The following is a 56,081-nucleotide window of genomic DNA, read 5'->3' on the forward strand; positions in this document are numbered from 1 at the left end:
GGGGACCGTCAGGTCAGTTCCGCCCAGTTCAGCCCAGTTCAGCTCAGGTCAGGGGCGGGCGGTCGAGGTCCAGGGGATAGGTGAACACATAGACGGCGACACGCCTGGCCGTCGGGTTGCCCTGTCCGATCCGGCGATGCCGCTCGATCACCTCGGCGACCTCGGCCGTCATCGCCGCGAGCTGCTCGGTCGTCACGAGGACCATCGCATCGCGCGGCGCGCACGCGTCCTGCCAGGGGACGGGCCAGTCGGCCGCGACGCCGAGCCACCGGTCGTACTGCTCGCCGAAGTGCGCAGCGTAGTCGCGGGCGAGGAAGCCGAGTGCGCTCTCGGAGTCGTCGTCACCGACGATGTCGCGCCGGTACCACTGCCGCTCCGGGTCGATGGCCCGCCAGACCCGCCGCCGGCCCGTCCCGCCGCCGGTATCGGCGACCAGCCCCGCCGCCTCGAGCCGGCGCAGGTGGTAGCTCGTGGCCCCGGAGTTGGTCCCGAGCGCTCGGGCCAGGTCGGTCGCGGTCGCGGGGCCGCCGACCCGCAGCTGCCGGACCAGGCGCCCGCGCAACGGGTGGGCGAGCACCCTCAGGGTCTCGTCAGCCGTCATTTATGCACAATACCTTTGCACAGTTCGTTTGCACAAAGTCATAGCCATACCCTGGTCGCGCGACGTTTCCGCAGGTCACATGATGTTTCCCGAGCGGTGCGTCGCGATTTGGGCACCGGCCGAACCGTCCGTACCATTGACGAGGTTGTGCTGCAGATCGTCGCGAGAGGCCACCAGCTTGCGAGAGTGGGCGTCCGCGCGCAGCGAGCTGAGCGGCATACAGGTACTCATCGAAGCAAAGGCAGACTCCATTGCGCACGTACACCCCGAAGCCCGGCGAGGTCACTCGCACGTGGCACGTCATCGACGCGACCGACGTCGTGCTCGGTCGCCTCGCGAGCCAGACCGCGATCCTGCTGCGGGGCAAGCACAAGCCGCAGTTCGCGCCGCACGTCGACACCGGTGACTTCGTCATCATCATCAACGCCGAGAAGGTCGCCCTCACCGGTGCCAAGGCCGAGCAGAAGAAGGCCTACCACCACTCGGGCTTCCCGGGCGGGCTCAAGGCGACGTCGTACACCGACCTGCTCGCCAAGCACCCGGAGAAGGCCGTCGAGAAGGCGGTCCGCGGCATGCTCCCCAAGAACAGCCTCGCCCGCCAGCAGCTGTCCAAGCTCAAGGTCTACCGCGGTGCCGAGCACCCGCACGCGGCCCAGAAGCCCGTCCCCTTCGAGATCTCCCAGGTCGCGCAGTAAGCGCCGGACCCCGCATCGACTGTGCAGAAAGAGAACCCAGTGACTGACATTGTGAACCAGGACGTCCTCGAGACCGACGAGCCGCAGCTGACCGAGTACACCTCCGAAACGGACACGACCGTGGCCGCCGAGGCGCGTCCGGCCCGCCAGGTCTCGACGCCCGGCGGTGGCACCGGCCGCCGCAAGCAGGCCATCGCCAGGGTCCGGATCGTCCCGGGCGGCGGCGAGTGGAAGATCAACGGCCGCACCCTCGAGGACTACTTCCCGAACAAGGTGCACCAGCAGATCGTCCGCGAGCCGCTCACCCTGCTCGAGCTCGAAGGGTCCTACGACGTGCTCGTCCGCGTCCACGGCGGTGGCCCCTCGGGTCAGGCCGGCGCGGTCCGCCTCGGCGTCGCCCGCTCGCTCAACGGGGTCGACAGCGACCTCAACCGCCCGGCGCTGAAGCGGGCCGGCTTCCTGACCCGCGACGCTCGCGTCCCGGAGCGCAAGAAGGCCGGTCTGAAGAAGGCCCGCAAGGCTCCGCAGTACTCGAAGCGCTGACCCGGCCACGGTCGGACCGCGACATTCGGTGAGGCGGCACCCGACAACCCGGGTGCCGCCTTCGAGCGTCCATGGGAGTAGGTTCCATCAGATGCTCCCCACGGTTGCCCGGTCCGCGCCGGGTGCTCGCCAGATCGTCGAAAGGCTCACCACTCATGGCACGACTCTTCGGGACTGACGGGGTCCGCGGGCTCGCCAACGTCGATATCACCGCCGAGCTGGCGCTGCGTCTGAGTGTCGCGGCGGCGCACGTCCTGGGCCGCGATGCACGAGCCGCGGGTCGTCGCCCCAAGGCGGTCGTCGGGCGCGATCCCCGCGCGTCTGGGGAGTTCCTCAGCGCGGCGGTCGTCGCCGGCGTGGCATCGGCCGGCGTCGACGTGCACGACGTGGGGGTGCTGCCGACGCCAGCGGTGGCGTTCCTCACGGCGGACATGGACGCCCACTTCGGGGTGATGCTGTCGGCGTCGCACAACGCGATGCCCGACAACGGCATCAAGTTCTTCGCTGCCGGGGGGCACAAGCTCCCTGATGCCGTCGAGGACGAGATCGCCGCAGGTCTGGGCCGCGAGTGGGACCGTCCCACCGGAGCCCAGGTCGGCAGGGTTCACCAGAACCGCGCCGGGCAGGCGCGGTACGTCGCCCACCTTCTCGCCGTACTCCCGCACCAGCTCGACGGGCTCAAGGTCGTCATCGACGGGGCACATGGTGCTGCATCAGCGGTCTCTCCCGAGGTCTTTCGGCTCGCGGGTGCCGACGTCGTCGAGATCGGCGCCGAGCCCGATGGTCTCAACATCAACGACGGCTACGGTTCCACACACCTCGGCCACCTCAAGGCCGCGGTCGTGGCCAAGGGCGCCGACCTCGGCATCGCGCACGACGGCGATGCCGACCGATGCCTCGCGGTCGACGCGGACGGCACCGAGATCGACGGAGACCAGATCATGGCGATCCTCTCCGTCGCGCTGAAGTCCCGTGGCGCGCTCGCCGACGACACGCTCGTAGCCACGGTCATGAGCAATCTGGGGATGATCCAGGCGATGGAGCGCGAGGGGATCAAGGTCCGGCAGACGGCGGTGGGCGACCGCTACGTGCTCGAGGACATGAGGGCGGGACGGTACTCGCTCGGTGGGGAGCAGAGCGGTCACGTGATCTTCCTCGACCACGCCACCACCGGCGACGGGGTGCTCACCGGGCTCATGTTGGCCGCCCGGGTCGCCGAGACCGGCTCCTCGCTCGCCGAGCTCGCGACCGTCATGCGCCGCCTGCCACAGGTGCTCGTCAACGTCAAAGGCGTCGACAAGACCCGCGTCGAGACCGACCCGCAGCTCCGGGCGGCGATCCGGGCCGAGGAGACGCAGCTGAGTGGATCGGGCCGGGTGCTGCTGCGCAAGTCGGGCACCGAGCCGGTGGTGCGCGTCATGGTCGAGGCCGGTGACCACGGCACAGCGCAGGCGGTCGCCGACCGCCTCGTCGAGGTGGTCCGCGAGCGTCTCGCGCTCTGAGGCTTCGTATGCCGCTCGGCCGACCCCCAACGATCGGTGCGGTGATCTCGCAACACACCGAAGAACGGCAAGGCTCGACGGTTGCAACCGTCGGCCCTTGCCGCTTCTCGGCGGGTTCCCCAGCCAGCGGGACCGGACGAGGGAGGGGGAGTGCGTGCGGGCGCGGTGCCGGGTCTACTTGACCTCGCGCAACAATCCGGTGTCGACGTCGTAGATGAACCCCCCGACGAGCGTGGAGTCGGGGATGAGGGGGTGGGAGCGGACCGTCTTGAGGTCCTCGCGCAGCTTCTGCTCCTGGTCGTCGACGACGCTGAAGCTCATCCAGGACGCGTCCTTGCCGGCGAGCTCGCCGATGGTGGACCGCAGCTCGTTCTCGGTGTTCTTGCCCATCGCACACCTCGTGTGCGGCACGACGAGGATGCGGTTGACGTTGAGCAGGTAGGTCGAGAGCACGAGCGCCTCGAGTGCCTGCACGGTGATCCGGCCGCCCGGGTTGCGGAAGATCTTGGCGTCGCCCGGCTCGAGCCCGACGATGCCGAGGGGGTCGATCCGCGAGTCCATGCACGTCACGATGGCGACGCCGGACTGGGCGATGCCGTCGAAGCCGGCCATGTGGAAGTTGTCGGCGTAGTGCCGGTTGTTCTCCAGCAGGTCCTCGAAATCGGTCGGGTTCTCGAGCTTGTCCGTCATGTCAGTCCTTTCGTGTGGTGATGGTGAGTGCGACCGGCTTGCTGACCTCCGCGAAGAAGTCGTTGCCCTTGTCGTCGACGACGATGAAGGCCGGGAAGTCCTCGACCTCGATCCGCCAGATGGCCTCCATGCCCAGCTCCTCGTACTCGAGGACCTCGACCCGCTTGATGCAGTCCTGGGCCAGACGGGCCGCGGGGCCGCCGATCGAGCCGAGGTAGAACCCACCGTGCTCGCGGCACGCGTCGGTCACCTGCCTGCTCCGGTTGCCCTTGGCCAGCATGACCATCGAGCCGCCCGCGGCCTGGAACTGGTCGACGTAGGAGTCCATCCGGCCGGCTGTCGTCGGACCGAAGGAGCCGGACGCCATGCCCGGAGGGGTCTTCGCCGGCCCGGCGTAGTAGACCGGGTGGTCGCGCAGGTACTGAGGCATCGGCTCGCCCGCGTCGAGGCGCTCCTTGATCTTCGCGTGCGCGATGTCGCGGGCGACGACGAGCGGGCCGCTCAGGGACAGCCGGGTCTTGACCGGGTGTCTCGTCAGCTCGGCACGGATGTCGCCCATCGGCCGGCTCAGGTCGATCTTGACGACGACGTTGCGGCTGGTCGAGGCGACACCGATCGCCTCGTCGGCGAGCTCCCCGAGGCCCTCGTGGATCTCGTCCGGCAGGAACCGGGCGGGGTCGGTCTCGAGCTGCTCGATGAAGACCCCCTCGGCGGTGATCTTGCCGAGGACCTGGCGGTCGGCCGAGCACGAGACGGCCACGGCGACCGGCAGCGACGCCCCGTGTCGGGGCAGCCGCACGACGCGAACGTCGTGGCAGAAGTACTTGCCGCCGAACTGCGCGCCGATCCCGAAGCGCCGGGTCAGCTCGAGCACCTTCTCCTCGAGGTCGGTGTCACGGAACGCGTGCGCCGTCATCGAGCCGTGGGCCGGCAGGGTGTCGAGGTACTTCGCGCTCGCGTACTTGGCTGTCTTCAGGGCGAACTCGGCGCTCGTGCCGCCGATGACGATGGCGAGATGGTAGGGCGGGCACGCGGCGGTGCCGAGCGAGCGGAGCTTCTCGTCGAGGAAGCGCACCATGGCCTCCTCGTTGAGGATGGCCTTGGTCTCCTGGTAGAGGAAGCTCTTGTTGGCCGAGCCGCCGCCCTTGGCCATGAAGAGGAACGTGTAGGCGGTCTCGTGGCCCGCGGCGGTGTCGGCGTAGATCTCGATCTGCGCGGGCAGGTTGGAGCCCGTGTTGCGCTCGTCCCACATCGTCAGCGGCGCCAGCTGCGAGTAGCGCAGGTTGAGCCGGGTGTACGCGTCGTACACGCCGCGGGCGATGGGTTCCTCGTCACCACTGCGACTGCCCTGTGTGAGGACGTGCTGGCCGCGCTTGCCCATGACGATCGCGGTGCCGGTGTCCTGGCACATCGGCAGCACGCCGCCGGCGGCGATGTTGGCGTTCTTGAGCAGGTCGAGCGCGACGAACTTGTCGTTGTTGCTCGCCTCCGGGTCATCGAGGATGCTTCGGAGCTGCTCGAGGTGCCCCGGGCGCAGGTAGTGGGCGATGTCGTGCATCGCCGTTTCGGTCAGCAGCCGCAAAGCCTCGGGGTCGATCTCGAGGAACGCGCGCCCCCCCGGGCCTTCGACGGTGCGGACCCCCTCGGTTGTCAGGAGGCGGTAGGGCGTGTCCTTCGCCCCGGTCGGCAGCACGTCTTCGTACGCGAACTCGGTCACGCGGGACTCCTGGCTCGGGTGGGTGGGGCCGGAGAAACCAGACTACGACTCCGCGCGTCGGATGGCGTGCCTCCCACCGTTGAGGTAGGAAGGACCCAGACGTGCAGACGGACGCCGGAGACCTCGCCTCGCCCACGCTGGTCACCGGCTCCTACGGGAGGAGCAGAGGTGGCCAGTCCGAACCGAAAACCCCGCACCGTGGCCATGGTCGCGACGCTCGCCACGGTGGCCGGGCTGGCGCTGTCGGCCTGCACCGCGGCGGCCGGTTCGGGCGCACCGGTGCTGACCTGGTACATCAACCCCGACGGCGGCGGGTCCGACCCCACCAAGGGCGGGCAGGCGCAGCTGGCCAAGGAGTGCACCGAAGCGGCCCAGGGTCGCTACTCCGTCAAGATCCAGCTGCTGCCCAACAGCGCCAGCGACCAACGCCAGCAGCTGCTTCGGCGGCTGGCGGCCAAGGACGCCGGCATGGATCTCATGTCGATGGACCCGGTCTTCGTCGCCGAGTTCGCCCAAGCCGGGTTCCTCGCACCGGTGCCGGCCGCTGACGCCGACACGATGACCAGGGACGCGGTCAAGCCGGCCGTGCAGGCATCGACCTGGAAGGACCGGCTCGTCGCTGCGCCGATGTGGGCGAACACCCAGGTGCTCTGGTACCGCAGGTCGGTGGCGCGGGCGGCGGGCCTCGACATGAGCAAACCGGTGACGTGGGACCAGCTCATCGCGGCCGCGAAGTCACAGCACAAGACGATCGGTGTGCAGGCCCGTCGCTACGAGGGCTACATGGTCTGGATCAACGCGCTGATCGAGGGAGCCGGTGGGCACATCATCGAGAATCCCGGAGCCAGCGCCGACGATCTCGAGTTCGGGCTCGACAGCCAGGCCGGGCGGGAGGCGGCCGCCGTCATCCAGAAGGTTGCTCAAGAGGGAGTCGCGGGGCCGGCCATGAGCTCGCTGGACGAGACGGGCGCCCTCGACCTCTTCTCCAACGACGCGACGAGCGGGTTCCTCGTGAACTGGCCCTATGTGTGGGCTGCCCTGCCGGGCAAGAATGTCAACTGGATCGACGACGTCGGCTGGGCGCGCTACCCGCAGACCGTCGAGGGCAAGGAGAGCAGGCCGCCGTTCGGCGGCATCGAGCTCGGGGTCAATGCTGCGAGCCGGCACCAGGCCGAGGCGTGGGACGCCGTCAAGTGCATCATCACCCCTGAGCATCAGACGCTCTACATGAAGAGCACCGGCAACCCGGCCGCGAACAAGACCGTCTACGACGACCCCGAGATCCGCAAGCAGTTCCCGATGGCCGACCTGATCCGTGAGTCACTCGACGGTGGTGCCCCCCGACCGATCACGCAGTACTACGGCGACGTGTCGAGCGCGATCCAACGGGTCTTCAGCCCGCCGGACTCGGTCGACCCGGCCACGACCCCGGCACAGGCGCAGGACCTCATCGAGTCCGTTCTCAAGGGGGAGGCCCTGCTGTGAGCGCCACACCAGTCGACACCGACCCGTCCGCGCATTCTGCCATGGAGCCACACCGGCCCCGGGGCTCCCACCTGTCCGATCGCTCCCGGGCCGAGCGCAACCTCGGCTGGCGTCTGGCCATGCCCGCGTTCGTCATCATGGTGGCCGTCACCGGCTACCCGATCCTGCAGGCGATCTGGAACTCCTTCTTCGCCTACCGGCTGACCGACCCCGAGAACCGGCACTTCACGTTCCTCAACAACTATGCCGTCGCGCTCTCCGACCCGATCTTCTGGCAGGCGACGGGGGTCACTGCCCTGATCACCGTCATCACCGTCGTGGTCGAGTTCGTGCTCGGCATGATCATCGCGATGGTGATGCACAAGATCGTCATCCCCCGGCGCACGCTGCGGACCCTCGTGCTCATCCCCTACGCCATCATCACGGTGGTCTCGGCGTTCTCGTGGTTCTTCGCCTTCCGGACCGATACCGGCTACATCAACCACTGGTTCGCCTGGCTGCCTGGCATCGATGCGGGCACCGACTGGTTCGGTGGGTTCTGGGGCTCGATCTTCGTCATCTGCCTGTCCGAGATCTGGAAGACCACGCCCTTCATGTCGCTGCTCCTGCTCGCCGGGCTGGCCCAGATCGACACGTCGATGGAGGAGGCCGCTGAGGTCGACGGCGCAACGTACTGGCAGCGACTGACACGGGTGATCCTGCCGAACATGAAGGCGGCCATCATGGTGGCGCTGCTCTTCCGCACGCTCGACGCCTTCCGGATCTTCGACAACATCTTCATCATGACGGGCGGCGCCAACGGCACGTCGTCGCTCTCGGTGCTCACCTACAACCAGACGATCGATCGGGTCGAGATCGGGATGGGCTCGGCGCTCGCGGTGCTGCTCTTCCTGTTCGTCCTGCTCATCGCGTGGCTCTTCGTCAGAGTCTTCAAGGTCGACCTGGCCGGGGGGAGGAGCTGACCGATGGCACTTCGAGACGACGTCAAGGGGACCGGGACCTACTCGCTCATCGCGATCCCCATCATGATCTGGACGATCATCCCGCTGCTGTGGACTCTGGCGCTCTCGCTCAAGAGCACGGATGCCCTCGCCAGCGCCGACGCGAACATCCTGGGCAACTTCTGGCCCCGGCAGGTGAGCTGGGAGAACTACCAGCTGATCTTCACCGGCGGCGCATCCGAGCTGTTCCTCCCGGCGCTGCGCAACTCGATCGTCGTCTGCCTGTCCGCGACGGTGATCAGCGTCGTGCTCGCCACGTTCTGTGCCTACGCGATCGCCCGGTTGCAGTTCCCCGGCAAGCGGATGATCCTCACGACCGCCCTCGGTGTGTCGTTCTTCCCCGTCATCGCGATGGTCACCCCGCTGTTCGACGTGTGGCGCAACATCGGCCTGTTCGACACGATTCCGGGCCTGATCATCCCGTACCTGTCCTTGACCCTGCCGCTGTCGATCTGGATCCTCGCGGCGTTCTTCCAGCAGATCCCGTGGGAGATGGAACAAGCTGCCCAGGTCGACGGTGCGACGACCTGGCAGGCGTTCCGCAAGGTCATCGTGCCGCTCGCGGCCCCCGGGGTCTTCACGACGGGGATCATCACGTTCTTCACCGCATGGAACGACTTCGTCTTCGCGATCTCGCTGACCTCGGACAGGGCGCGCACGGTGCCGGCGGCGCTGGCCTTCTTCACCGGTGCGTCCCAGTTCGAACAACCCACCGGCGGCATCATGGCGGCCGCCGTCGTCGTGACGATCCCCGTCGTCATCCTTGTCCTGATCTTCCAGCGCCGTATCGTCGCTGGCCTGACCTCGGGCGCGGTCAAGGGCTGAGGCCGACCGCGCCCGTGACGCAAAGGAGCTGAAGAACCAATGGCTGAGATCGTCCTGACACACCTGGTCAAGAAGTACGGCGACGGGTTCCCCGCGGTCAACGACGTGTCACTCGACATCGCCGACGGCGAGTTCATGATCCTCGTCGGGCCTTCCGGTTGTGGCAAGTCCACCTTGCTGCGCATGGTCGTCGGTCTCGAGGACATCACCTCCGGCGACCTGCTCATCAACGGCAACCGGGTCAACGACCTCGCGCCGCGCGACCGCAACCTGTCGATGGTCTTCCAGAACTACGCGCTCTACCCGCACCTGACCGTCTTCGAGAACATCGCCTTCCCGCTGCGGCTGGCCAAGGGGAAGCACACGGAGGCGCAGGTCCGCGAGAAGGTGACCCAGGCGGCGGGCATGCTCGAGCTGACCGAGCATCTCGAGCGCAAGCCGTCCAACCTCTCCGGCGGTCAGCGCCAACGCGTCGCGATGGGCCGCGCCATCGTCAGGGACGCCGATGCGTTCCTTTTCGACGAGCCACTGTCCAACCTCGACGCCAAGCTGAGGGGGCAGATGCGCACCGAGATCTCCCGGATGCAGCGGCGTCTCGGCGTCACGACGATCTACGTCACTCACGACCAGATCGAGGCGATGACCCTCGGTGACCGGGTCGCGGTGCTCAAGAAGGGGGTGCTCCAGCAGTGTGCCTCGCCCCGCGAGCTCTACGACCAGCCGGTCAACCTCTTCGTGGCCGGCTTCATCGGCAGCCCGCCGATGAACTTCCTGCCGGCCAGGGTCGGCGACGGCACGCTCTCGCTGCCCTTCGGCGACGTGCCGGTCGGCACGGACCTCGTCGAGAAGGTCGCAGGCAAGGACGTCGTCATCGTCGGGCTTCGCCCGGAGCACATCAAGGACGCCAGCCTCGGAGATGTCACCGGGGGAGCGAGGTTCAATGCGACCGTCGATGTCACCGAATGGCTCGGTAACGAGCAGTACGCCTACATCCCGTTCGAGCCCGACCCGAGCGTCCAGGCACTCCTCGAGGAGCTCGACCGGGACCTCGACGGTGAGGGGATGCGCACCCAGATGGTCGTCAACCTCGATGCGCGGTCCCGTCTGCGGGAGGGCGACGACGCAGCCTTCGCCTTCGATCCCGCGTCGATGCACGTCTTCGACCCGGAGACCGGCGCCTGCCTGACCCGTGACGAGGACTTGGCGGCCCAGATCGCCCGTGAGGCGGAGGAGGACCGACGCAACTCTCTCGAGCGCGCCAAGGCTCGCGAGGCCGCAACGGCCTGATCCCGTCGCGCCGGGCGTAGAGCGCCCGACCAGGTCAGCAGGCTCACGAGCCTGAGGTATGCCGCTGGGGCTCCGGGCCTTCCCTCGCTGGCGCTCGGTCGGGTCCTCACCCCGTCGTCGAGGAGACGTCCTCACGCCTTGGCTCAGACGCACCCTCTGGCGTCTGAGCCGAATCGGCGCTCCGGGCCTCGCTCGTCCCTCGCTCGTGTCCTCACGCCTTGGCTCAGACGCAGACCCCGTCCCTGCACTCGTGATCGAAGAGCGCCTTGGAGAGCACTCGGGTCATGTCCTGCGGCTTGGGCGCCGAGTAGAAGTTGGAGTTCGTCATCCGGGAGATGTCCGTCAGCGACGTCGCATCGACGTCGAGCCCGATCCCGATCGTCATCACGGCCACTGGGCGCTTCGGGTCCGCCGCGCGGACGATGTTGTCCTTGAGCTGCCGGAGCGAGATGCCCTTCGGGTCCTCGTTCTTGCCGTCCGTGAGCACGACGACGGCGTTGACCCGCGTCGGGTCGTAGCCCTGCTGGACCCGTCGGTACGCGGCCCAGATCGTGTCGTATAGCCCGGTCCCGCCGCCGACGTACCTCGAGAGGGAGGCCGCCGCGACCGCGACCGCCTTGCGGTGGGCGGCGTCAGTGAGCAACCTGATCGGCGCCAGCTCGCGGTAGTCCGCGCCACCTCGACCGATGCCGATCGAGAAGGCCCACACGCCGAGGTCCGTGTCCTTTGGCAGGGCGCGCAGGGCGATCCCGGCGGCCTCCTGGGTGACCGCGATCCGGGTCGAGCCGCCGACCTTCTCCCGCATCGACCCGGAGACGTCGAAGACCGACAGGATGCGGAAGCCGACCGTCGCCGCCTGCCACGTGTCGGCGGCAGCCGCGACCTGGACTTCGCTCGGCGTCACGCCGATCCGGATGGTGCCGACTCCGCCGGTCACAGTGGGCACGGGCGTGCCCACAGATGCCGGCCGCAGCCCGTGCTCGGCGAGGATCTTCGCCGCCTCTGGCGTGAAGAGGTAGCGGCGCAGCGACTCGACGGCGGCCGACCGGGACCGATCGGTCGTGACGTTGACCAGGGAGTACTCGAACGGCGGGGTCCCCTCGGTCGGCACCACCGGGACCATCGGCTGATCAGGGTGGGCCTTGTCGTAGGCGAGCAGGGCCGCCTCGGATACCGGGAATGCCGCCGACTCGGTCGGCCTCGCCCTGAACGCCGCGAAGAGGTCTTCTGTCGAGGGGGCCGTCGTCCGGGCCAGCCTCTTGATCGTGGCCGCCCCCGAGGCGCCATCCAGGGTCGGCAGCGCCGCCGTGAGGGCGAGCATGCCGGCCGTTGTGGAGCGCGGGTCGCTGAAGCGCGTCGGCACCGCGCCAGACACGAGCTCCGACCACTGGGGCGTGCCGGGCAGCGACGCCGCGCCCTGCGGGGACATCGCTATGACGAGTGGGCTGCGGGCAAACGGTGGTGTGTGCGTGGCATCGATGCCGGCCGCGGCGTTGACCCGGTCGACCCAGCGAGGAGAGTCGGGGATCCAGGCGTCGGGACGGTTCGGTTGGGTCTTACCGAGCCCGAGGATGGACTCGACCGGGTTGTGCGCCGTGACCACGAAGTTCACGCAGGGTGCGTCCGCGGTGGCTGCGTAGGCACGGGTGAGGTCGGTGGCCGCCGCCTCCATGGCGGACGAGGCCCACACGGTGACCGAGGTGTGCGTCGGGCAGGTCTTGACCGGGGCCGCTGCCACCTTCGCTGGTGGGGCGGAGAGGGAGCCAGGTGCCGCGTCCGAGTTGCTCCACGTCAGGAAGCCCGCGACGACAGCGACCATGACGGCCAGGCTGGTCGCTGCGGCACTCCTGCGCCGCCGGACGCGGGCGATGCGTGCCTCGGCCGCCCGGTGCGCCGCGCGGCTCTGCGGGACGCCCCGCTCAGGTGGCCCGGTCTGGCCATCGGGGACCCTGTCGTCGTCAGTCACGGCTTTCCCTTCACGGGTCAGCAACGATCCGGGTGGTGCGCGCCGTCTCGTTGGTCGAATGTGTTCCCCCGTCAGACAGACCAGAGTGGCGATCACATCCAAAAATACTCGCTTACGGCGCGGTAGCCGTCGCGGATGTCCCTGCCCGGGCTCCTCATCCGTCCAGATCGTTGCGGCCGGGGGCATAGGCACCCGCCCGGGCCACGGTCAACGCTGCCGTCTTGAGTGCCCGCTCGACGGCCGGGACGACCTCGTCCAGCGTGGCCCCGCGCAGCCGCTCCCGGGCCTCGCGAGACCCCAGCAGGTCGGCATCGATCAGCCCCGAGATCAAGCCCGCCATGAATGAGTCGCCCGCCCCCACCGTGTCGACGAGGTGCACCGCAGCCGCCGGGAGTCGGGTCATCTCGCCCGACACGCTGCAGCGGACGAAGGCGCCGGCCGCACCGAGGGTGACGACGACGATCGCCGGCCCGAGGGCGGCCCATTCCTTGGCGACCTGCTCCACGCTCGAGCCGGGCGAGAGCCAGGCAAGGTCCTCGTCGCTCGCTTTGACCACGTCGGCAAGGGCGAGTGCGGCGGCGACGGCTGCCCGGGCTTCCTCCAGCGTCATCAGCGCTGGCCGGAGGTTGGGGTCGTACGAGACAGTCGCACCAGCCTGGTGTGCGAGCGCGAGAAACTGTCGCACGGCCAAGGCCCCGGGCTGCAGGACGGCGCCGATGCTGCCGGTGTGGACGTGTCCGTGCGACCCCGGAGCCGGGAAGGTCTCGGGTGCCCACTCGAGGTCGAACGTGTAGGTCGCGGACCCGCGCTCGTCAAGCAGGGCGTGGGCGACCGGGGTGGACGCAGCCCCGTGCGAGCCGGGAGTCAGCGCGACGCCCCGTGAGCGGCATACCTGCTCGATGCGGGCGCCGTGGGCGTCCACGCCGAGCCACGTCGCAAGCTCGACGTCGTGGCCGAGCGCGGCGAGACCGAAGGCGACGTTTGCCGGGCTGCCGCCGACGTGCTCCGCGACGGCCCCACCAGGGCTCGTCACCTCGTCGATGAGTGCCTCGCCGACAGCGAGCGTCCGCACTCTCACTCCTCGATCATGTCGGGGGAACCGAACCACCCGGGTCGACTGAAGTTGTGCTCGCTCTCGATCGTGCGGATCGTGCCGCTACGCGAGCGCATGACGAGCGAGTGGGTGCGGGCGGAGTTGCTGCCGTATCGCACTCCGCGAAGCAGCTCGCCGTCCGTGATCCCGGTCGCCACAAAGTAGCAGTCGCCCTTGACGAGGTCGTCCGTCGAAAGCACGCGGTCGAGATCGTGCCCGGCGTCGAGGGCCTTCTGGCGCTCCTCGTCGTCCTTGGGCCAGAGCTTGCCCTGGATGACCCCCCCGACGCACTTGATGGCGCAGGCGGCAATGATGCCCTCGGGAGTGCCGCCGACGCCGAGGAGCAGGTCGACGCCGGTGTTGGGGCGGGCCGCCATGACGGCGCCCGCGACATCGCCGTCGGTGATGTAGCGGATCCGGGCGCCGCTATCGCGCACCTCGTTGGCCAGGTGCTCGTGCCGAGGCCGGTCGAGGATGACGACGGTGACGTCGGCGGCCGTCTCGCGCTTGGCCTTGGCGATGCGCCGGATGTTCTCCGCCACGGGCAGCCGGATGTCGACGACCTCGGCAGCCTCGGGGCCGGTCGCGAGCTTGTCCATGTAGAAGACGGCCGACGGGTCGTACATGGCGCCTCGGACGGCGACGGCCATGACGGAGACGGCGTTGGGCATGCCCTTGGCCGTCAGGGTCGTGCCGTCGATGGGGTCGACCGCGACGTCGTACTCGAGTCCGGTGCCGTCGCCGACGTGCTCGCCGTTGAAGAGCATCGGGGCGTTGTCCTTCTCGCCCTCGCCGATGACGACGATGCCGTTCATGCTCACCGTGGAGATCATCGCCCGCATCGCCTCCACCGCGGCGCCGTCGGCCTTGTTCTTCTCGCCGCGTCCGACCCAGCGGCCGCCGGCCATGGCTGCCGCCTCCGTGACCCGGACGAGCTCGAGGGCGAGGTTGCGATCGGGAGTGCTGGCTCTCATCTTCGAGTCCTGTCGGTGCGGCGGCGGGTCGCACCAACTCTAGCGGTGTGCCGCAGGACGGTTTGGTCTCCTTCGCGGCGTCGGGGAGGATGGCCCGGTGAGCACTCCGCAACCGCAACGCAGCGCCTACTCGATGGGCTCCCTGCCCAACATGGTGCGCTCGATGCTCGTTCTCGGGGTCATCGTGGCGGCCCTCATCGCGATCGTCCCGCGGGTCAGCCATGTCGACCGGCCGGCGGTCGACGCGGCGGGGAAGGGGGCGTATGTCGCCGAGCAGACCGGTTGGCCGGTCGAGCTGCCGACGGGGCTCGGCGCAGACTGGGTGCCGACGGTGGCCAGCGACTCGCCGATGACCGACAAGGTGCGCACCTTCACGACGGTGTGGTCGACGCCGGACGATGCACACGTCGCGCTCAAGGAGGCTGTCGACGTGACCCCGGGATGGTTGTCCCGGTCGGTCAACGACGGGACGCGATCCGGTGAGGTGCAGATCGGGTCACGCACCTGGGCGCGCTACGTCATCGGGGACCACGACGAGTTTGCCTACGCCCTGAACGGGTCCGGTGCGACCGGCCTGACGATCACCGCGACGACGACCGGGTCCGAAGCTGAGCTGCGGACCTTCCTGGCCGCCCTCGAGCGGGTCGAGCCCGCCGGCTGACCATCCCGGCCCGCGGTCGGGAGCACCGTGGTCGGGAGCGTGGAACGCGCCTCGAGTCCTCACTCGTCGAAGACGGCGTCGTCGGCGCGTAGCTCGCTGTCGGTTCGTGCAGTGCCGGCAGGCTCAGCGGGACCGGCGGCGCCTAGGGCCTCTGCCGGCGCGGGGCGGGTGGCCCGCTCGATCTCGGCCTGCGCCCCGTCGAGCCACTGTTGGCAGTGCGCGGCCAGAGCCTCGCCTCGGCGCCACAGCTGCATCGAGTCCTCGAGTGGGGCTTGGCCGGCCTCGAGCTTGGCCACGACGGCGATCAGCTCCTCGCGGGCCTGCTCGTAGCGCAGGCCCGCGATGTCGGGGAAGGCGGACGTGTCGGTCATGGGGGTCACCCTGTTCCGCGGCCGGCGGTCGGCCGCTTGCGTCGGTTGCGTGCGGGGGTGGATGCGTCTGGGGCCGTGCCGCGGGCCCGGCTATGGACATTCGGATGCTGCTCGTCGTTGCCGGCGGTCATCTCCGCGACTGGCCGGACGCCGAAGTCGCCTCGGGCGACTCTCACTCGCAAGAGCTCCTCGACGGCGATGTCGGCCTGGTCCATGACGATGCGGCCGTCCTGGTGCTGGACGACGGCATACCCGCGCTCGAGCGTCGACTGGGGGGAGAGCGCGGTGACCTGGCGCAGCAGGTGCATGGTCTGGTCGGCGGCGCGGTGCAAACGTGCCTGGATGCGGGCGTCGGCACGCGCGCAGAGCGCCTCGATCTCGGCGCGGCGCAGTCGCACGAGGGCGACCGGATCGGCCATGACGGGGCGGCTGGTCACCGTCCGGACGGACCGGCGCTCCTCGTCGACGCGTCGCGCCAGTGACTGTCGCATCCGCGCTCGACCGGCCGCGATGGTCGCGTGCTCCTGTGCCGCGTCGGGAACGAGCCGCTTGCCGGCATCCGTCGGGGTGGAGGCACGCCAGTCCGCCACGAGGTCGAGCAGCGGCTGGTCCACCTCGTGCCCGATGGCGCTGATGACGGGGGTGCGGGTCTGCGCCACGGCGCGGACCATCGCCTCGTTCGAGAAGGGCAGGAGCTCTTCCAGGGCGCCGCCGCCGCGCGCGATGACGATGACGTCGACGGCCCGGTCGGCGTCGAGCTCACGCAGCGCTGTGACGACCTCGGTCACGGCGCTCGTGCCTTGAACCGCCACCTCGCGGATCTCGAAACGGACCGCGGGCCACCGGCGGCGGGCGTTCTCGACGACGTCGCGCTCGGCGGCCGAGCTGCGGCCGGTGATGAGCCCGACCAGGCCCGGTAGGAAGGGGATCGGCCGCTTGCGCTCGCGGGCGAAGAGCCCCTCGGCGGCCAGGGTCCGCTTGAGGATCTCGATACGGGCCAGCAGGTCGCCGATGCCGACGGGCCGGATCTGACGGGCCTCGAGCTGGAGGGTGCCGCGCTTGGTCCAGAAGGTCGGCTTGGCCTGCAGGACGACCCGGGCCCCCTGGCTGAGGGGGACCGGCATCGCGTTGACGGCGTTCACCGAGACCGAGACGGACAGCGACATGTCGACGTCGGGATCGCGCAAGGTGAGGAACGCCGTCGCCCCCCGTGAGTTGAGCTGGACGACCTGCCCCTCGACCCAGAGCTGGCTCATCCGGTCGACGTAGTCGGAGATCTTCAGGCTGAGCACGCGAACCGGCCACGGTTGCTCCGGGGTCGTGTCGGCCGCCTTCTCCGGCAGTGGGTTCGTCACGCTCACGCGAGCAACGATAGGTGCCGGGGCAGACAGCGTGTCGCGCCGGGCCGGCGAGCGCGGGCCGGGGCGGCGAGCGCGGGCCGGGGCGGCGAGCGCTCGCTGGGAGCTGGAGCGCGGGCCGGGGCGGCGAGCGCGGGCCGAGGCCCGCCCAGGTCGTCCGCGCCACGCACGTACGATGGACGCATGCCTGAGCCCGAGAAGAAGGTCCTGCTCGCCGCCCCACGCGGCTACTGCGCCGGCGTCGACCGGGCCGTCGTCACGGTCGAGAAGGCACTCGAGCTCTATGGCCCGCCGGTCTACGTGCGCAAGCAGATCGTGCACAACAAGCACGTCGTCACCACGCTGGAGAAGCGCGGAGCGATCTTCGTCGACGAGACCGACGAGGTCCCCGAGGGCGCGACGGTCATCTTCTCGGCTCACGGGGTGGCTCCCGTCGTCCACGAGGAGGCCCGAGCCCGCCACCTCAAGACGATCGACGCCACCTGCCCGCTCGTCACCAAGGTGCATCGCGAGGCGCTCCGCTATGCCGACTCGGACTACGACATCCTGCTCGTCGGACACGAGGGACACGAGGAGGTCGTCGGCACCGCCGGCGAGGCACCCGAGCACATCCAGCTCGTCGGCGGGCCCGACGACGTCGACACGGTCACGGTCCGGGATCCGGAGAAGGTCGTCTGGCTGTCCCAGACGACCCTCTCGGTAGACGAGACGATGGCGATCGTCAGACGGCTCAAGGAGCGGTTCCCGGCGCTGCAGAGCCCGCCCTCCGACGACATCTGCTACGCGACGCAGAACCGTCAGGGAGCCGTCAAGCAGATGGCCGAGGACACCGACCTCATGATCGTCGTCGGCTCGCGCAACTCCTCGAACTCGGTCCGTCTCGTCGAGGTCGCACTCGAGCACGGGGCCGGGGCCGGGCATCTCGTCGACTACGCCGACGAGATCGACGAAGCATGGCTCGAGGGCGTCTGCACGGTCGGCGTCACCTCGGGTGCGAGCGTCCCCGAGGTCCTCGTCCGGGACGTGCTCGAATGGCTGGCCGACCGTGGTTTCGACGCCGTCGAGCCGGTCGTGGCCGCCGAGGAGTCGCTCCTGTTCGCCCTGCCCAAGGAGCTGCGCCGCGACATCAAGCAGGCGTCCGGCCACCAGCCGGGGAAGGTCCGTCATGATGCCGCGTTCGAGGACGTCGGCTCCCTGCACTGAGGTGTGTGCCGGCGCCGGCGTGTGACGACGACCCAGGCCCCTCCTGGGACCGGGGTTGGCGGGCCAGGACCGGTGTTGTCCGGCCCTGGCCCACCCCGGGCCCGAGCATCCCCCTCATGCCATGCTCGAGTCAGGCGCGGTTTGCGACGTGGTAGCCGATGAGCCACGCCCCGGAGAAGCCCCCGATCGGCGAGTAGGTCGACCCGGTGTAGCCGGTGTGCTGCTTCGCTGCCCCGCCCACGTACCCGAGCGAGTCGACGAGGCGGTGGGAGGCGCAGACGCGATCCCCCTTGTTGCACACGTCGTAGACGAAGACCCCGCTCGGCCACGACGCGCGCTGGCCGAACATCCCCCCGCGGCTGCGATCGCCGGTCACGCTGCCAGTCAGACGCGGGTTCATCATCGGGTCGCCGATGAGCCCCACACCCTGCAGGTGCCCCCGCCGGCCGGCCGACATCCCGACGACGACGTCACCGACTATGTGGGCGCCTTGTGAGTAGCCGAGCAGGGCGATCTTGGTCGACGGACAGGAGGCGATGTAGGTGTTGATCTTCGCCTTGAGAGCGGCCCGACCTCTTGGCATCGAGTCCAGGAAGTAGCGCACGTCCCCGGTTGCCGGGTAGGTGACGTACTCGCTGGTGACCTTGTTCCAGCCCTTCCTGGCGGCGAACGCACCGAGCGCGGTGGGCAGCTGGGTCCCCATCGTTCCCTTGCTGCCTCCGTCGTCCGTGCCGCGGACCATGATGACCGTGAAGGCGCGGCAGGTCACTGCCTGCGCCGGCGGAGCGGTCATCACCATGGTGCCTGTGGCCGCCATAGCTGTTGCGACGGCCACAGACTGGCCACGTCGGATGAGCTCGCGGCGCCCCATCCGAACCCATCCTCTCCCCAGGTCCACTCTGCGCGGATCGGCTTGGTACCACGGTGCCAAGAGCAGGGTGGGCGGCGTAACCCCCGATAATGGGGGGTCACTCGTCGTCGAAGAGGTCCCCGGGCCCGATGCCGACGGCCCGCTCGATGTCGCCCGGGCTCGTGTCACGTAGGTAGTGGCGCAGTTTCACACAGGCGGCCTGATAGTGCTCCCGGGCCACGCCCTCGGTGATGTACAGCGTCGCGGCGAGGTCCTTCCAGTGCCGCCCGCGGGCACGCGCCGAGATGACCTGCCGCTGCCGTGGGCTGAGCTCGAGTGTGGCGCCACGCCGGTCGAGCAGCTCGGTGAGCCCGACCAGGGATTGGGTGACGACGACCTGACCCTGCCGGATGTCGCGCACGGCCTGGACGGCGACCTCTGGCGGGTCGGACTTGTGCACGACGCCGTCGGCGCCTGCCCTCAGACAGAGAGCAAGGACCAGGGAGCGCCGTTCGTCGGTGTAGATGCAGATCCGATAGCCGAGGTCACGCACGGTGCGAATCGCTGCCCGGCCCTGCTTGGCCGACGATGGAGCCTGCGGCTCAGGACGCCGCAGTAGCAGGTCGAGGACGACGACGTCGCAAGCGACCGGATGAGCCTCGAAGTCCTCGACGGCGGCATACGTGGCGATGACGTCGAGACCGGGGTGAACGGTGGCGAAACCGCCTCGGATCACGGTGCTGTCGTCGATCACGACGACTCGGGGTGGGCCGGCTCCCTCGCCGTGGTCGCTCGTCTCAGCCACGGCGGTGGGTCCCGCCACGCTGCGGCTCGGTCGTCTGCTCCGGTGCCGGTGTCGTCAGCCGGCCCACCATGGTGACCGTCGTCCCTCGCCCCGGCGCGGACTCGATCCGAGTCCGGACGTCGAGGCCGCTGAGGACCTCTCGGACCTGGGTGTTCAGCCCGAAGCCGAGGGGTTGCCGGTCCTGGTCGAACCCGACGCCGTCGTCGGAGACGACGACCTCCCACGTGGACCCGTCGGTATCGGCGTGCACCACCACCTGTCTGGCCTCGGCGTGGAGACGGACGTTGTGCAGCACGGTGGTCACGGCCCCGCCGGTCGCCGCCCAGACCTGGTCCGGAAGCGGGACCTGAGCGCCGAGCTCGATGGCCAGCTCCAGTGGCAGGTCTTCGAACCCTTGCACGGCGGCTGCCACCATGGTCCCGACCGTTCGCTGACCGTCATCGGTAGGGCGCGGCGCCGGTTCGCCGAGGTAGGTCCGCAGGCGCCTCGCCTCGAGGTCGGCCTGACGTCTCAGGCCGGGCAGGACTTCTACCGGAGTCTCCTCGTCGGAGAGCAGCCGCAGCACACTGGTCGCGTCGTGGACCGTGAGCTGGTATCGCTGCAGCTCGAGCGCCCGAGTCGCTGCGACCGCGTCCTCGCGAGCCTGGTCCACGTCGGCGGCGAGGCCACGAAGATAGTGGAGGAGCAGCGCCACGACGATGGCGTAGCCGGGGATGGTCAAGGAGTCGGTGAGCAGGCTTGGCCAAGAGCCCTCGCCGGATGCCAGCTTCCACGTGAAGCACCAGGCAGCGAGCCCCAGCGAGGTGCTCACGACGACGGTGGGCGGCAGCCACGACGCCGACAGGGCGGCCACGTTGATTGCGTACCCGGTCGCCCAGGAGCCCCAGTCCCCGACGACGTGACCGGGCATGAGCAGGTTCATCGCAGGGAGGGCCAGCCAGGCCAGGGCGAGGTCTGGCACGTGCCAGGCTCCACGGCGCACCGACCGCAGGGCGAGGCACTGGAGCATGGCCAGGACCGAGACGGCGACAACCGCCACGGTGAGAGCCACGTAGCCGATGGGGTGCGCTGATACCCGCACATTGGCCATCGCAGCGAGGATGATCTGGACGAGGACGACACCGCGCACGGCCGGAGCGAGCAGGGCAATCCCGCGCTCGGCGCGCTGGGTCGCGGAAGGCACCGTCCGCGCGCTGCCACGGATGTCGCCGCTGGGCAGGGGTGTCACGTGCTCGGGCACGGGAACCATCGTGGCAGGTGCTCCGGAGAAGGGCAGGTCAGGCGCTCCTCGTGGCCTCCTGCGGATCGTCCGCATGCCTTGTCTGCTCGCTGAGGAAGGCGTCGTCTCGCGCATCACTGGTTGCGGCTGCGCACCCGGTCTCGCCGACGAGCTCGTGGGCGCTGAGCAAGCGAGGCCCGGCCGTGATCGGCTCCAGGCCGGGTGCGTCCTGCGAGACGAGGTCGAGCTCTCGCATCCGACGTGCCGTGACCATGACCCTCGACTCGAGAGTGCCGACGAACTGGTTGTACTGCTCGACCGACTTTGCGAGGCTCTGCCCCATCCCCACGACGTGCTTGCCGAGCGTCGTGAGCCGAGCGTGCAGGTCGTGCCCGAGGCGCAGCAGCTCTCGGGCGTTCTGCTCCAGCGCCTGCTGCTGCCAGATCGCCCCGATGGTGCGCAGCACGGCGAAGAGCGTGCCGGGCGAGGCGAGGACCACCTTGCGGGACAGGGCGTGCTCGTAGAGGCCGGGATCACCGGCCAATGCGGCGCCGAGCACCGCCTCACCCGGGACGAAGCAGACGACAAGCTCCGGGGAGCGGTCGAACGCGGTCCAGTACCCCTTGCCGGCGAGCGACTCGACGTGTCGACGCAGCGCCGCGGCGTGCGCCTTGAGCAGGCTGTTGCGCTCCGCCTCCCCGACCCCGTCGCCCTGGGCCTGCAGGAAGTGGGTCATCGGCGCCTTGCTGTCGACGACGACGTGGCGTCCGCCGGGCAGGTTGATCACGACGTCGGGCCGCACGGCCGCACCGTGCCGGCTCACCGCTGACACCTGCTCGTCGAAGTCGCAGTGCACCAGCAGCCCGGACAGATCGAGGACCCGCCGCAGCTGCAGCTCTCCCCACGCGCCGCGGACCGACGACGCATTGAGCGCGCTCGCCAGCGAGGCGGTCTCGGACCGGAGCGACTCCGTCGAGACACCGACGGCACCCAGCCGCTCACTGAGCTCACCGAACTGATGCACGCGGTCACGCTCCAACGCCCCCACCTGGCGCTCGACCCGGCCGATCGTCTCGCGCAGCGGCGCGAGGAGGAGCCGCGTTGCCTCGTCGTCCTCCCGCGTCGTCTCGAGATGCTCGACCCGGCTGCGGAGCACGTCGCGCTCCGACTCGGCACTCACGGCTCGCGCGAGCAGCCCGGCGCGCACCCACGACCACGCCAGCACCGCACCGAGGATGACGCCGACGAGCAGGCCTGTGAGAAGTGTGACCGTGTCCATGCCCGTCACCCTGTCAGCCGGCACCGACAGTGTCTGCTAGAGATGACCCGTGCACGAGTTCGATGCGGCCATGCAGCTACGTCCCGAGTCCCCCGGACGGTGGAGCGGCGCCTTCCACGACGGCTGGACGATCGGCAACGCGATCAACGGGGGCGTTGCCATGGCGCTCGGGCTGACCGCGCTGGGCAGGCACCTCGCCGAGGACCCCGCCGAGACGAACCGCCACGTCGACCCGGTCGTGCTCTCCGCGTACTTCATGACAGCATCCCTCGGCGGGCCGTGCACCGTCGAGACCGAGACGCTCCGCTGCGGGCGCCGGCTCTCGACCGGCCAGATCAGCGTGTGGCAGCCCGGCACTGACGGCACGCCGGTCGAGCGGATGCGGGCCCTCGCCTCGCTGGGCAACCACGACACCATCGACACGGCTCGGCAGGCCAGCCCTCCCGACCTGCCGCCACCAGATCGGTGCGTCCCCTCCGACGCCGCCCCACCCGACTTCCTCAGCCAGAGCCCCTTCCTCGACCGGCTCGACCTGCGCCTAGACCCTGATACCGCCGGATGGGCCATGGGCAAGCCGTCGATGCGCGGTCTCATGCGGGGCTGGCTCCGGCTCAAGGACGGCCGCGAGCCGGACACGACGATGCTCATGTGGGCACTCGACGCCTTTCCTCCGGTGGCTTTCGACCTCGGCATCTACGGCTGGGCGCCGACTCTCGAGTTCACCGGCCACATCCGTCGTCGTCCCGCACCCGGCTGGCTGCGGGTCGTCCTGTCGAGCGACACCACGACCGGCGACCTCATGGAGGAGGACGCGACGATCTGGGACTCGGCCGGCAACCTCGTCGCGCAGTCGCGCCAGCTGTGCAGTGTCCGTTCCCAGTCGAGACCGGCGCGGTCCTGAGCCATGACAGGGCGTCAAGTCGCGGGTCATGTCGCGGCATGACCTCGAGCTGAGCGCTGGAGATGGCCGGCCGTGCGACATGACTGGCGACATGACCGGTCACCGTGCCCAGGTGCGACATGACTCGGCGGCCGAGCCGGCGCCCCGGCCAGCCTGACCGCGGGAGCCAGCTGAGCGGCATACAGGCTGGTCGGGCGCCCGCCACGCGCCAACTAGACTCTCCGTCTTGTGGCACTCACCATCGGAATCGTCGGTCTCCCGAACGTCGGCAAGTCAACGCTCTTCAACGCGCTGACCAAGAACCAGGTCCTCGCGGCGAACTACCCCTTCGCGACGATCGAGCCGAACATCGGCGTCGTCGCGCTGCCCGACGAACGGCTCGGCACGCTTGCCGACCTGTTCAAGAGCGAGCGGATCGTGCCTGCGACGGTGAGCTTCGTCGACATCGCCGGTCTGGTCCGCGGTGCGAGCGAGGGGGAGGGGCTGGGCAACAAGTTCCTAGCCAACATCCGCGAGTCAGATGCGATCTGCCAGGTGGTGCGCGCGTTCGAGGACGACGACGTCGTGCACGTCGACGGCAAGGTCGACCCGCGCTCCGACATGGAGGTCATCGAGACGGAGCTGTGCCTGGCCGACCTGCAGACGCTCGAGAAGGCGGTGCCTCGCCTCGAGAAGGAGGTCAGGGCGAAGAAGACCGACAAAGCGGTACTGGACACGGCGCTCGCCGCGCAGCGGGTGCTCGAGGACGGGCAGACGCTGTATGCCGCTGGGCCGGCTGCCGGGCTCGATCTGCAGGTCGCGACGGGGCTGGGTCTGCTCACGACGAAACCGTTCATCTACGTGTTCAACCTCGACGAGGCCCAGCTGACCGACGAGGCGCTCAAGCAGGAGCTCGTCGAGTCAGTCGCGCCGGCCGATGCGGTGTGCCTCAACGCCAAGCTCGAGATGGACCTCAGGGACATGGCGCCGGACGAGGCGCTCGAGATGCTGCAGGGCTTCGGTGCCGCGGAGTCCGGGCTGGATCAGCTGGCGCGCAAGGGGTTTCACACCTTGGGGCTGCAGACCTATCTCACCGCAGGCCCGAAGGAGGCCAGGGCCTGGACGATCAAGCAGGGGTGGACCGCACCGCAGGCGGCGGGCGTCATCCACACGGACTTCCAGCGCGGCTTCATCAAGGCCGAGGTCGTCTCGTTCGACGACCTTGTCGAAGCCGGGTCGATGGCGGCGGCCAAGGCGGCGGGCCGGGTGCGGATGGAGGGCAAGGACTACGTCATGGCCGACGGTGACGTGGTCGAGTTCAGGTTTAACGTCTAGCGTTATTGACGCGTTGCGTTATATTTGCCTCGTGATCAGGTCGTTCGGGAGCAAGGACACCGAACTCATCTGGCACGAGCAGTACGTCAAGCGTGTCGATCGAACGGCGCAGCGGACGACCCTGCGGAAGCTTGAGCTGATCCATGCGGACAAGGACGTGGAGGATCTCCGGATTCCTCCGGGGAATCGGCTGGAACGGTTGGTCGGCGACCGTCGTGGTCAGCACAGCATCCGCGTGAATGCGCAGTGGCGTCGCTGCTGCGTCTGGAGAGATGGAGGTGCGGAAGATGTCGAACTCGTCGACTACCACTGAGAGCGATCTCATCGAGCCGATCCACCCGGGAGAGGTCCTGATGAAGGAATTCATCGAGAGGTTCGGGCTGACGCAGAACAAGCTCGCTGTGGCGATCGGCGTGCCGCCGCGGCGGATCAACGAGATCGTCCACGGCAAGCGGGGCATAACCGCTGACACGGCGATCCGTCTGGCGCGGTACTTCGGGACGTCCGAAGAGCTCTGGATGAACCTTCAGTCGAACTACGAGTTGCGGCTCGAGCGTCGTGCGCTGCGAGACCGGATCGACTCCATCGCGCCGTTGCAGACTGCATGACCGATGGCATCCATCTGACGGTCCGCCGCGATGATCTGGCGCTCGATGTCACTGATCGTGGCGGCGACGGACCTTCCCTGGAGGTTGACCGACTCGGACTCTCTCGTGCTATCATGATATCACACTAGGTGGAGGGATGGTCATGACGAACGTGTTGATTCGTGGGCTCAGTGACATTGCCGTCGAGCGCATCGATGCGGAGGCGGCTGCGCTGGGCCTGTCCCGCAACGAGTTCCTGCGCCGTCGCCTCGAGAAGGAAGCATCCGCCCCCGTTGCCGTGACGATCACGGCAGACGACTGGAATCGTTCGGCGGGCGTGTTCGGGGACCTTGCCGACGCTGATGTGATGGATGCTGCGTGGCAGTGACGAACTGGCTCGTCGACAGGTCGGCTTACGTGCGGATGCAGGCGGGCCAGGCTGTGGACATCGCGGAGTGGAACGTGCGCATCGAGCGAGGCTTGGTGCATCTCTCGACCGTGACAAGACTTGAGCTCGGGTTCTCCGCGCGCTCGGGCGAGGCGGGCCGCGAGGCGTTCGGACTCCCGCCGCTGTTGCTCATGCCGATCGAGCGCCTGACGCCTGCGATGGAGGACCGCGCATGGGAGGTTCAGATGCTCCTCGCCGATCGTGGGCAGCATCGCGCGCCGTCCATCCCGGACCTCCTCATCGCTGCGACCGCGGAGAAGGCCGGCCTGACGGTCCTCGCGGTCGACAAGGATTTCGATCTGATCGCAGAGATCACCGGCCAGCCGGTGGAGACGCTCGCGCTCGGCTGACGGCGGCAGTTCGATCCTGCCGGGGCAGTCGCTCTGGAGAATGTCAAAGCGTTGTTCCGTTACGGAACGCGGTCGAGTTCAGGTTTAACGTCTAGCGTTATTGACGCGTTGCGTTATATGTTTGCCTCATGATCAGGTCCCGGGAGAGGTCCTGATGGAGGAATTCATCGAGGGGTTCGGGCTGACGCAGAACAAGCTCGCTGTGGCGATCGGCGTGCCGCCGCGGCGGATCAACGAGATCGTCCACGGCAAGCGGGGCATAACCGCTGACACGGCGATCCGTCTGGCGCGGTACTTCGGGACGTCCGAAGAGCTCTGGATGAACCTTCAGTCGAACTACGAGTTGCGGCTCGAGCGTCGTGCGCTGCGGGACAAGATTGCCGCGATCACGCCGCTTGAGGTCGCGTAACAGACGTCGCGGCAGAGCCGGTCTCTGATGTCCATCGGGTGACAGCGTTGATTGCGCGTCGTCGCAAGGAATGCGGCCGACCCGTCGTCATCGGGGTGTCCGGATACTGCGGTTCCGGCAAGAGCACCCTTGTACGCGGCATCCTAGCGATGGCTGATATGTACGGCTGCCATGCAAGTTGCATGACGCGTATGCTCTATGCATGACGACGATCCAGGTCCGCAACGTGCCTGAGGCGACGAGCCGCGCGCTCAAGGCAAAGGCGGCACTCGAGGGCCGCTCACTCAGCGACTACCTCCTCAGAGAACTCGAACGGATAGCCACTCGCCCGAGCCGAGCCGAGCTCATGGAACGGATTGCTCGCCGGGGGATCGCGGACCTTCCGCCGGCCGAGGATGTACTCGCCGAGCAGCGACCGCGTCGATGACTCTGGTTGTCGACGCGTCGACGGTTGCGGAGACTCTCCTCGGGACAGCGCGGGGTGCTGCCGCGGCCGCTTTGCTCGGCGACCATGAACTGCTTGCGCCTCAGCATCTCACCGCCGAGGTGGCGTCGGTCATCCGCGGCTGGTCCCTGGGTGGCCACGTGACCGAGCCGCAGGCGTTGAGGGCATTCAGCGAGTTCGAGATCCTGGGAATCGAGCAAGTAGCGATGATGTCGCTGCTTCCTGCCGTGCACGCGCTTCGCCACAACCTCACTGCGTACGACGCCATGTACGTGGTGCTCGCTCGCGCGGCTGGCTGCCAGCTGCTCACGCTGGACGCTCGCCTGGCGAAGGCCGCGAAGGACTGCGCAGTGGTGCCCTGAGCGCAGGTCTCCGGCGAGGTCTCGGGGCGGCTGCTGCTGCCCAAGAGCCTGCGGGTGGTTGTGACAGCCTCAAGTGGCCCCAGTTAGGGCCGTTGTGATGGCTTGATTTGGCCCCACTCTCGACCCGCCTGCCTCTATGTTCCGGCTTGTCAGACCAAAGACGAGCTGGAGGCCAGAGGCGTGAAGGAGAGATCGAGAGTGGAGCAGTGCGTCGGAGGCGCTGCGTGTGGCCGAGTGCGGTGAGGGCGTCCAGTGCCGAACGAGAGGAACCCGATCTTCTCCATGCTGCTGCAACGTCCTGCCGCCCTCCGTCCTTCCGCAGGCCACAGCGCTCCCGGTCCAGCCACGCGTGCACCCCGAGGGACACGGTCATCCGGCGCTTGCCACGCGCACCGCCGCGGCGACCCACTCGACGAGGGGTCGCACCTGGCGCCACGACGAACGCACGTGCTCCGCGAGGGCAGGCGTGGTGACGATGTCAGGGTCATCGACGGACCGCATCGCGGTAAGCGACCGGTGCCGGAGCAGGTCGATCCTCGGATGGTCGCGGCTCCAGCCGCGGGGTGCCGTGCGCAGACGGTCGCCGCCGACCTCCCAGTCATCCGTCCGAAGCGCCTCGACGATCTCGGCGAGCGCGGCACCGTCCGGGCTGTCGACAGCCCGTCGGTAGGCCGCGAGGGCCGGGGCATCGGGGTGGTAGAAGCCGCCGCCGAGGCGGAAGCCGTCGGCGGACACCTCGGCGTACCACCCCGTGTAGGAGCCGGCGCCGACGAAGATCCCCTGGCTTGTCTTGTACGGAGTCTTGTCCCGGGAGAAGCGCAGGTTGCGGTTCGGGCGGAACACCTTGCCCGGGCCGAACTCGTCCTCGAGCAGGTCGAGCAGGGCCGTCATGGGTCCGCGCACGTCACGCTCGTAGGTCTCCCGCTCGGTCTGCCAGAACGCTCGGCTGTTGTCCTTCTCGAGGGCTGCGTAGAAGTCGACGGCGGCGTGCGGAAGTCCACTGAACGTCATACCGCAGGGTATGTCGCGGAGCCCACCGTGGCATCGACGGGATGAGGCGCGCCACCACGGTCCACCAGCGCACGCTTGCCACCACAGCGCGCTCGATCAGGAGTGATCGACGATCCCACGTCGGTGTAGCAGGAAGAGCACCGCGGCGGCGAAGTCGTTGCCTGCCGTGCCCCGCCCAGCGAGGCGCGAGATCCGGACTGCACGGCTTCGGACGGGGACCGCTCAGTCCGCGTCAGCCCCGGTGAAAGCGTCGGCGATCGGGGTGCTCCCGTCGTTGAACTCATAGACCCGCCGGTAGGTCGTCGGCGAAGCGAGCACCACCGCGATGGCAGCGGCGACATTGGCCCGTGACACGCGCCGGGTGGGCTGGTCGGGCCCGACGTCGACCTTGCCGCTACCGGGCTCCGTCGTCAGCAGGCTCGGCTGCAGGATCGTCCAGTCGAGGTCGCCGGCCGCGAGATGAGCGTCCGCGTCGGCCTTGGCCTGTGCATATGGGAATAGCGAATCGCCTTCTGCGACACCATGATCCGGTCCGGCGCGGAAGTAGGACACCATGACGAACCGGCGCGCACCCGCCCTGGAGGCAGCGTCGATGGTCCGGATCGCCGCGTCACGGTCGACGGCATAGGTCCGCTCGGGGCTGCCTCCGCCGGCGCCCGCCGACCACACGACGGCATCGAAGCCGCGCACCAGGTCCTCGGTCGCGTGCTCGTCCAGCGTCTCCACGTCGGCGACCTGAGCCCGTGCGCCCGTCTGCTCGACGTCAGCGACGTGGTCGGGATTGCGCACGATCGAGACGACATCGTGCCCAGCCGCGATTAGGATCGGCGCAGCGAGAAGGGCCACCTTGCCGTGGCCGCCGATGATGGCGATGCGTGCCATGGACCCTCCGGAGCGTCAGACGTTCTCGTCAGGCTACCCGGGACCGGGACTCCCGAACCAGGTCGGGCCATGGCTCAGCCCATCCGGATCGCCCGCACGCCGAGCGCCCGGTCGACCCCAGCAGCCTCGCCGCCGCCGGTGACGATCCCGGTGACCAGCTCTCGTGGCTCGGGATGGCCGGGCAGGGCAGCGAGGTAGGCCTCGTGCGCCTCGAGCGAGGCGACGGCCTTCTCGACCGCGTCGCCGCCCAGCTCTATCGCGTGGGTCGGGGTCATACCGGTCACCAGCAGCCACCGGGTCGACCACGGCTCGAGGCCGTCCTGCTCCCGCAGCTCCCGGAAGACCCACGGGTTGTCGGCGTCACGGATCGCATCGGCGGTGGCAAGCCCGGCTGCCCGGTGGTCGGCGTGGTTGAGGCCCCACGGCACGTCGAGCTCCCACGTGGTGCAGAGGATCGCATCGGGCCGGACCTGCCGGATCCGGCGCGCCACGTGTCTGCGGGTGGCCAGGTCGGGCTGGAGCACGCCGTCGGGCAGGTCGAGGATCGTCAGGTCGTGCACACCGACCCTGGCGCAGGCGCGCCGCTGCTCCTCGGCGCGCAGTGGCCCCACCTGAGCGGGGTCGCGGTCGCGGATCCCCGCCTCGCCGGAGGTGAGCAGCAGGTAGGCGACCTCGATGCCACGGGAGGTCCATTCAGCGACCGCGGCCGAGGCGCCGTACTCCATGTCGTCCGGATGGGCCACCACGCACAGCACCCGCGCGATGTCAGGGTCGTCGAAGATCTCGAGGTCGGGCATGCCCGCACGTTACCCGGACTCGTCCGTTATGCCGCTGTGCCGGCTGTCCTGCGGTGGTGCCGTCGCGCGTCAGGTGCCTGGGGCAGCAGGCGGTCGGTCCTCGTCGGCCGGGGTCGCGCCCGGCCCGGTCCGCCGGCCCTTCGACGGGAGCCGGCCCTTCGAGGGGAGCCGGCCCTTCGAGGGGAGCCGGCCCTTCGAGGTGAGCCGGCCCTTCGAGGTGAGCTGGCCTGTCGAGGGGTCGTCGGCGGTGGGGAAGTGGCGCGGGACGACGAGCAGCACGAGCAGCGATGCGACCCCGGCCGCGAGCAGCCCGACGAACACCGCGTGCGTCGAGGCGTGCAGGGCCGAGCGCATGAACTCTTCGGCGGCCGCGGACGGGTGGCCGAGCAGGGCCCGGCTCACCTCGTCGACGGTCGAGGGGACGACACCGCGCAGGTCCGGGGGAGTCGACTCGAGGGCGAGCGAGCAGGACCAGGTTCGTGATGGCGCCGAAGACCGCTGCGCCGAGGCTCTGCCCGAGGTACCGGGAGAACATCGCCCCACCGGTGATGACCCCGCGTTGCGACCAGGTGACCATCGACTGGAGCCCGACGATGAGCGGGGTCGTGATCAGGCCCATCCCGGCGCCCATGAGCAGGCTGCCGAGCACGGCCAGCCAGATCGAGGAGTCCTGCTGGATGGACACGAACACGACGCCCGAGAGGATCGCGAAGAACGCGCCGACGATCGCGGTGTTCCGGAAGCCGATGCGCAGGTAGAGCCGGCTCGACAAGCCGGACGCGACCGGCCAGCTCATGCTCATCGTCGCCAGGACGAAACCGGCCGCGACCGGGCTGAGGCCACCCACCGCCTGAGCCCAGGTGGGCAGGAAGGTCGACAGTCCGATGACGGCAAGCCCGGCCAGGATCGTGGCGACGTAGGAGCCGGCCGTGACCCGCTTGGTCCACAGCCACATCGGCATGATCGGCTCCGCGGCGCGCTGCTCGACGAGGACCGCCACGACTCCAGCGAGTGCGGCGGCGACGAAGATCGTCACGCTGGGCGCCGACCACCAGGGCCAGCTCGTCCCGCCCTGCAGCAGCCCGAACATGCCGAGCCCGGCTGCGAGGAACAGCAGCATGGCGCCGGCCCAGTCGATCCGGTGCTCGTGGTGTTCCACGTCCTCATGGACCCGCCGGATGATGAACGTCAGCGCGATCGCCCCGATCGGCACGTTGACGAGGAAGATCCACCGCCAGCTCGCGTACTGGGCGAAGATCCCACCGAGCGTGGGGGCGATGACCGCGGAGATGCCCCAGACGCTCGAGAGGTAGCCCTGGATCCGGCCTCGTTCCCGGATGTCGTACAGGTCACCGGCCAGGGTCTGCACGGTCGCCCCGATGGCTCCTGCCCCGAAGCCCTGCAGCCCGCGGAAGACGATCAGGGCGAGCATGTTCCACGAGAACGCCGACAGGACCGAGCCGACCAGGAAGATGACCGAGCCGATGACGAGGATGGGCTTGCGCCCGTAGACGTCGGCGAACTTCCCGTAGATCGGGATCGTCACCGTCTGGGCCAGCAGGTAGATCGAGAAGACCCAGCCGACCAGCGAGAAGCCGCCGAGGTCGCCGACGACCTGCGGGATCGCGGTGGCCACGATCGTCGTGTCCATCGCGATGAGTGCCATCGCGAGCATGAGCGCGACGAGGACGGGGGTGCGCGGGTCACGTGCCCGTCCCGCTCGGCTCAACGGCATACGTCATCCTGCACGAGCATGGCTCCATCCTGCCCCTCGTGGCTCTCGGGTATGCCGCCCGCCCCTCAGATGGTGCAGCCGTCCGGGCCGCATGCAGCCGAGTCATCTTGCGCCTCGGCAGGACTCACTGTGACGAGGGGGTTCGACTCACGCCAGACCTGCTCGAGCGCCTGGCTGAAGACCTCGGTCGGCTGAGCCCCCGAGACACCGTACTTGTCGTCGAGGACGAAGAACGGCACGCCTTGGATACCAAGGCTGCCCGCACGGCGGATGTCGGACTGCACTGCGGCACGGTAGCGCCCGTCGGCCAGAGCCTGCTCGACCGCGCTCCCGTCGAGCCCCGCCCGGATACCGACGCGGACCAGCACCTCGAGTGAGCCGACGTCCTCACCATGCTCGAAGTGCGCCGACAGAAGCGCCTCTTCGACGTCACCGGCGAGGCCACGTTCTGCAGCGAGGTGCAGCACCTCGTGGGCGCGCAGGCTGTTGGCGACGACGAGCGAGTCGAAGTCGTAGTCGAGCCCCTCGTCGGCGGCGATCCCGCTGATGCGCCCGAACATCCGGCGCACCTGCTCGGGTGCCATGCCCTTGCGGCTCGACAGGTACTCGAGCCCGGTGCCGTCGTAGCGCTCCGGCAGGCTCGGGTCGAGCTGGTAGCTGTGCCAGGTCACCTCGACGTCCTCGCGGTGGGCGAACCCGTCGAGAGCTGCGTCGAACCGGCGCTTGCCGATGAAGCACCACGGGCAGGCGATATCGGACCAGATGTCGACCTTCATGCCAGCCTCAACGCGGCGATATCCGCGAGGCTTCCCGACTGTCCGCGGAGTGGACCGGCGAGACGCGTCGGGTGGACGGCATACCCGCAGCTAGTCTCGAAGGAGAGGGAAGGACACGTCCATGGCAACGGTGCACATCAAACGGGTCTACGAGGACCCGTCGCCTGAGGACGGCTACCGGGTGCTCGTCGACCGGGTCTGGCCGCGCGGCATCTCCAAGGAGCGGGCACATGTCGGCGAGTGGCACAAGGAGGCCGGCCCCACGACGGAGCTGCGCAAGTGGTTCGGGCACGAGCCCGAGAAGTACGAGGAGTTCCGGCGCCGCTACCGCGAGGAGCTCGACGGCAGTGCGGCGCTCACGCACCTGCGCGAGATCGTCGCCGACCACGACGTCGTGACGCTGGTCTACTCGGCCAAGGATGAGGAACACAACCAGGCGGGCGTGCTCGCGGAGCTGCTCGAAGAGGCGTGACAGACGGTCCGTGGCCACGGACGCGGTGTCACGGCACCTTGGTCGTGACACCGGAATGGGACTTCAGCTGATGTCCGTGAGCAGGTTGCCCCGCTCCTCGCGACGGCGCCGCTGCTCGATCGGGTCAGGCACCGGAACCGCGGCGATGAGCTGTTTGGTGTACTCCTGCTGCGGCGAGCCGAGCACCTGCGCCCTGGAGCCGATCTCGACGATCCGGCCGCGCTGCATGACGGCGACCCGGTTGGCGAGCATGTCGACGACGGCCAGGTCATGGCTGATGAAGATGCACGCGAACTCCAGCTCCTCCTGCAGCTCCGCGAACAGCTCGAGGACGCGCGCCTGCACCGACACGTCGAGAGCCGAGGTCGGTTCGTCGGCGATGAGCACCTCCGGGCGCAGCGCCAGAGACCGGGCCAGGCTGACCCGCTGACGTTGACCGCCGGACAGCTCGTGCGGGAAGCGTTCCTGATACGAGGTCGGCAGCTCGACCCGCTCGAGCAGCTCCCGTACGTGGGCGCGCTGCTCGGACGGGCTGAGGCGGCCCTCGGCCCGCAGCGGCTCGGCGACGCAGTCACCGATGGTCATCTGCGGGTTGAGCGAGGCGGCCGGGTCCTGGAAGACGAAGCCGAACCGGCTGCGCAGCGGCTTCAGCTCGCGGTCAGACAGCCCGGAGACCACCTGGCCGCCCAGCCGAACCGTCCCGCTCGTCGGTTTCTGCAGCCCGACGACGCAACGGCCCACGGTCGACTTGCCGGAGCCGGACTCGCCGACCAGGCCCAGCACCTCGCCGCGGTGCACTGTCAGGGAGACGTGGTCGACCGCCCGGAAGCTGGGCTGGCCGAACCTGCCGGGGAACTCGACGACGAGGTCGTCGATCTCGAGGACGGGCTCGGCGCCTCCCTGCATGGACAGGTCGGCGCCGACGCCGTGGCCGAGGTGCGGCACGGCGTCGAGCAGGCGTCTGGTGTAGGGGTGCTTCGGATCGGCGAAGAGCGGCCCGACGGGGGCCTCCTCGACGATCTTGCCGTGGTACATCACCACCACCCGGTCGGCCATGTCTGCGACGACGCCCATGTTGTGCGTGATCAGGACGATCGCGGTACCGAGCCGGTCGCGCAGGTCGAGGAGCAGTTCCAGGACCGCGGCCTGGACAGTCACGTCGAGAGCGGTCGTCGGCTCGTCGGCGACGATGACGTCGGGCTCGCACGCGATGGCCATCGCGATGACGACCCGCTGCTTCTGTCCGCCGGAGAGCTGGTGCGGGTAGTAGTCGACGCGCCGCTTGGGGTCCGGGAGACCGACCATGTCGAGCAGCTCGATCGCCCGGGCGCGGGCGTGCCGGCGGCTCACCTTCTGGTGGGCCCGGATCCCCTCGGTGATCTGCCAGCCGATCGTGTAGACCGGGTTGAGCGCGGTGGACGGCTCCTGGAAGATCATCGACACCTCGTCGCCGCGCACTTCCTGCAGCGTCTGGCCGGAGGCTCCGATGAGCTCGTGTGAACCGCCGGACTCGGTGCTGAGTGTCGCCGACCCCGAGACGGTGGCGGTCGGGGGGAGCAGGCCCAGGACGGCCCGGGAGCTGACGGACTTGCCCGACCCGGACTCGCCGACGACGGCGACGACCTCGCCCGGGGCCACGTCGAAGCTGATTCCGTCGACGGCGTGCACCGGGCCGCTGTCGGTCCGGAAGGTGACCGTCAGGTCGGTCAGGCTGAGCGTCGCCACCCGCCGTTCCCCCTCGGCTCGACGCACGATCGCGGCGTGGCTCGACAGACCCTCGACGGCGACCTCCGCCGCATCCGCCTCGCTCGTGTCGCCGCGCCGGCCCCGCAGTCGCGGGTCGAGCAGGTCGTTGAGGCTCTCGCCGACGAGGGTGATCCCGAGCACGAGGAGCACGATCGCGGCCCCGGGGAAGACCCCCGTCCACCAGATCCCGTTGGTCGCGTCGGACATCGCCTTGTTCAGGTCGTAGCCCCACTCGGCGGCCGCCGACGGCTGGATCCCGAAGCCGAGGAAGCCGAGGCCGGCCAGGGTCAGGATCGCCTCGGACCCGTTGAGCGTGGCGATGATCGGCAGGGTCTGGCGGACGTTGGAGTAGATGTGCCGGGTCAGGATGCGCGGCACGGGCGTGCCCACGACGCGGGCCGCGTCGACGTAGGGCTCGACCTTGACGCTCAGGGTCGCGTTGCGGACCACCCGGAAGTACTGGGGGATGAACACGACGGTGATCGACAGGGCGGCCGCCATGATGCCGGCCGTGACACCCGACCGGCCCCCGGACAGCACGATGGCGACGATGATCGCGAGCAGCAGCGAGGGGAAGGCGTACATCGCGTCGGTGACGAGCACGAGGACCCGGTCGAGCCAGCGTCCGACGTAGCCCGAGATCAGGCCGAGGGGCACGCCGATGCACAGCGAGAACACGACGGCGAGGACGACGACCTCCAGAGCGGTGCGGGCGCCGTACACCACGCGGGAGAACACGTCCTCGCCCCCGACGCTCGTGCCGAACCAGTGCGCCGCCGAGGGCGCTGCCTGGATCGGGAAGTCATGGCCGTTCGCGCCCGCGTCGTTGAACCCGTAGGGCGCGATCAACGGTGCGAAGACGGCCAGGACGACGAACAGGACGATGAGGACGACGCCGGTCAGGATCATCCCGCGCTGGACACCGCGGGTGTTGCGGATGAGGGCGAACATGTCGGTGCTCCTGACTCAGAACCGGACGCGCGGGTCGACGAAGGCCACGATGACGTCGATGACCAGGCTGGCGATGCTGACGACGATCGCGAAGAGCGTGACGATGCCCTGCACTGCGATGAAGTCCCGCTTGATGAGGTACTGGGCGAGCGTGTAGCCGAGGCCCTGCCACTCGAAGGTCGTCTCGGTCAGCACCGCACCGCCGAGCAGCAGCGCGATCTGCATGCCCATCACGGTCACGACCGGAACGAGGGCGTTGCGGAAGGCGTGCTTGCGGATGACCCGACGCTCCGACACGCCTCTGGCTCGCGCCGCGGTCACGTAGTCGGCGCCGAGCGTACCGATGAGGTTGATCCGCACGAGCCGCAGGAACACCCCTCCGGTGAGCAGGCCGAGGGTCAACGCCGGTAGGACCGCGTGCTGCAGGACGTCCCAGACGTAGTCCGGATTCCCCCAGAGGATCGCGTCGAGGATCATGATGTGCGTCTGCGGCGTGACGTTCGTCAGGGCGATCTCCGTCTCGATGCTCGACCGTCCGGCGACCGGCCACCCGAAAGGTGAGAAGGCCAGCTTGAAGAGCAGGCCGAGGAAGAAGACCGGGGCCGCGTAGACGACGATCGAGAAGACGCGCAGCACCACGTCCGTGTAGCGGTCGCGGTAGCGGGCCGCGACTCGGCCCAGCGGGATGCCGATGAGGAAGGCGACGATCAGGGACCAGAAGGCCAGCTCGAGGGTGGCCAGACCGTTGACGACGAAGATGCTCGTGATCGACCGGTTGTCGGTCAGGGTGGTGCCGAAGTCGAAGTGGAGGATCCCGGTCAGGTAGTCCCAGTACTGTCCCAGGATCGGCCCGCTCAGTCCCGCGGCTGCCTTGCGTTGCTCGATCTGCTCCGGCGAGAGCCGCCCGCCGAGGGCAGCGGTGATGGGGTCACCGATGACGCGCATCAGCAGGAAGACGAGGGTGACGAGGATCCAGATCATCAGCGGCACCAGGGCGACCCGGATGATCAGGTACCGCAGCAGGGGCGGCATGCCGCCTCTGCTGCGTCCCTCCGCCTTGGTGGGGGTTGGTTCCTCGGAGCCTTGGACCTCTGCGATGGTCATGATGCACGCTTTCCGACGCACGCGACGGGCCCGGGACCGTGGCGACTGCCAGCTGTCCCGGGCCCGTCGGACGTGCTTTCGAGGTTACTTCGACAGGGACGTGAACCGGAACTTGAAGGCTGCGTCGAGGGTCTCCTGGACACCCTTGACGTCGTCCTTGGCCACCGCGACCTGCGCGCCGTAGAGCATCGGCAGGGTGGGGACCTCCTTGGCGACCTTGTCCTGGATCTGGCCCAGCAGCTGCTCACGCTTGGTCTGGTCCGGCTCGGTCACCTGCGCCACGAGGAGCTTGTTCATCTCGTCGTTCGAGTAGTGCGACTGCAGGAAGTTGTTCGGCCCGAAGAACGGGGTCAGGTAGTTGTCCGCGTCCGGGAAGTCCGGGAACCAGCCGAGCTGGTAGATCGGGTACGAGTCCTTCGCGCGCTCCTTGGAGTATGTCGTCCACTCGGCCGACTGGAGGTTGACCTTGAACAGGTTCGTCGCCTCGAGCTGCCGCTTGATCTCGTTGTACTCCTGGTCCGAGCTGCTGCCGTAGTGGTCCGGGTTGTACCAGATCTGCAGCGACACCGGCGTGCTCACCCCGGCGTCGGTGAGGAACTTCTTGGCCTCGTCGAGGTTCGGCTTCTCACCGTAGAGGGCCTTGAACGCCTCGTTCGCGCCGGGCAGGCCCGGGGGAACCTGAGAGAACGACGGCTTGTACGTGCCCTTGTAGACCTTCGTCGAGATCGCGTCGCGGTCGATGCTCGAGGCCATGGCCTGACGCACCGCGAGCTTCTGCGCGTCGTTGTCTCCTGGCATCGTCTTGAGGTTGAAGACCATGTAGCGCAGCTCGCCACCGGCGCCGGTGTAGACCTTGAGGCCGTCGACATTCTGTAGCGACTCGATGTCGGTCGGCGTGAGCGAACGCCACGCGACGTCGATGTTCTTGTTCTGGATGTCGAGCTTGAGGTTGTCGGCGTCCGTGTAGTACTTCATCGTCACCTCGGCCACGTGCGGCTTGTTGAAGGCCCCGTTGTACGACGGGTTGGCCTTGAACTGTGCGACCTGGTTCTTCTGGTAGGTGCCGATCGTGTACGGGCCGGAGAAGCCCTGCGCCTTGACCGCCTCGTCGTCGGACAGCACCTTGTCGGCCGGGTAGACCTTCTCGTCGACGATCGGGCCGGCCGACGTCACGAGGATCTGCGGCCAGGTCTGGTCGTTGCCGTTCTTGAGGGTGAAGACGACCGTCTTGTCGTCTTTGGCCTCGACCGACTTCATGTTGCCGAGCAGGGACGCCGGGCCGTTCGGGTCGTTGATGTCGACGATCCGCTTGTACGAGAACGCGACGCTCTTGGCGGTCAGCGGGTCACCGTTGGCGAACTTCAGGCCGTCCTTCATGGTGCAGGTGTACTCGGTCGGGGTCGTGAACTCGCACTTCTCCGCGGCGTCCGGCTGGGGCTTGTTCTGACCCTCCGGGAAGTTCAGCAGGTACTGGAAGACCTGCGTCTGAACCTGCATCGAGCCGTTGTCGTACGCACCGGCCGGGTCGATCGATACCACTTTGTCGGTCGTACCGACGATGAGCGACCCGGTCCCGGCCCCCGCCCCCGCGGTGCTCTCGCTCTTGGTGCCGGGGTTCCCGGCACCACACGCCGAGACGAGCAGCCCCAACGTGGCCACGCCGGCCAGGGCTGCCGCCCCACGACGAATCTGCATCACGTTCCTCCTGGTTGATGTGCGGGCCGATCCGGTCGTCGTCAGTGCGCTGCCGGACGGCTGCAGGAACCGTACCTGTCGTAGGGGGGCGAAGAAAGGCCTTGCGGGGATTGTGGCCGATCTGAGGCCATCGTGTCCCAGATTGCCCCACACTGTGAATGCTGCGCGGTGGCCGGACCGGGTGAGAATGGGGCATGAGCGCCGAACACCGTAACAGTGCCCCAGACCGACACGACAATGCCCCCGAGCAGACCGCCGACTCGGCGGCGACCCGGCCGGGCCGTCCGGCCCGCGACGACCAGGTGCCGACCGGCGGGGTCGTAGCCGGGCTCGATGGCACTGACAAGGACCGTACGGTCCTCGCCTTCGCCGTTCGCCAGGCCGAGATCCTCGGCGCTCCGCTTCACCTGCTGATGGCGCAGGAGGTGCACGCCGGCCTCGTCGGGGCGTGGGAGGCGGGCTTCATCCCCATGGGCCTTGAGTCCGAACTGGGCCAGCGCTCCTCGCGCGCCCTCGACGGGACGCTGCCGCGGCTGGCCGCGGATCACCCCGCTGTGACCGTCACGGCGAGCCAGCCGTGGGGGACCCCGTCGCAGGCATTGGTCGACGCGTCCGACCAGGCGAGGCTCGTCGTCGTGGGCAGCGGTCGCAAGGGGACGCTCGAGCGCATCCTGCTCGGCACGACCTCGCTCAACACGGCGATGCACGCCTCGTGCCCCGTGGTCGTCGTCGGCGACGACCCGGGAGACGTGCGACGCCCGGTCGTCGTCGGTGTCGACGGCAGCGACCACAGCATCCGGGCGGCGACCGTCGCCGGGGACGAGGCGTCGCGCCGAGGCGTCGCCCTCGTCGTGGTGACGACGTGGTGGCTCGAGGTCGTCGACGGCATCGTCGTCACCGAAGAGGGGTCACCTCAGTGGGAGAGGGTCGAGTCCGGATATCGGAAGATGATCGACCAGGTCCTGCGGCCTATCCGGGACAAGCACCCCGACCTGGCGATCGAGATCGACCTGCGCAACGCCCGCGCCGTAGGGACCCTGCTCGAACGAGCGGGCGACGCGGGCCTGGTCGTCGTGGGCGGCCGCGGGCACGGCGGCTTCGCCGGTATGGCGCTGGGCTCGGTCAGCCACAAGGTGCTGCAGCGCTGCCTGATCCCGGTCGCGATCGTGCGTGCCCAGGCCCACACCGACTGACCCGCCTGACCCTCACATCGACAGTGCAGTAGTCCCGATCGACAGTGCAGCAATCCAGATCGATGGTGCAGTAGTCCCAATCGACAGTGCAGTAGTCCAGATCGATGGTGCAGTAGTCCCAATCGACAGTGCAGTAGTCCAGATCGATGGTGCGACAGAACTGCACTCTCGATCGACTGAGTTGCACTCTCGATCGACTGAGTTGCACTCTCGATGGAGGGAGCTGCACTCTCGATCGACAGAACTGCACTCTCGATGGGGAGGCGGGTAGGTCAGTCAGTCAGTCAGTCAGTCAGTCGGTCTCGTCGTCGAACCTGCCGATGACGCGCTCGAGAAGGTCCTCCATGGACACCAACCCGGCTGGCCGGCCGGGTTCGCCGACCAGGACCAGCTGCTGACGACCGGCCCGCATCTTCTCGACCGCCTCGAGCAGGGTCAGGCCGGGAGGCAGGACGGTAGCCGGGGAGACGAAGCGGTCGATGAGACTGCCCTCAGGTGCGCGGACGGCGTCGCGCACATGCACGAGCCCGACCGGTGCCCCGGCGTCGAGGACGAGCAGCCGGGACCGCCCCGACCTGCGGGACAGTCCCTCGGCCTCGGTGCACGTCGCTCCGAGAGAAATGGTCACCGCTTCCGAGAGCGGCACCATGAGCGAGGAGAGGCGGTGCGTCTCCAGGTCGATCGCCCCGGCGAGGATCCGGTGCTCCGGCTCGGTCAGGGTGCCGTGCTCCCGAGAGGAGGCGATGAGCAGCTGCAGCTCGCGCGGGCCGTGAGCCTGGGCGAGCTCCGGTTGCGGGGTCACGCCGACGAGCCGCAGCGTCAGGTTGGCCATGCCGTTGAGCAGCGCCAGGACTGGCCGGACCAGGCGAGCGAAAGCCCGGAACGGCAGCGCGAGCAGCACCGCCGACCGTTCCGGGTGGGAGATCGCCCACGACTTGGGCGCCATCTCTCCGACGACCATGTGCAGGAAGACGACGATGGCGACCGCGAAGATGACACCCACGACGGTAGCGACCTCGTCCGGAACCCGCACGGCACCGAGCGCCGAGCCCAGCAGGTCGGCAACGGCGGGCTTCGCGAGCGCGCCCAGCCCGAGGGTCGCCAACGTGATGCCGAGCTGCGCCCCGGCGAGCATGAGCGAGAGCTCGTGAGAGCCGGCCACCGCCGCTCGTGCTGCCCGGCTGCCTCCCCGGGCCTGGTCCTCGAGACGGTGACGGCGGCTGGCGACGAGCGCGAACTCCGCCGCGACGAAGAAGGCGTTGAGGGCCAGCAGGAGGACCGAGATCAGGAGTGCGGCCATCATCGGGGCTCACCCTCAGCCTCGTCCACCGCAGTCGGGTGAGGTGACGTAGGTGGCGTGTCCAAGGCCTCGAGACGGACCACCTGCGCCACATGCCGGTCGACGGCGGTGACGACGAGACGAGCACCGCGGGCCGTCACGCGGCGCACCGTCCCCCCGGGTGCACCGACCTCGATCGGCTGCTCCGAGGTGGCGGTGACCTCGACCACATCGCCGATCACAGGTGTCCGTCCGAGGCGATCGAGCACGAGGCCGCTCACCGTCTCGAAGGGGTCCTCGGAGTCGAGCAGCAGCGCGGTGCTCGCCACCAGCTCGTCGAGCCTGAGCCGAGCCGGGATGAGCCAGGCACCCAGCCCATCGGCGAGGACACCTGTGTCGGGCTCGTCCTCCTCGTCGAAGATGTCGCCGACGACCTCCTCGGCGATGTCCTCCAGGGAGATGACGCCGGCGAAACCGCCGTGTTCGTCGATGACCACCGCGAGCTGCCGGTGCTCCCGACGCAGCTGGTCGAGCACGTGCGCCAGCGGCGCGCTCTCCGGCACGAGGCTCGCCGGGGAGGCCACGTCACGCACGCGCGTCGAGGGCCGCTCGCAGGACGGGACGGACAACACCTCGGCCAGCCCCGCGACCCCGACGATGTCGTCCCGGTCGCGGCCCGTGACCGGGAAGCGGGAATGACCGCTGTCGAGCAGTGCGACGAGGTCGGACACGGTGGCCTGCGCCCCGATCGTCACGGTGCGCACCCGTGGGGTCAGGGCGTCGTCGGCCGTGAGCCGATGCAGTCGGAGCCCGCGTTCCAAGGTGCCCGACAGCTCGTCGGCGAGCAGCCCACCGGCGTGCGACTCGTCGATGATCGAGGTCAGGTCCTCGGCCGTGGCGCTGTGGTCGAGCTCCTCCACCGGCTCGATCCCGACCGCCCTGAGCAACCGGGTGGAGGCGCTGTCGAAGAGGCGGACGACGGGGCCGACGACGGCAAGGTAGGCGAGGGTGCTCCGGCTCAAGGCCCGAGCCACCGCGACGGTCTGCGCGATCGCCAGGTTCTTCGGTGCCAGCTCGCCGAAGACCATCTGTACGACCGTCGAGAACACGAGAACCGCGGTGACGCTCAGACCGAGGCGAGCGGCATACGTGAGGCCGGTGAAGCCGAGCAGCTCCGCGAGCCCGACGCCGATGAGCGGCTCGGACACGTAGCCGACGAGCAGCGCAGTCACGGTGATCCCGAACTGAGCCGCCGAGAGTGCGAAGGACAGGCGCGACGTGACCCGCAGCGCGCGCTCGGCAGCGGCGTCACCCGACCGGGCGAGCTCACGCAGCGCGGCGCGGTCGACTGCCACGTAGGCGAACTCCTGCGCCACGAAGTAGCCGGTGCCCGCAGTGAGGCCCAGAACCAGGACGATGCCGAGAACGAGACCCATCCGTCAGAACCGCACCGTCGTGAACGAGTGGAGATGCCGGGCGTCACCCGGCCGGGGACTGTGGCCCTCCCGGGGCGACGACGTCATGGGGGAAGGATACCGGGCCGGTCCGCCGAGCCAGGAATCGACGGCACATGTGTCACGATCGTCTCCGTCATGCGTACCGAGAACCCGACACAGGGCCACGGCGGCAGGCAGCTGGTCGTCGGGGCCGCCCTGGTCGACGATGTCGCCGCACCAACGAGGCTGCTCGCGGCACGACGTACGGAACCTGCCGAGCTCGCGGGTGGCTGGGAGCTGCCCGGCGGCAAGGTCGACCCCGGCGAGTCGCCGCTGCTCGCCCTGCACCGCGAGATCAGCGAGGAGCTCGGCGTCGACATCGTGGTCGGACCCGCCGTGCCGGGCCCTCTTCCCGGCACGACCTGGCCCCTCGGCGACCGGTACGAGATGCTCGTGTGGCTGGTCGAGGTCGTCGGCGGTGACCCGCGGCCCATCGAGGACCACGACCAGCTGCGGTGGCTGGACCGCGGCGCGCTGCACGACGTGCCATGGCTACCCGCCGACCGGCCGATCGTCGAGACCATCGCGGCCCGCATGCACAGCCCCACCCCACGACCTTGAGAGACTGACGCCCATGCCCCAGAGCACCCGCGCGGACATCCGCAACGTCGCCATCGTCGCTCACGTCGACCACGGCAAGACGACACTGGTCGACAAGATGCTGTGGCAGGGCGGCGCGTTCGACGCGCACCAGACCGTCGAGAGTACTGGTGAGCGGGTGATGGACTCGGGGGATCTGGAGCGGGAGAAGGGCATCACCATCCTCGCGAAGAACACCGCGATCCACTACAACGGTCCCTCCGCCGTCGCCGCCGGCCTGACCGACGGCATGACGATCAACATCATCGACACCCCCGGCCACGCCGACTTCGGCGGCGAGGTCGAGCGCGGGCTGTCCATGGTCGACGGAGTGGTCCTGCTCGTCGACGCATCCGAGGGCCCGTTGCCGCAGACCCGCTTCGTGCTGCGCAAGGCCTTGGCCGCGAAGCTGCCCGTCGTGCTGTGCATCAACAAGGTCGACCGCCCCGACGCACGGATCGCCGAGGTGCTCGACGAGGTGTACGAGCTGTTCATGGACCTGCTCGAGACCGGCGCCGACGTCGACGGGGCCCTCGACTTCCCGATCGTCTACGCCTCTGCCAAGGCGGGACGAGCCTCGCTGGGCCGCCCGGCCGACGGGGGCATGCCCGACGGGGAGAACCTCGAGGCCCTGTTCAAGACCATCCTCGAGACGATCCCCCCGCCGACGTTCGACACGGAAGCGCCCCTGCAGGCGCACGTGACCAACCTCGACTCGTCGAACTTCCTCGGTCGGATCGCCCTGCTGCGAGTGCACGGCGGCACCATCCGCAAAGGCCAACAGGTGGCGTGGTGCAAGCACGACGGCACCGTCGACCGCGTCAAGATCACCGAGCTGCTGATGACCGAGGGTCTCGAGCGCAAGCCCGCCTCGCAGGCCGGCCCCGGCGACATCATCGCGATCGCCGGAATCCCGGAGATCATGATCGGCGACACGCTCGCCGATCCCGACGACCCCCGTCCGCTGCCGCTCATCACCGTCGACGAGCCGGCCATCTCGATGACGATCGGCACGAACACCTCACCGCTGGCCGGCCGCATCCGGGGGGCCAAGATCACCGCTCGCCTCGTCAAGGACCGCCTCGACCGTGAGCTGGTCGGCAACGTGTCCCTGCGCGTCCTGCCGACCGAACGGCCCGACACCTGGGAGGTCCAGGGGCGCGGCGAGCTCGCCCTCGCCATCCTCGTCGAGCAGATGCGGCGAGAGACCTACGAGCTGACCGTCGGCAAGCCGCAGGTCGTCACGAAGCAGGTCGACGGCGCCGTGCACGAGCCTGTCGAGCGCCTCACGATCGACACTCCCGAGGAGTTCCTCGGCGCGATCACCCAGCTGCTCGCCTCCCGCAAGGGACGGATGGAGCAGATGACCAACCACGGCAGCGGCTGGGTCCGGATGGAGTTCGTCGTGCCCTCGCGCGGCCTGATCGGCTTCCGCACCGAGTTCCTCACCGAGACCCGGGGCACCGGGATCGCGCACCACGTCTTCGATGGTTACGAGCCCTGGCACGGGGAGATCAGGACGCGGCTGACCGGCTCGCTCGTCGCGGACCGGAGCGGGCCGGCGACGACCTACGCGATGTTCAACCTGCAGGAGCGCGGCACGCTCTTCGTCGAGCCCACGACGGAGGTCTACGAGGGCATGATCGTCGGCGAGAACTCTCGTTCCGACGACATGGATGTCAACATCACCAAGGAGAAGAAGCTGACCAACGTGCGGTCCTCGACGGCCGACGTCCTCGAGCGACTCGTCCCGCCGCGCCGGCTCTCTCTCGAGCAGAGCCTCGAGTTCTGCCGTGAGGACGAGTGTGTCGAGGTGACGCCGCAGGCGGTCCGGATCCGCAAGGTGGTCCTCGACGCGCACGATCGGGCTCGCACCGCGGCCCGGGCCAGGGCTGCCGCCAAGGCGGAGGGCTGAGCCGTGGGGGTCGCACATCGCCCACCAGGCCTGGATGGCTGGTGCGAGGGTGGCATCGTGGACCTCGCCATCGTCACCGTCCGATGATCGGAGACCCATGCCCCGTCGTCTGCTCTTCGTGCACGCCCACCCCGACGACGAGACGCTGACGTGCGGCGTGACGATGGCCCATCACGTGGCGGCCGGGGACGAGGTCCACGTCCTGACCTGCACCCTGGGCGAGGAAGGTGAGGTCATCCCGCCCGAGCTGCGTTACCTCCAGGGACGTTCGGATGACGCTCTGGCTGCCTTCCGGTACCGCGAGCTGCGGGAGGCCATGTCGCGGATCGGCGCACACCTGCACGTCCTGGGTGCAGACCCCGACTCGGGCCGGCTCTCGCGCTATCGCGACTCCGGGATGGCCGGTTCCGACGCGGCCACTCGCCCCGAGGCGTTCGCGGGCGCCGACCCCGACGAGGCCGCCGAGCTCGTCGCCCAGGTCATCCGTGCCGTCCGCCCAGAGCTGGTCGTCACCTACGACCCCGAGGGCGGCTACCGTCATCCGGACCACATCCAGACCCACCGGGTCACCCGAGCCGCCCTGTCCCGGCTCGCCGGCGAGGACCGGCCTTCTCGGGTCTTCCAGATCCTCATCGCGCACTCGTGGGCCCAGCAGGACCGCGCCCTCCTGCCGGAGCTCGGCGCGGCGGCATACGGCCTCGTCCTGCCTGGTGCGGACGACCCCTTCCCGCCGTCGGTCGTCCCGGATGCCAGGGTCACCCACGTCGTCGAGGACACCGCGGCGCGCGCGGTGAAGAACGCCGCACTGCGCGCACATCGCACGCAGGTCACCGTGGTCAGCGAGGACGTGCACGCCCTGTCGAACAACATCGCAGCCCGCACGAGCGAACGCGAGGGCTTCGGCCGGGTCGAGCCGCGGACCTGGGAGCCGATCGGCATCGGCGAACGGCACCGCTCACTCTTCTCCTGAGGGCACGACCTGCGCCGCTGGCAACGATTCGGGTACGGGACGCTCGCGCACGGCGCGGCCCCCGCGTATGACGTCCAGCCGGGGCTATCGTCCCGACAGGTAGACCCCTCCGGAGGAGCCATGGCCCCCAACGACCGTCGCGGTACCGTCCTGCGGCTCGTCGCCTCGGTGCTTGTCCTCGGCGGCGCCTATATCGGCCTCTGCGCCTGGACGTCTCGGCATGTCCCGCCCGACGCGAGCGTCGGCGCAACCAGGATCGGCGGCATGTCCCCGGCCGCCGCCGCCGCCGTCGAACGGCAGGCCGCGACGCTGCTCGCCACCCCTGTCGTCGTCGCGGTGCCCGGGACCGATCGCACCATCCAGGTCGAACCGGGCAAGGCAGGCTTCTCTGTCGATACCGAGGCCAGCCTCGACGGGCTCACCGGCTTCAGCCTCGACCCTCGGATCGTGTGGGAGAAGCTGACCGGGTCGGAGCAGCGGCCGCTGCTGACGCGCGTGGACGACCACCGGCTGACCGGCTACCTCGAGCAGATGGCACGTTCGGTGCAGGTGCCCGTGGTCGAGGGAAGCGTCGGCTTCGAGGACGGCGATGTGCGGGTCACCCTGCCTCGGGCCGGGCGTGTGCTCGACATAGCGGAGACCAAGCTCGCGCTGCGGCGCGCCTTCCCGGACGCGGCGACGGCGACGGCGGTTCTCAAGGACCTCGAGCCGAAGGTCAGCGCCGACCGCATCCGCTCGACCGCGGAAGGGTTCGCCCGCGAGGCCGTCTCTGCCCCGATCGTGCTCGTTGCCGACGGCAGACGAGCTGCCCTCCAGCCCGAGCGGTTCGCCACGGCCATCTCCTTCACCCCCGACGGAGCCGGTGGCCTCAAGCCGCAGTACGACGAGGCCAAGCTCGCCGACGTCATCGCCGAGACGGTCAAGGTCAGGACGAAGCCGGCCAGGAACGCGCACTGGGCCTTCGCGCCCGGCAACGGCCGGCCGAGGATCGTGCCGTCCACCGACGGGTCAGCCGTCGACGAGCAGGCCGTGACGCAGCAGGTCATCGCGGCCATGACCTCCGACGCGCGGACCGTGACCATCAAACCCACCGTGACGCGGCCATCCTTCACCACCTCCGACGCGGACCGCGCCGGGGTCGAGGAGCTGGTCGTCGACTTCAGGTCTCCCTTCCCGCCGCGGGACACGACCCGGACCCACAACCTCGTCGTCGCGACACGGACGATCGACGGCACCTACGTGCCTGCTGGAGGGACGTTCTCGCTCAACGGGGTTCTCGGCGAGCGGACGACCGCCAAGGGCTACGCCGACGGCACCGTCATCGTCGACGGCCGGCTGACCCGGGGTACCGGCGGCGGCATCTCCCAGGTCTCCACGACGATCTACAACATGGCCTACTTCGCGGGTGCCGACATCATCGAGGCGACCCCGCACGCCTTCTTCATCCCCCGCTACCCCGAGGGTCGCGAGGCAACCGTGTTCTGGCCGACGGTCGACAACAAGTGGCGCAACGACACGCCACACGGGATGCTCCTGCAGACCTGGGTCGAGGACGGCTACGTCCACGGCCGGATCTGGTCGAGCAAGACGTGGGACGTCAAGTCGGTCAAGGGGCCGCGGCGAGACGTCGTGCCGCCCAAGACGGTTCGCGACGACGCGCTCAAGTGCTACCCCCAGCGGCCCAACCCGGGCTTCGACGTGACGGTGACCCGGCAGTGGTACCGGCCGGGGTCGTCGACGCTCGTGCGGAGCGAGGACGTGCACACCCACTACATCCCGGAGAACCGGATCATCTGCACGAACCCCGACGCCAAGCCCTGACGCTCAGGACTCGGCCGGGGCCAGGTAGAGGTAGTCGTGGTGGCGGGTGAAGTCGAGCCCCTCCCAGAAGGCGATGCCCCCCGCGTTCTCGCTCGACACCTGGATGTAGAGAGCCAGCATGTTGTTGTCCCGCGCGGCCATCCCGATCGCCGAGACGACGGCGGTCGCGATCCCGCGGCGACGGTGACCGGGGCGTACCCACAGGCCGAAGATCCCGGCCCATCCCGGGTGGATCGCCATCCGGGCGATCCCGACGGTCCGTCCGGTCGTCTCGTCCTTGACGGACATGAACAGCTGTCCCCGGCCGCCCGTCAGGACTCTCTCCGTCACCCCGGGGACGACGGTGCGCGACTCGCCGTAGGCGATCAGCCACTCCGGCTGGAGGCGGGCGTCGCCGAGCACCGGTGGGGACTGCTCGGTCAGGGGCGGCAGAGCGCCGAGGGGCGCGGTCATGACCTGCACGTGCCGGCCGGGCGCGTGCCCGCCCCGCACGGTGTAGCGCCGTCCGAGCAGGTGGGCGCCGACCTGGGTGTCGGCCGGGTCGAAGCCCACCGGTCCGGGGAGCTGGAACATCGGGTCCTGACCCCGCTCGCGGTACCACTTCTCGACGAAGTCGACCGCGCGACCCAGGGGCAGGGTCGGGTCGCCGAGGGGCAGCGCCGAGTTCGCCCGTCCGGTGAAACCGGGGGTCGAACGCAACAGCCACGAACCGAGACGGCTCTGCTCCAAGGCGACCCAGCCTGTGGCCATGAGCGCCTCGAGGTCGTCGACGCCCACCCGCTTGTGTGCCGGTCCGGCCCGGCTCGGTGGCGGTGGGACATCCTTGGCGGCGACGACCGAGCGGCGTGGGATCGTCACCGATCCGAAGGCGCTTTCGACGACGAGGCTCTGCTCGTCCCGGGAGCGCAGCGTCCCGAGGACGTCCGTCGCTCCCGCCTCCGAACCGGGGGGCAGCAGGTATCGCACGACGACGCGCTCACCCACGGTGAGCCGGCCGGATGGGTCTGGAGCCCGCCCGGAGTCCGATGGACCGGTCGCGGCAAAGCCAGTCATGTCCGGCATACTAGGGCTGCCGCAGACCACCGCGCCGAGGAGGACTCCGTCCATGACCTACGTCATCGCCCTGCCTTGCGTCGACCTCAAGGACAAGGCGTGCGTCGAGGAGTGTCCGGTCGACTGCATCTACGAGGGCAACCGGTCCCTCTACATCCACCCGGACGAGTGCGTCGACTGCGGTGCCTGTGAGCCGGTCTGCCCCGTCGAGGCCATCTACTACGAGGACGACGTGCCCGAGGAGTGGAGCGACTACTACACGGCCAACGTCGAGTTCTTCAACGACCTGGGCAGCCCCGGTGGCGCGGCCCGGCTCGGCCTCATCGACAAGGACCACCCGATCATCGAGGCGCTCCCGCCGCAGCAGCACGACGTGTGACCGCCGCGTGGCCGTCCTCGACCTGCCCGACTTCCCCTGGGACTCGCTCGCGCCCTACAAGACGCGGGCGAGCGCGCACGAGGACGGCATCGTCGACCTGTCGGTCGGCACCCCCGTGGACCCGACGCCGGACCTCGTGCAGCGCGCACTCGGCGAAGCGGCCGACGCTCCCGGTTACCCCCAGACCGTCGGGACCGCGGAGCTCCGCAGTGCGGTCGCCGCCTGGTTCGCCCGGCGCCGCGGCGTCACGATCGGAACGGACGCGGTCCTGCCGACGATCGGCAGCAAGGAGCTCGTGGCCTGGCTGCCGGCCCTGCTCGGTCTCGGCGCCGGAGACATCGTCGGCGTCCCGGCCATCGCCTATCCGACGTATGACGTCGGGGCCCGGATCGCGGGCGCGACCCCCGTTGCCACGGACGGCCTGACGAGCCTTGGGCCTCTCACGCCGGCCACGACGCCGAAGCTGCTCTGGGTCAACAGCCCAGCCAACCCACACGGCCGGGTTCTCGGTGTCGAGCACCTGCGCAAGGTCGTCGAGTGGGCCCGGGCCCACCGGGTCGTCGTCGCGAGCGACGAGTGCTATGCCGAGCTCGACTGGCGCCCGGGGCACGCCGGGCAGGCGACCCCGAGCATCCTGCACCCCGACGTGTGCGGGCGCAGCCACGAGGGCCTGCTCGCGGTCTACTCCCTGTCCAAGCAGTCGAACCTCGCGGGCTACCGGGCGGGGCTCGTCGGCGGCGACCCAGCCCTCATCGCGCGGATCCTCGAGGTGCGCAAACACGCGGGGATGATGATGCCCGCACCAGTTCAGCACGCAGCCGCGGTCGCACTCGGGGACGACACGCATGTGGCGGCCCAGCGAGCGGCATACGGGCGACGGCGCGAGCGGCTCGTCGCGGCGGTACGGAGCGCCGGCCTGCGCGTCGAGCACTCCGAGGCCGGTCTCTACCTGTGGGCCACCCGCGACGAGGGCTGCTGGCAGACCGTCGCCCACCTCGCCGACCGCGGCATTCTCGTGGCCCCGGGCTCCTTCTACGGGCCGCCGGGTGGCCGCCACGTCCGGATCGGCCTGACCGCCACCGACGAGCGGATCGAGGCGGCATGCGCGCGGCTGGGGTCCTCGCGGCTGTGATCTCAGTCGTCACAGATGCACCGGGAGCACGCTCAGGTTGCCGCAGTGGGTCCTTGCTGGGGTAACGTCGCGGGCGAGACACTCCGACCCCGCCAGGGGCAAACCCCGAGGAGGCGATGGAACAGTGACGCACGCAGTGGACGGGACCCTCAAGGTAGGAGACACGGAAGTCACCTTCCCCGGTGTCGATGCGGTACAGGGCAACGACGGGCTGAACGTCTCGTCACTGCTGAAGCAGTCCGGTCTGGTCGCCTATGACGCGGGCTTCGTCAACACGGCGTCCTGCAAGAGCGCCATCACCTACATCGACGGCGACCAGGGCATCCTGCGCTACCGGGGGTACCCGATCGACCAGCTCGCCCAGCAGTCGAGCTTCGTCGAGGTCGCCTATCTGCTCATCTACGGCAAGCTGCCCTCGGCTGACGAGCTCGCGGCCTTCGATGCCCGCATCCGGCGCCACACGATGCTCCACGAGGACCTGAAGGCCTTCTTCAACGGCTTCCCCCGTGATGCACACCCGATGCCGGTCCTGTCGTCCGCGGTCTCGGCGCTCGGCACGTTCTACCAGGACAGCCTCGACCCGTTCGACGCCGAGCAGGTGGAGATCTCCACGGTCCGGCTGCTGGCCAAGCTGCCGACGATCGCCGCCTACGCCCACAAGAAGAGCGTCGGCCAGCCGTTCATCTACCCCGAGAACGCCCTTGGCATCGTGGAGAACTTCCTGCGCATGACGTTCGGGATGCCCGCCGAGGACTATGAGCTCGACCCGGTGGTCGTCAAGACCCTCGACCAGCTGTTCATCCTGCACGCCGACCACGAGCAGAACTGCTCGACGTCGACGGTGCGCCTGGTCGGCTCGGCCCAGGCCAACCTGTTCAACTCGGTCTCCGCAGGCATCCACGCCCTGTCCGGGCCGCTGCACGGTGGCGCCAACCAGGCGGTCCTCGAGATGCTCGGCGAGCTGCGCGCGTCGGGCGAGGACCCGAAGAAGTTCATGGAGAAGGTCAAGAACAAGGAGGCCGGGGTCCGGCTCATGGGCTTCGGCCACCGGGTCTACAAGAACTACGACCCCCGAGCCGCGATCGTCAAGAAGTCGGCCGACGACGTGCTCGAGAAGCTCGGCGCCGACGACCCGCTGCTCGATATCGCCAAGCAGCTCGAGGAGGTCGCCCTCGCCGACGACTACTTCGTGGAGCGCCGGCTCTACCCCAACGTCGACTTCTACACCGGGGTCATCTACAAGGCGATGGGCTTCGAGTCCAAGATGTTCACCGTCCTGTTCGCGATCGGCCGCCTGCCCGGCTGGATCGCCCAGTGGCGCGAGATGATGACCGACCCCGAGACGAAGATCGGCCGGCCGCGCCAGGTCTACACCGGAGAGGCCGAGCGGGCGTTCGTGCCGGTCGGCCAGCGCTGACCCGACCCACACACCAGTCGGACGAGGTCAGGACAGGGAGATCCGGACCGTCGTCGTCGCAGCGCCGTCCGACCAGCCGTCCGCGCTCCGGTCGCGGTCCCAGGCGCGCTCGCCGACGGTGACTCGGGTGATGCCGTAGGTCTGTGCCATGGCGACCGCCCAGTGCCCGACCGCCCAGGCCTGGCGTTGGCCCTGGGTCTGGACCGTCAGGCCGTCCCCGTCGGCCGATGCCTGCACGCCCATCTGCGTCTTCAGGGCCGAGGCCACGTCCGGTGGCGCGGCGTGCGAGGTCGCCGGGTCGAGACGGCACGTGAGCCCCGCAGGTGACCACCCGCTCAGGGTCGAGGCGAGGACCCTGCCCTGACCCTCGTGATCGCGGTAGAGCTCCGGGTAGGCGCTGCGCTGCACCTTCTGGGCGATCGTCGTGATGTCGGCCTGCTCGTAGCCCTTGAGCTTGACGAGCTCGTCGTAGAACCGGTTCGTCGAGTAGACGGGATCGAGGATCTGCTCGGCCGTGCCCCATCCCTGGCTGGGGCGCTGCTGGAAGAGGCCGAGCGAGTCACGGTCGCCGAAGCGGATGTTGCGGATCTTCGACTCCTGGTAGGCGGTCGTGAGCGCGATCGTCGCTGCCCGGGCCGGCAGGTCGCGGTTGATCGCGACGGCGGTGACGAGGGCTGCGTTCGCGGTCTGCTCCGGGTCGAAGGTCTCCGTCATGCCCGAGGCGGTGATCGTGCAGACCGGCGTCCGGGCAGCCCGGATGAGGGCCGACACGCCGAACCAGCCGGCACCCACCACGAGGCCGGCGACGAGGAGCAGGACGAGTGAGCGTCGCCGACGACGCGACGAGCGGTCAGCGGTCGATCGTGGCCGGCGGGACTCGTCGAGAGCCAGGCCGGGACGGTCGGTCGACATCGGTTCCCTTTCCCGGGGAGCCGGCGCTCCGGCTCAGTTCGTGTGCAGTGCCTCGTTGAGTGTGATGCCGGTGCCCGCGCGGTCGCGGGCCTCGACGGCGCCGGTCGAGCTGTTGCGCAGGTAGAGGATGTTGCTCGCTCCCGACAGCTCGCGGGCCTTGACGACGGTGCCGTCCGGCAGGGTCACCTTCGTGCTGGCGGTCACGTAGAGCCCCGCCTCGACGACGCAGTCGTCGCCGAGGGAGATCCCGACGCCACCGTTGGCGCCGATGAGACAACGTGTGCCGATGCTGATCCGTTCCGTCCCCCCGCCGGAGAGCGTCCCCATGATCGACGCGCCCCCGCCGATGTCGGAGCCGTCACCGACGACGACTCCCTGGCTGATCCGGCCCTCGACCATCGAGGTGCCCAGCGTGCCCGCGTTGAAGTTGCAGAACCCTTCGTGCATGACGACCGTGCCGGGGGAGAGGTGGGCCCCGAGCCGGACCCGGTCGGCGTCGGCGATCCGCACCCCGGCCGGCACGACGTAGTCGGTCATCCGGGGGAACTTGTCGATGCCGTACACCTGGACCGGGCCGTCCCCGCGCAGCGCGAGACGGGTCTGCTCGAAGCCCTCGACCGCGCACGGGCCGTGGTTGGTCCACACGACGTTGGTCAGCGCGCCGAACAGGCCGTCGAGGTTGATCGTGTTCGGCCTGAGCAGGCAGTGCGAGAGCAGGTGCAGGCGCAAGTAGGCGTCGCTCGTGCCGGCCGGCGCTGCGTCGAGGTCGATCTCGACGAGGCGGACCTGCGTGTGGACGCGGCGACGTTTGTCCTGCCCGGCCAGCAGGGCGAGCTCGGCGGGTGGCTCGGTGTCTGCGGTGGCCGCACCGAGCGTGGGCCGGGGGAACCAGGCGTCGAGCGTCTGGCCGTCCTCGGTGGTCGTCACGAGCCCGTGTCCCCATGCGGTGCGCTCAGCCATGCGGCAAGGGTAGGGGGGCGCCCGTGAGCAGGCGAAACGTGGCCCGAGTGGTGAGCAGGCTGCCGCTAGCCTTCCGGTATGCCGCCCACCGACCCAACGCGCGCGCCCGCGGTCCTAGACCTGTCCAGTGACGTCATCGCCTTGACCGCCGCGATCTGCGACGTGCCGTCCGTGAGTGGGGACGAGGGTGCTCTGGCAAATGCCGTCGAGGCGGAGCTGAGAGGGCTCGGGCACCTGGAGGTGTTGCGGGACGGGAACACGGTCGTCGCCCGGACCGACCTCGGTCGCGCCGAGCGGGTCGTCCTGGCAGGGCACCTCGACACCGTGCCGATCAGCACCTTCCCCGGCAGTGAGCTGCCCAACGTGCCGACCCGGGTCCTCGGCGACGAACTGTGGGGACGCGGCACGGTGGACATGAAGGGGGGCGTGGCCGTCATGCTCAAGGTGGCCGCCCGGGCGACCGACCCGAGTCGTGACCTCACCTTCCTCTTCTACGAGTGCGAGGAGGTCGAGGCGGAGCGAAACGGGCTGGCGCGTCTCGGTGCGGGCCGGCCGGAGCTGCTCGAGGGTGACTTCGCCGTACTCCTCGAGCCGACGTGCGCCGCGATCGAGGGCGGGTGCAAGGGTACGCTGCGGGTCGACGTCGTGACGACGGGGGTTGCGGCCCACTCGGCTCGGCCGTGGAACGGCCACAACGCGATCCACGACGCGGGCCAGGTGCTGTCGCGGCTCGCGGGCTACCAGGCCCAGACGGTCGCCGTCGACGGGCTCGACTACCACGAGGCGCTGCAGGCGGTCGGGATCAGCGGTGGGATCGCCGGCAACGTCATCCCCGACCGATGTGTGGTCACGGTCAACTACCGGTTCGCGCCGGACAAGTCGGTCGATGAGGCGTTCGAGCACGTGCGGCAGGTGTTCGACGGGTTCGAGTGTGTCCTCGGTGATGCCGCGGCGGGGGCCCGGCCGGGCCTGCACCTGCCGGCTGCCGAGGCGTTCGTCGCGGCTCTGGGCCTGCCGGTCGGCGCGAAGGAGGGCTGGACCGACGTCGCCCGGTTCTCCGAGCTCGGCATCCCGGCCGTCAACTTCGGTCCCGGCGACCCGAACCTGGCCCACATGGACGACGAGCGTTGTCCGGTCGAGCAGTATGCGCGGGCCGAGCGGGCCTTGCTGCGCTGGCTCTCGTGAGCACCGCGCGCCGTCCACGCGCATAGGGTTGCCCTGTGACACATCCTGGACCGGGCGAGAAGACCGACGCCGAGCCCCCCACCAGGGGAGACGGTGAGCGCCGCTCGGGTCCGGTGACCCTGCGTCGTGAGCGGGTTCCGGCGACGACGACGGACCAGCGCCTGCTGGACCGGAGGCAGCGGACCGACTGGCTGCACGCCGACCCGTGGCGCGTCATGCGGATCCAGTCCGAGTTCGTCGAGGGCTTCGGCACGCTGGCCGAGCTCGGGCCGGCGGTCGGGGTGTTCGGGTCGGCGCGGGTCCTGCCCGAGGACCCCGCGTATGCCTTGGGTGTCGAGGTCGGGCGACTCGCTGCCGAGGCGGGGTACGCCGTCATCACCGGTGGTGGGCCGGGGGCGATGGAGGCGGCCAACAAGGGGGCGTTCGAGGCCGGCGGCAGCTCCGTCGGGCTCGGGATCGAGCTGCCCTTCGAGGCGGGCCTGAACCCCTACGTGGACCTCGGCATCAACTTCCGCTACTTCTTCGCCCGCAAGACGATGTTCGTGAAGTACTCCGAGGGGTTCATCGTCCTGCCCGGTGGCTACGGCACTCTCGACGAGCTCTTCGAGGCCCTGACCCTGGCGCAGACCCACAAGGTGACCGACTTCCCGCTCGTGCTCCTGGGCACGGCCTACTGGCGCGGGCTCATCGACTGGTTGCGTGGGGGACCCCTTGCCGAGGGGATGATCGGGCCGGGCGACATCGACCGGCTCACCCTCACCGATGACCCCGCGGAGGCGGTCCGGGCCATCCAGACCTACCAGGAGCCCCCGGCGTGAGCTGGGTCTTCCTCCTCGCCGGGATCGTCGTCCTGTGCGGGGTCGCGGCACTCGTGCTCGGGTATCTCGGTGGCGGCATGGGGCGGCCGACCTCGAGCCTCAGCCACGAACCTCTGCCCGACGACGAGCTGACCGACGCCGACCTCGAGCGTCTCCAGTTCGACGTCGGGCTGCGCGGGTACCGTATGAGCCAGGTCGACGCCGTGATCGGCCGGCTCCGTCGTGAGCTGAGGGAGAAGGACGAGCAGATCGCGGTCCTGCGGGCATCGGCGCAGGAGGCGCCTCCGGCCGGATGACGACCCGCTCGGGCGGCACCCGCCTCACCTTCGGCCTGCTGGTCCTCGTGCTCTACGCGGCGTGCCGGGCTGTCACGACCGTCATCCTGCTCGCGGTGCTGCCGAGGCAGGTGCCGAGCGGGATGACGGGGGGCCCCGACGTGCCGGTCACGTACTGGAGCTTCACCGCCCTGTGGGACGGGCAGTGGTACGAGCGGATCGCGCTGCACGGGTACCCGGACGTGCTCCCGGTCGGTCCCGACGGCCACGTCCAGCAGAACCCGTGGGCCTTCTACCCGCTGTTCCCCTTCACCTCGCGAGCGCTCATGGGGATCACCGGGCTCGACTTCCCCGCGGTCGGCTCGACCGTTGCGCTGGTCTGCGGTTTTGGGGCAGCACTGCTCATGGGCCTGCTGCTGCGTGACCGGATCGGAAGCCGAGCGGCGCTCGTGGTCGTCGTGCTGTGGGCGAGCTTCCCCGCATCGGTCACCCTTCAGCTGGCCTACACCGAGGCGCTCGCGATGCTGCTGCTCGTCGGGTATCTGTATGCCCTGGACCGTCGGCGCTGGCTGGTCGCCGCCGCTGTC

Annotated in this window: 56 protein-coding genes and 1 pseudogene (1 of these 57 running past the window's edge); 32 read left to right on the forward strand and 25 right to left on the reverse strand. The window is 69.3% G+C overall.

Annotation, left to right across the window (positions count from 1 at the left end; translation table 11 throughout):
• Window positions 1-43: 43 nt before the first annotated feature.
• A complete protein-coding gene (locus L0H79_RS00735) occupies window positions 44-601 on the reverse strand; it encodes a helix-turn-helix transcriptional regulator (RefSeq protein ID WP_301482613.1) in 558 nt (185 codons plus the stop codon).
• A gap of 251 nt (window positions 602-852) precedes the next feature.
• Between L0H79_RS00735 and rplM the strand changes: the two genes are divergently transcribed.
• From rplM to glmM, 3 genes are all read left to right on the forward strand, one after another.
• The gene (gene rplM, locus L0H79_RS00740; RefSeq protein ID WP_301482614.1) at window positions 853-1,296 is read left to right on the forward strand and encodes a 50S ribosomal protein L13; all 444 of its coding nucleotides are present in this window, start codon (window positions 853-855) and stop codon (window positions 1,294-1,296) included.
• A gap of 39 nt (window positions 1,297-1,335) precedes the next feature.
• Window positions 1,336-1,839, forward strand: coding sequence for a 30S ribosomal protein S9 (rpsI, locus tag L0H79_RS00745; RefSeq protein ID WP_301482615.1), 504 nt, complete (start codon window positions 1,336-1,338; stop codon window positions 1,837-1,839).
• Between the two features lie 155 nt (window positions 1,840-1,994).
• Entirely contained in the window at window positions 1,995-3,341 is a 1,347-nt protein-coding gene (gene glmM, locus L0H79_RS00750; protein WP_301482616.1) for a phosphoglucosamine mutase, read from the forward strand.
• Window positions 3,342-3,515: 174 nt separating this feature from the next.
• Here the strand turns inward: glmM and L0H79_RS00755 are convergent, their stop codons facing one another.
• Together L0H79_RS00755 and L0H79_RS00760 are read right to left on the reverse strand one after the other, a co-directional pair.
• The gene (locus L0H79_RS00755; RefSeq protein ID WP_301482618.1) at window positions 3,516-4,031 is read right to left on the reverse strand and encodes a carbonic anhydrase; all 516 of its coding nucleotides are present in this window, start codon (window positions 4,029-4,031) and stop codon (window positions 3,516-3,518) included.
• 1 nt (window position 4,032) lies between these two features.
• Window positions 4,033-5,748: a fumarate hydratase gene (locus L0H79_RS00760; protein ID WP_301482619.1), complete on the reverse strand. Its 1,716-nt coding sequence runs from the start codon at window positions 5,746-5,748 to the stop codon at window positions 4,033-4,035.
• Window positions 5,749-5,916: 168 nt separating this feature from the next.
• Between L0H79_RS00760 and L0H79_RS00765 the strand changes: the two genes are divergently transcribed.
• The 4 genes from L0H79_RS00765 to L0H79_RS00780 are packed head-to-tail and all read left to right on the forward strand — an operon-like array spanning window position 5,917 to window position 10,346.
• The gene (locus L0H79_RS00765; protein WP_301482621.1) at window positions 5,917-7,233 is read left to right on the forward strand and encodes an extracellular solute-binding protein; all 1,317 of its coding nucleotides are present in this window, start codon (window positions 5,917-5,919) and stop codon (window positions 7,231-7,233) included.
• A 41-nt stretch (window positions 7,234-7,274) separates the two neighbouring features.
• Window positions 7,275-8,195 carry a carbohydrate ABC transporter permease gene (locus tag L0H79_RS00770; RefSeq protein ID WP_301482667.1) on the forward strand — a complete coding sequence of 307 codons (921 nt, stop codon included), beginning with the start codon at window positions 7,275-7,277 and terminating at the stop codon, window positions 8,193-8,195.
• Window positions 8,196-8,198: 3 nt separating this feature from the next.
• Window positions 8,199-9,059, forward strand: a complete 861-nt coding sequence (locus tag L0H79_RS00775; protein WP_301482623.1) for a carbohydrate ABC transporter permease — start codon at window positions 8,199-8,201, stop codon at window positions 9,057-9,059.
• A gap of 39 nt (window positions 9,060-9,098) precedes the next feature.
• A complete protein-coding gene (locus L0H79_RS00780; protein WP_301482624.1) occupies window positions 9,099-10,346 on the forward strand; it encodes an ABC transporter ATP-binding protein in 1,248 nt (415 codons plus the stop codon).
• Between the two features lie 223 nt (window positions 10,347-10,569).
• Here the strand turns inward: L0H79_RS00780 and L0H79_RS00785 are convergent, their stop codons facing one another.
• The 3 genes from L0H79_RS00785 to glpX form a co-directional block, all read right to left on the reverse strand.
• Window positions 10,570-12,312 (reverse strand): substrate-binding and VWA domain-containing protein, encoded by a 1,743-nt coding sequence (locus L0H79_RS00785; RefSeq protein ID WP_301482625.1) that lies wholly within the window; start codon window positions 12,310-12,312, stop codon window positions 10,570-10,572.
• A gap of 154 nt (window positions 12,313-12,466) precedes the next feature.
• Window positions 12,467-13,384, reverse strand: coding sequence for a PfkB family carbohydrate kinase (locus L0H79_RS00790; protein WP_367652416.1), 918 nt, complete (start codon window positions 13,382-13,384; stop codon window positions 12,467-12,469).
• A gap of 2 nt (window positions 13,385-13,386) precedes the next feature.
• Window positions 13,387-14,379 (reverse strand): class II fructose-bisphosphatase, encoded by a 993-nt coding sequence (glpX, locus tag L0H79_RS00795; protein WP_301482627.1) that lies wholly within the window; start codon window positions 14,377-14,379, stop codon window positions 13,387-13,389.
• 97 nt (window positions 14,380-14,476) lie between these two features.
• Between glpX and L0H79_RS00800 the strand changes: the two genes are divergently transcribed.
• Window positions 14,477-15,040, forward strand: coding sequence for a DUF4245 domain-containing protein (locus tag L0H79_RS00800; RefSeq protein WP_301482628.1), 564 nt, complete (start codon window positions 14,477-14,479; stop codon window positions 15,038-15,040).
• Between the two features lie 59 nt (window positions 15,041-15,099).
• On the opposite strand, the gene L0H79_RS00805 is transcribed toward L0H79_RS00800, so the two are convergent.
• Together L0H79_RS00805 and xseA are read right to left on the reverse strand one after the other, a co-directional pair.
• Window positions 15,100-15,411 (reverse strand): exodeoxyribonuclease VII small subunit, encoded by a 312-nt coding sequence (locus L0H79_RS00805; RefSeq protein WP_301482629.1) that lies wholly within the window; start codon window positions 15,409-15,411, stop codon window positions 15,100-15,102.
• A gap of 5 nt (window positions 15,412-15,416) precedes the next feature.
• On the reverse strand, window positions 15,417-16,772 hold the full coding sequence (xseA, locus tag L0H79_RS00810) for an exodeoxyribonuclease VII large subunit (RefSeq protein WP_367652417.1): 1,356 nt from the start codon (window positions 16,770-16,772) through the stop codon (window positions 15,417-15,419).
• A 180-nt stretch (window positions 16,773-16,952) separates the two neighbouring features.
• Between xseA and L0H79_RS00815 the strand changes: the two genes are divergently transcribed.
• Window positions 16,953-17,972, forward strand: coding sequence for a 4-hydroxy-3-methylbut-2-enyl diphosphate reductase (locus tag L0H79_RS00815; RefSeq protein ID WP_301482630.1), 1,020 nt, complete (start codon window positions 16,953-16,955; stop codon window positions 17,970-17,972).
• Between the two features lie 130 nt (window positions 17,973-18,102).
• Here L0H79_RS00815 and L0H79_RS00820 read toward each other — a convergent pair whose 3' ends face one another.
• The 4 genes from L0H79_RS00820 to L0H79_RS00835 form a co-directional block, all read right to left on the reverse strand.
• Window positions 18,103-18,765 carry a cutinase family protein gene (locus L0H79_RS00820; RefSeq protein WP_301482631.1) on the reverse strand — a complete coding sequence of 221 codons (663 nt, stop codon included), beginning with the start codon at window positions 18,763-18,765 and terminating at the stop codon, window positions 18,103-18,105.
• Between the two features lie 175 nt (window positions 18,766-18,940).
• Complete coding sequence (locus tag L0H79_RS00825) at window positions 18,941-19,627, reverse strand: DNA-binding response regulator (protein WP_301482632.1); 687 nt, start codon at window positions 19,625-19,627, stop codon at window positions 18,941-18,943.
• Window positions 19,620-20,867: a sensor histidine kinase gene (locus L0H79_RS00830; protein WP_301482633.1), complete on the reverse strand. Its 1,248-nt coding sequence runs from the start codon at window positions 20,865-20,867 to the stop codon at window positions 19,620-19,622. The genes L0H79_RS00825 and L0H79_RS00830 overlap by 8 nt, the downstream gene beginning before the upstream one ends.
• A gap of 37 nt (window positions 20,868-20,904) precedes the next feature.
• On the reverse strand, window positions 20,905-22,125 hold the full coding sequence (locus L0H79_RS00835) for a DNA recombination protein RmuC (protein WP_301482634.1): 1,221 nt from the start codon (window positions 22,123-22,125) through the stop codon (window positions 20,905-20,907).
• Window positions 22,126-22,174: 49 nt separating this feature from the next.
• On the opposite strand from L0H79_RS00835, the gene L0H79_RS00840 reads away from it, so the two are divergent.
• The 10 genes and pseudogenes from L0H79_RS00840 (at window position 22,175) to L0H79_RS00880 (ending at window position 26,941) form a co-directional block, all read left to right on the forward strand.
• Complete coding sequence (locus L0H79_RS00840) at window positions 22,175-23,026, forward strand: thioesterase family protein (RefSeq protein ID WP_301482635.1); 852 nt, start codon at window positions 22,175-22,177, stop codon at window positions 23,024-23,026.
• A 228-nt stretch (window positions 23,027-23,254) separates the two neighbouring features.
• Window positions 23,255-24,340, forward strand: a complete 1,086-nt coding sequence (gene ychF, locus L0H79_RS00845; RefSeq protein WP_301482636.1) for a redox-regulated ATPase YchF — start codon at window positions 23,255-23,257, stop codon at window positions 24,338-24,340.
• Between the two features lie 31 nt (window positions 24,341-24,371).
• Window positions 24,372-24,653, forward strand: a complete 282-nt coding sequence (locus L0H79_RS00850) for a type II toxin-antitoxin system RelE/ParE family toxin (RefSeq protein ID WP_301482637.1) — start codon at window positions 24,372-24,374, stop codon at window positions 24,651-24,653.
• The gene (locus tag L0H79_RS00855) at window positions 24,628-24,948 is read left to right on the forward strand and encodes a HigA family addiction module antitoxin (protein ID WP_301482638.1); all 321 of its coding nucleotides are present in this window, start codon (window positions 24,628-24,630) and stop codon (window positions 24,946-24,948) included. The genes L0H79_RS00850 and L0H79_RS00855 overlap by 26 nt, the downstream gene beginning before the upstream one ends.
• A gap of 136 nt (window positions 24,949-25,084) precedes the next feature.
• The gene (locus L0H79_RS00860; RefSeq protein WP_301482639.1) at window positions 25,085-25,315 is read left to right on the forward strand and encodes a hypothetical protein; all 231 of its coding nucleotides are present in this window, start codon (window positions 25,085-25,087) and stop codon (window positions 25,313-25,315) included.
• A complete protein-coding gene (locus tag L0H79_RS00865; protein ID WP_301482640.1) occupies window positions 25,312-25,725 on the forward strand; it encodes a PIN domain nuclease in 414 nt (137 codons plus the stop codon). The genes L0H79_RS00860 and L0H79_RS00865 overlap by 4 nt, the downstream gene beginning before the upstream one ends.
• Before the next feature lie 115 nt (window positions 25,726-25,840).
• Window positions 25,841-26,134 carry a HigA family addiction module antitoxin gene (locus L0H79_RS00870; RefSeq protein ID WP_301482669.1) on the forward strand — a complete coding sequence of 98 codons (294 nt, stop codon included), beginning with the start codon at window positions 25,841-25,843 and terminating at the stop codon, window positions 26,132-26,134.
• Window positions 26,135-26,169: 35 nt separating this feature from the next.
• Window positions 26,170-26,340 (forward strand): annotated as a pseudogene (locus L0H79_RS22110) (hypothetical protein); the annotation flags it as partial.
• A complete protein-coding gene (locus tag L0H79_RS00875; RefSeq protein ID WP_301482641.1) occupies window positions 26,337-26,561 on the forward strand; it encodes an antitoxin in 225 nt (74 codons plus the stop codon). The pseudogene L0H79_RS22110 and the gene L0H79_RS00875, both read left to right, overlap by 4 nt.
• Window positions 26,558-26,941 (forward strand): type II toxin-antitoxin system VapC family toxin, encoded by a 384-nt coding sequence (locus tag L0H79_RS00880; protein WP_301482642.1) that lies wholly within the window; start codon window positions 26,558-26,560, stop codon window positions 26,939-26,941. The genes L0H79_RS00875 and L0H79_RS00880 overlap by 4 nt, the downstream gene beginning before the upstream one ends.
• A gap of 369 nt (window positions 26,942-27,310) precedes the next feature.
• On the opposite strand, the gene L0H79_RS00885 is transcribed toward L0H79_RS00880, so the two are convergent.
• From L0H79_RS00885 to L0H79_RS00905, 5 genes are all read right to left on the reverse strand, one after another.
• Window positions 27,311-27,952 (reverse strand): DUF2461 domain-containing protein, encoded by a 642-nt coding sequence (locus L0H79_RS00885; RefSeq protein ID WP_301482643.1) that lies wholly within the window; start codon window positions 27,950-27,952, stop codon window positions 27,311-27,313.
• A gap of 222 nt (window positions 27,953-28,174) precedes the next feature.
• Entirely contained in the window at window positions 28,175-28,834 is a 660-nt protein-coding gene (locus L0H79_RS00890) for an NAD(P)-dependent oxidoreductase (RefSeq protein WP_301482644.1), read from the reverse strand.
• A 74-nt stretch (window positions 28,835-28,908) separates the two neighbouring features.
• Complete coding sequence (locus L0H79_RS00895) at window positions 28,909-29,631, reverse strand: PIG-L deacetylase family protein (protein WP_301482645.1); 723 nt, start codon at window positions 29,629-29,631, stop codon at window positions 28,909-28,911.
• Entirely contained in the window at window positions 29,600-31,366 is a 1,767-nt protein-coding gene (locus L0H79_RS00900; RefSeq protein WP_301482646.1) for an MDR family MFS transporter, read from the reverse strand. Before L0H79_RS00900 ends, L0H79_RS00895 begins: the two co-directional genes overlap by 32 nt.
• Before the next feature lie 65 nt (window positions 31,367-31,431).
• A complete protein-coding gene (locus L0H79_RS00905) occupies window positions 31,432-32,142 on the reverse strand; it encodes a DsbA family protein (protein ID WP_301482647.1) in 711 nt (236 codons plus the stop codon).
• A 121-nt stretch (window positions 32,143-32,263) separates the two neighbouring features.
• On the opposite strand from L0H79_RS00905, the gene L0H79_RS00910 reads away from it, so the two are divergent.
• Window positions 32,264-32,614 carry a DUF488 domain-containing protein gene (locus L0H79_RS00910; RefSeq protein ID WP_301482648.1) on the forward strand — a complete coding sequence of 117 codons (351 nt, stop codon included), beginning with the start codon at window positions 32,264-32,266 and terminating at the stop codon, window positions 32,612-32,614.
• Window positions 32,615-32,677: 63 nt separating this feature from the next.
• On the opposite strand, the gene L0H79_RS22115 is transcribed toward L0H79_RS00910, so the two are convergent.
• The 3 genes from L0H79_RS22115 to L0H79_RS00930 all read right to left on the reverse strand — a co-directional run bounded on the left by L0H79_RS22115 (window position 32,678) and on the right by L0H79_RS00930 (window position 38,110).
• Window positions 32,678-35,311, reverse strand: coding sequence for a dipeptide ABC transporter ATP-binding protein (locus L0H79_RS22115; protein ID WP_367652418.1), 2,634 nt, complete (start codon window positions 35,309-35,311; stop codon window positions 32,678-32,680).
• Between the two features lie 15 nt (window positions 35,312-35,326).
• Window positions 35,327-36,415, reverse strand: a complete 1,089-nt coding sequence (locus L0H79_RS00925; RefSeq protein ID WP_301482649.1) for an ABC transporter permease — start codon at window positions 36,413-36,415, stop codon at window positions 35,327-35,329.
• 84 nt (window positions 36,416-36,499) lie between these two features.
• A complete protein-coding gene (locus L0H79_RS00930; protein ID WP_301482650.1) occupies window positions 36,500-38,110 on the reverse strand; it encodes an ABC transporter substrate-binding protein in 1,611 nt (536 codons plus the stop codon).
• 194 nt (window positions 38,111-38,304) lie between these two features.
• On the opposite strand from L0H79_RS00930, the gene L0H79_RS00935 reads away from it, so the two are divergent.
• The gene (locus L0H79_RS00935; protein WP_301482651.1) at window positions 38,305-39,303 is read left to right on the forward strand and encodes a universal stress protein; all 999 of its coding nucleotides are present in this window, start codon (window positions 38,305-38,307) and stop codon (window positions 39,301-39,303) included.
• Window positions 39,304-39,595: 292 nt separating this feature from the next.
• Here L0H79_RS00935 and L0H79_RS00940 read toward each other — a convergent pair whose 3' ends face one another.
• Both L0H79_RS00940 and L0H79_RS00945 read right to left on the reverse strand, forming a co-directional pair.
• On the reverse strand, window positions 39,596-40,606 hold the full coding sequence (locus tag L0H79_RS00940) for a hemolysin family protein (protein WP_301482652.1): 1,011 nt from the start codon (window positions 40,604-40,606) through the stop codon (window positions 39,596-39,598).
• A complete protein-coding gene (locus L0H79_RS00945; protein ID WP_301482653.1) occupies window positions 40,603-42,018 on the reverse strand; it encodes a hemolysin family protein in 1,416 nt (471 codons plus the stop codon). Before L0H79_RS00945 ends, L0H79_RS00940 begins: the two co-directional genes overlap by 4 nt.
• A 156-nt stretch (window positions 42,019-42,174) precedes the next feature.
• On the opposite strand from L0H79_RS00945, the gene L0H79_RS00950 reads away from it, so the two are divergent.
• The 4 genes from L0H79_RS00950 to L0H79_RS00965 all read left to right on the forward strand — a co-directional run bounded on the left by L0H79_RS00950 (window position 42,175) and on the right by L0H79_RS00965 (window position 47,363).
• Entirely contained in the window at window positions 42,175-42,639 is a 465-nt protein-coding gene (locus L0H79_RS00950) for a (deoxy)nucleoside triphosphate pyrophosphohydrolase (protein ID WP_301482654.1), read from the forward strand.
• Between the two features lie 13 nt (window positions 42,640-42,652).
• Window positions 42,653-44,572, forward strand: coding sequence for a translational GTPase TypA (typA, locus tag L0H79_RS00955; protein WP_301482655.1), 1,920 nt, complete (start codon window positions 42,653-42,655; stop codon window positions 44,570-44,572).
• Window positions 44,573-44,669: 97 nt separating this feature from the next.
• Entirely contained in the window at window positions 44,670-45,542 is an 873-nt protein-coding gene (gene mshB, locus L0H79_RS00960) for an N-acetyl-1-D-myo-inositol-2-amino-2-deoxy-alpha-D-glucopyranoside deacetylase (RefSeq protein ID WP_301482656.1), read from the forward strand.
• 120 nt (window positions 45,543-45,662) lie between these two features.
• Window positions 45,663-47,363, forward strand: coding sequence for a VanW family protein (locus L0H79_RS00965; protein ID WP_301482657.1), 1,701 nt, complete (start codon window positions 45,663-45,665; stop codon window positions 47,361-47,363).
• 3 nt (window positions 47,364-47,366) lie between these two features.
• Here L0H79_RS00965 and L0H79_RS00970 read toward each other — a convergent pair whose 3' ends face one another.
• Window positions 47,367-48,416, reverse strand: coding sequence for a GNAT family N-acetyltransferase (locus tag L0H79_RS00970; protein WP_301482658.1), 1,050 nt, complete (start codon window positions 48,414-48,416; stop codon window positions 47,367-47,369).
• A gap of 52 nt (window positions 48,417-48,468) precedes the next feature.
• Between L0H79_RS00970 and fdxA the strand changes: the two genes are divergently transcribed.
• The 3 genes from fdxA to L0H79_RS00985 all read left to right on the forward strand — a co-directional run bounded on the left by fdxA (window position 48,469) and on the right by L0H79_RS00985 (window position 51,344).
• Window positions 48,469-48,795 carry a ferredoxin gene (gene fdxA / locus L0H79_RS00975; RefSeq protein ID WP_301482659.1) on the forward strand — a complete coding sequence of 109 codons (327 nt, stop codon included), beginning with the start codon at window positions 48,469-48,471 and terminating at the stop codon, window positions 48,793-48,795.
• Between the two features lie 7 nt (window positions 48,796-48,802).
• Window positions 48,803-49,927, forward strand: a complete 1,125-nt coding sequence (gene dapC / locus L0H79_RS00980; protein WP_301482660.1) for a succinyldiaminopimelate transaminase — start codon at window positions 48,803-48,805, stop codon at window positions 49,925-49,927.
• Between the two features lie 136 nt (window positions 49,928-50,063).
• The gene (locus tag L0H79_RS00985; protein WP_301482671.1) at window positions 50,064-51,344 is read left to right on the forward strand and encodes a citrate synthase; all 1,281 of its coding nucleotides are present in this window, start codon (window positions 50,064-50,066) and stop codon (window positions 51,342-51,344) included.
• A 27-nt stretch (window positions 51,345-51,371) separates the two neighbouring features.
• Here the strand turns inward: L0H79_RS00985 and L0H79_RS00990 are convergent, their stop codons facing one another.
• Both L0H79_RS00990 and dapD read right to left on the reverse strand, forming a co-directional pair.
• Window positions 51,372-52,256, reverse strand: coding sequence for a hypothetical protein (locus L0H79_RS00990; protein WP_301482661.1), 885 nt, complete (start codon window positions 52,254-52,256; stop codon window positions 51,372-51,374).
• A 33-nt stretch (window positions 52,257-52,289) separates the two neighbouring features.
• The gene (gene dapD, locus L0H79_RS00995) at window positions 52,290-53,216 is read right to left on the reverse strand and encodes a 2,3,4,5-tetrahydropyridine-2,6-dicarboxylate N-succinyltransferase (protein WP_301482662.1); all 927 of its coding nucleotides are present in this window, start codon (window positions 53,214-53,216) and stop codon (window positions 52,290-52,292) included.
• 78 nt (window positions 53,217-53,294) lie between these two features.
• On the opposite strand from dapD, the gene dapE reads away from it, so the two are divergent.
• The 4 genes from dapE to L0H79_RS01015 all read left to right on the forward strand — a co-directional run.
• Window positions 53,295-54,401 (forward strand): succinyl-diaminopimelate desuccinylase, encoded by a 1,107-nt coding sequence (dapE, locus tag L0H79_RS01000; protein ID WP_301482663.1) that lies wholly within the window; start codon window positions 53,295-53,297, stop codon window positions 54,399-54,401.
• A 113-nt stretch (window positions 54,402-54,514) separates the two neighbouring features.
• Window positions 54,515-55,219: a TIGR00730 family Rossman fold protein gene (locus L0H79_RS01005; protein ID WP_301482672.1), complete on the forward strand. Its 705-nt coding sequence runs from the start codon at window positions 54,515-54,517 to the stop codon at window positions 55,217-55,219.
• A complete protein-coding gene (locus L0H79_RS01010; RefSeq protein ID WP_301482664.1) occupies window positions 55,216-55,515 on the forward strand; it encodes a DivIVA domain-containing protein in 300 nt (99 codons plus the stop codon). Before L0H79_RS01005 ends, L0H79_RS01010 begins: the two co-directional genes overlap by 4 nt.
• A protein-coding gene (locus L0H79_RS01015; RefSeq protein ID WP_301482665.1) for a hypothetical protein crosses the window boundary here: on the forward strand, window positions 55,512-56,081 show its beginning. 642 nt of this gene lie beyond the right edge of the window; 570 of the gene's 1,212 nt are visible here — the first part of the coding sequence; it begins with the start codon at window positions 55,512-55,514; its stop codon lies beyond the right edge, outside the window. Before L0H79_RS01010 ends, L0H79_RS01015 begins: the two co-directional genes overlap by 4 nt.

The organism is Intrasporangium sp. (assembly GCF_030452765.1).
Classification (GTDB): domain Bacteria; phylum Actinomycetota; class Actinomycetes; order Actinomycetales; family Dermatophilaceae; genus Intrasporangium_A.

Bases quoted from the DNA above. Each gene is read 5' to 3' on its own strand.
- L0H79_RS00735 (WP_301482613.1), bottom strand. From the start codon at position 601: ATGACGGCTGACGAGACCCTGAGGGTGCTCGCCCACCCGTTGCGCGGG.
- glmM (WP_301482616.1), top strand. From the start codon at position 1,995: ATGGCACGACTCTTCGGGACTGACGGGGTCCGCGGGCTCGCCAACGTC.
- L0H79_RS00755 (WP_301482618.1), bottom strand. From the start codon at position 4,031: ATGACGGACAAGCTCGAGAACCCGACCGATTTCGAGGACCTGCTGGAG.
- L0H79_RS00770 (WP_301482667.1), top strand. From the start codon at position 7,275: ATGGAGCCACACCGGCCCCGGGGCTCCCACCTGTCCGATCGCTCCCGG.
- L0H79_RS00775 (WP_301482623.1), top strand. From the start codon at position 8,199: ATGGCACTTCGAGACGACGTCAAGGGGACCGGGACCTACTCGCTCATC.
- L0H79_RS00780 (WP_301482624.1), top strand. From the start codon at position 9,099: ATGGCTGAGATCGTCCTGACACACCTGGTCAAGAAGTACGGCGACGGG.
- glpX (WP_301482627.1), bottom strand. From the start codon at position 14,379: ATGAGAGCCAGCACTCCCGATCGCAACCTCGCCCTCGAGCTCGTCCGG.
- L0H79_RS00805 (WP_301482629.1), bottom strand. From the start codon at position 15,411: ATGACCGACACGTCCGCCTTCCCCGACATCGCGGGCCTGCGCTACGAG.
- L0H79_RS00815 (WP_301482630.1), top strand. From the start codon at position 16,953: ATGCCTGAGCCCGAGAAGAAGGTCCTGCTCGCCGCCCCACGCGGCTAC.
- L0H79_RS00820 (WP_301482631.1), bottom strand. From the start codon at position 18,765: ATGACCGCTCCGCCGGCGCAGGCAGTGACCTGCCGCGCCTTCACGGTC.
- L0H79_RS00835 (WP_301482634.1), bottom strand. From the start codon at position 22,125: ATGGACACGGTCACACTTCTCACAGGCCTGCTCGTCGGCGTCATCCTC.
- L0H79_RS00855 (WP_301482638.1), top strand. From the start codon at position 24,628: ATGTCGAACTCGTCGACTACCACTGAGAGCGATCTCATCGAGCCGATC.
- L0H79_RS00860 (WP_301482639.1), top strand. From the start codon at position 25,085: ATGGTCATGACGAACGTGTTGATTCGTGGGCTCAGTGACATTGCCGTC.
- L0H79_RS00875 (WP_301482641.1), top strand. From the start codon at position 26,337: ATGACGACGATCCAGGTCCGCAACGTGCCTGAGGCGACGAGCCGCGCG.
- L0H79_RS00880 (WP_301482642.1), top strand. From the start codon at position 26,558: ATGACTCTGGTTGTCGACGCGTCGACGGTTGCGGAGACTCTCCTCGGG.
- L0H79_RS00885 (WP_301482643.1), bottom strand. From the start codon at position 27,952: ATGACGTTCAGTGGACTTCCGCACGCCGCCGTCGACTTCTACGCAGCC.
- L0H79_RS00890 (WP_301482644.1), bottom strand. From the start codon at position 28,834: ATGGCACGCATCGCCATCATCGGCGGCCACGGCAAGGTGGCCCTTCTC.
- L0H79_RS00895 (WP_301482645.1), bottom strand. From the start codon at position 29,631: ATGCCCGACCTCGAGATCTTCGACGACCCTGACATCGCGCGGGTGCTG.
- L0H79_RS00900 (WP_301482646.1), bottom strand. From the start codon at position 31,366: ATGCCGTTGAGCCGAGCGGGACGGGCACGTGACCCGCGCACCCCCGTC.
- L0H79_RS00905 (WP_301482647.1), bottom strand. From the start codon at position 32,142: ATGAAGGTCGACATCTGGTCCGATATCGCCTGCCCGTGGTGCTTCATC.
- L0H79_RS00910 (WP_301482648.1), top strand. From the start codon at position 32,264: ATGGCAACGGTGCACATCAAACGGGTCTACGAGGACCCGTCGCCTGAG.
- L0H79_RS22115 (WP_367652418.1), bottom strand. From the start codon at position 35,311: ATGTTCGCCCTCATCCGCAACACCCGCGGTGTCCAGCGCGGGATGATC.
- L0H79_RS00925 (WP_301482649.1), bottom strand. From the start codon at position 36,415: ATGACCATCGCAGAGGTCCAAGGCTCCGAGGAACCAACCCCCACCAAG.
- L0H79_RS00930 (WP_301482650.1), bottom strand. From the start codon at position 38,110: ATGCAGATTCGTCGTGGGGCGGCAGCCCTGGCCGGCGTGGCCACGTTG.
- L0H79_RS00935 (WP_301482651.1), top strand. From the start codon at position 38,305: ATGAGCGCCGAACACCGTAACAGTGCCCCAGACCGACACGACAATGCC.
- L0H79_RS00940 (WP_301482652.1), bottom strand. From the start codon at position 40,606: ATGATGGCCGCACTCCTGATCTCGGTCCTCCTGCTGGCCCTCAACGCC.
- L0H79_RS00945 (WP_301482653.1), bottom strand. From the start codon at position 42,018: ATGGGTCTCGTTCTCGGCATCGTCCTGGTTCTGGGCCTCACTGCGGGC.
- L0H79_RS00950 (WP_301482654.1), top strand. From the start codon at position 42,175: ATGCGTACCGAGAACCCGACACAGGGCCACGGCGGCAGGCAGCTGGTC.
- typA (WP_301482655.1), top strand. From the start codon at position 42,653: ATGCCCCAGAGCACCCGCGCGGACATCCGCAACGTCGCCATCGTCGCT.
- mshB (WP_301482656.1), top strand. From the start codon at position 44,670: ATGCCCCGTCGTCTGCTCTTCGTGCACGCCCACCCCGACGACGAGACG.
- L0H79_RS00965 (WP_301482657.1), top strand. From the start codon at position 45,663: ATGGCCCCCAACGACCGTCGCGGTACCGTCCTGCGGCTCGTCGCCTCG.
- L0H79_RS00970 (WP_301482658.1), bottom strand. From the start codon at position 48,416: ATGACTGGCTTTGCCGCGACCGGTCCATCGGACTCCGGGCGGGCTCCA.
- fdxA (WP_301482659.1), top strand. From the start codon at position 48,469: ATGACCTACGTCATCGCCCTGCCTTGCGTCGACCTCAAGGACAAGGCG.
- L0H79_RS00990 (WP_301482661.1), bottom strand. From the start codon at position 52,256: ATGTCGACCGACCGTCCCGGCCTGGCTCTCGACGAGTCCCGCCGGCCA.
- dapD (WP_301482662.1), bottom strand. From the start codon at position 53,216: ATGGCTGAGCGCACCGCATGGGGACACGGGCTCGTGACGACCACCGAG.
- dapE (WP_301482663.1), top strand. From the start codon at position 53,295: ATGCCGCCCACCGACCCAACGCGCGCGCCCGCGGTCCTAGACCTGTCC.